The sequence below is a fragment of the Bacillus sp. AM 13(2015) genome (genome assembly GCF_001518755.1).
GTDB lineage: Bacteria > Bacillota > Bacilli > Bacillales > Bacillaceae > Bacillus > Bacillus safensis.
In genome coordinates this window covers 1-55,343 of the sequence record NZ_LKCP01000030.1, presented here as the reverse complement: position 1 = coordinate 55,343, position 55,343 = coordinate 1, and the positions used below count along the sequence as shown (strand labels likewise).

The 55,343-nt window shown below is 41.9% G+C and carries 64 protein-coding genes, 1 tRNA gene, 3 pseudogenes and 2 riboswitches (1 of these 70 running past the window's edge); of the genes and pseudogenes, 57 read left to right on the top strand and 11 right to left on the bottom strand.

All coding sequences use genetic code 11. The features are described 5' to 3' along the window. Positions 1-124, top strand: the 3' end of a protein-coding gene (locus tag AOQ70_RS03680; protein ID WP_059374881.1) for an MBL fold metallo-hydrolase. It extends 515 nt beyond the left edge of the window; only the last 124 of its 639 coding nucleotides appear in the window; its start codon lies beyond the left edge, outside the window; the stop codon is at positions 122-124. A 47-nt stretch (positions 125-171) separates the two neighbouring features. Here AOQ70_RS03680 and AOQ70_RS03675 read toward each other — a convergent pair whose 3' ends face one another. Next, complete coding sequence (locus tag AOQ70_RS03675) at positions 172-414, bottom strand: DUF2626 domain-containing protein (RefSeq protein ID WP_003217440.1); 243 nt, start codon at positions 412-414, stop codon at positions 172-174. A gap of 213 nt (positions 415-627) precedes the next feature. On the opposite strand from AOQ70_RS03675, the gene AOQ70_RS20160 reads away from it, so the two are divergent. Together AOQ70_RS20160 and AOQ70_RS20155 are read left to right on the top strand one after the other, a co-directional pair. Further along, on the top strand, positions 628-798 hold the full coding sequence (locus AOQ70_RS20160) for a glutaredoxin domain-containing protein (RefSeq protein WP_442854373.1): 171 nt from the start codon (positions 628-630) through the stop codon (positions 796-798). An 18-nt stretch (positions 799-816) separates the two neighbouring features. Then, positions 817-1,008 (top strand): annotated as a pseudogene (locus AOQ70_RS20155) (ArsC/Spx/MgsR family protein); the annotation flags it as partial. Between the two features lie 55 nt (positions 1,009-1,063). On the opposite strand, the gene AOQ70_RS03665 reads toward AOQ70_RS20155, so the two are convergent. Next, positions 1,064-1,134: transfer RNA gene (locus tag AOQ70_RS03665), tRNA-Gln, on the bottom strand. Between the two features lie 98 nt (positions 1,135-1,232). Here AOQ70_RS03665 and AOQ70_RS03660 point away from each other — a divergent pair. The 9 genes and pseudogenes from AOQ70_RS03660 (at position 1,233) to AOQ70_RS03620 (ending at position 6,499) form a co-directional block, all read left to right on the top strand. Beyond that, a complete protein-coding gene (locus AOQ70_RS03660; RefSeq protein WP_039179956.1) occupies positions 1,233-2,108 on the top strand; it encodes an STAS domain-containing protein in 876 nt (291 codons plus the stop codon). 177 nt (positions 2,109-2,285) lie between these two features. Beyond that, positions 2,286-3,355 (top strand): annotated as a pseudogene (gene comGA, locus AOQ70_RS03655) (competence type IV pilus ATPase ComGA). Next, entirely contained in the window at positions 3,336-4,376 is a 1,041-nt protein-coding gene (comGB, locus tag AOQ70_RS03650; protein WP_039179950.1) for a competence type IV pilus assembly protein ComGB, read from the top strand. Before comGA ends, comGB begins: the two are co-directional and overlap by 20 nt. Positions 4,377-4,392: 16 nt before the next feature. Further along, positions 4,393-4,686: a competence type IV pilus major pilin ComGC gene (gene comGC / locus AOQ70_RS03645; protein ID WP_024422977.1), complete on the top strand. Its 294-nt coding sequence runs from the start codon at positions 4,393-4,395 to the stop codon at positions 4,684-4,686. Beyond that, entirely contained in the window at positions 4,679-5,125 is a 447-nt protein-coding gene (gene comGD / locus AOQ70_RS03640; protein ID WP_039179947.1) for a competence type IV pilus minor pilin ComGD, read from the top strand. The genes comGC and comGD overlap by 8 nt, the downstream gene beginning before the upstream one ends. Next, on the top strand, positions 5,109-5,426 hold the full coding sequence (gene comGE, locus AOQ70_RS03635; protein WP_039179945.1) for a competence type IV pilus minor pilin ComGE: 318 nt from the start codon (positions 5,109-5,111) through the stop codon (positions 5,424-5,426). The genes comGD and comGE overlap by 17 nt, the downstream gene beginning before the upstream one ends. Beyond that, positions 5,335-5,865, top strand: a complete 531-nt coding sequence (gene comGF / locus AOQ70_RS03630) for a competence type IV pilus minor pilin ComGF (protein WP_257218391.1) — start codon at positions 5,335-5,337, stop codon at positions 5,863-5,865. The genes comGE and comGF overlap by 92 nt, the downstream gene beginning before the upstream one ends. Continuing rightward, on the top strand, positions 5,862-6,245 hold the full coding sequence (locus tag AOQ70_RS03625; protein ID WP_039179939.1) for a competence type IV pilus minor pilin ComGG: 384 nt from the start codon (positions 5,862-5,864) through the stop codon (positions 6,243-6,245). Before comGF ends, AOQ70_RS03625 begins: the two co-directional genes overlap by 4 nt. A 59-nt stretch (positions 6,246-6,304) precedes the next feature. Further along, positions 6,305-6,499: a YqzE family protein gene (locus AOQ70_RS03620; protein ID WP_024718846.1), complete on the top strand. Its 195-nt coding sequence runs from the start codon at positions 6,305-6,307 to the stop codon at positions 6,497-6,499. Positions 6,500-6,532: 33 nt separating this feature from the next. On the opposite strand, the gene AOQ70_RS03615 is transcribed toward AOQ70_RS03620, so the two are convergent. Further along, the gene (locus AOQ70_RS03615) at positions 6,533-6,811 is read right to left on the bottom strand and encodes a DUF3889 domain-containing protein (protein ID WP_231120214.1); all 279 of its coding nucleotides are present in this window, start codon (positions 6,809-6,811) and stop codon (positions 6,533-6,535) included. Between the two features lie 299 nt (positions 6,812-7,110). On the opposite strand from AOQ70_RS03615, the gene tapA reads away from it, so the two are divergent. Genes tapA through tasA form a run of 3 tightly spaced genes read left to right on the top strand, consistent with a single transcriptional unit; the run spans position 7,111 to position 9,120 of the window. Beyond that, positions 7,111-7,638 carry an amyloid fiber anchoring/assembly protein TapA gene (gene tapA, locus AOQ70_RS03610; RefSeq protein WP_059374880.1) on the top strand — a complete coding sequence of 176 codons (528 nt, stop codon included), beginning with the start codon at positions 7,111-7,113 and terminating at the stop codon, positions 7,636-7,638. Positions 7,639-7,689: 51 nt separating this feature from the next. Further along, positions 7,690-8,262, top strand: coding sequence for a signal peptidase I SipW (gene sipW, locus AOQ70_RS03605; RefSeq protein WP_047202287.1), 573 nt, complete (start codon positions 7,690-7,692; stop codon positions 8,260-8,262). 57 nt (positions 8,263-8,319) lie between these two features. After that, on the top strand, positions 8,320-9,120 hold the full coding sequence (tasA, locus tag AOQ70_RS03600; RefSeq protein ID WP_039179929.1) for a biofilm matrix protein TasA: 801 nt from the start codon (positions 8,320-8,322) through the stop codon (positions 9,118-9,120). A 67-nt stretch (positions 9,121-9,187) separates the two neighbouring features. On the opposite strand, the gene sinR is transcribed toward tasA, so the two are convergent. The 4 genes from sinR to AOQ70_RS03585 all read right to left on the bottom strand — a co-directional run bounded on the left by sinR (position 9,188) and on the right by AOQ70_RS03585 (position 12,386). Next, positions 9,188-9,523, bottom strand: a complete 336-nt coding sequence (gene sinR / locus AOQ70_RS03595; RefSeq protein WP_024422969.1) for a transcriptional regulator SinR — start codon at positions 9,521-9,523, stop codon at positions 9,188-9,190. 33 nt (positions 9,524-9,556) lie between these two features. Next, positions 9,557-9,721 carry an anti-repressor SinI family protein gene (locus tag AOQ70_RS19085; RefSeq protein WP_073206269.1) on the bottom strand — a complete coding sequence of 55 codons (165 nt, stop codon included), beginning with the start codon at positions 9,719-9,721 and terminating at the stop codon, positions 9,557-9,559. 182 nt (positions 9,722-9,903) lie between these two features. Further along, positions 9,904-10,701, bottom strand: a complete 798-nt coding sequence (locus AOQ70_RS03590; protein WP_059374879.1) for a YqhG family protein — start codon at positions 10,699-10,701, stop codon at positions 9,904-9,906. A gap of 14 nt (positions 10,702-10,715) precedes the next feature. Continuing rightward, entirely contained in the window at positions 10,716-12,386 is a 1,671-nt protein-coding gene (locus AOQ70_RS03585) for a DEAD/DEAH box helicase (RefSeq protein ID WP_058839090.1), read from the bottom strand. Positions 12,387-12,634: 248 nt separating this feature from the next. Continuing rightward, positions 12,635-12,741: riboswitch (glycine riboswitch) on the top strand. Between the two features lie 3 nt (positions 12,742-12,744). After that, a riboswitch (glycine riboswitch) is annotated at positions 12,745-12,838 on the top strand. Positions 12,839-12,937: 99 nt separating this feature from the next. On the opposite strand from AOQ70_RS03585, the gene gcvT reads away from it, so the two are divergent. The 3 genes from gcvT to gcvPB are packed head-to-tail and all read left to right on the top strand — an operon-like array spanning position 12,938 to position 16,851. Further along, positions 12,938-14,035: a glycine cleavage system aminomethyltransferase GcvT gene (gcvT, locus tag AOQ70_RS03580; protein ID WP_059374878.1), complete on the top strand. Its 1,098-nt coding sequence runs from the start codon at positions 12,938-12,940 to the stop codon at positions 14,033-14,035. A 16-nt stretch (positions 14,036-14,051) separates the two neighbouring features. After that, positions 14,052-15,398: an aminomethyl-transferring glycine dehydrogenase subunit GcvPA gene (gene gcvPA, locus AOQ70_RS03575; RefSeq protein WP_024427996.1), complete on the top strand. Its 1,347-nt coding sequence runs from the start codon at positions 14,052-14,054 to the stop codon at positions 15,396-15,398. After that, positions 15,391-16,851 carry an aminomethyl-transferring glycine dehydrogenase subunit GcvPB gene (gcvPB, locus tag AOQ70_RS03570; protein WP_047202283.1) on the top strand — a complete coding sequence of 487 codons (1,461 nt, stop codon included), beginning with the start codon at positions 15,391-15,393 and terminating at the stop codon, positions 16,849-16,851. Before gcvPA ends, gcvPB begins: the two co-directional genes overlap by 8 nt. 44 nt (positions 16,852-16,895) lie before the next feature. Here the strand turns inward: gcvPB and AOQ70_RS03565 are convergent, their stop codons facing one another. Next, on the bottom strand, positions 16,896-17,276 hold the full coding sequence (locus tag AOQ70_RS03565; RefSeq protein WP_039183198.1) for a rhodanese-like domain-containing protein: 381 nt from the start codon (positions 17,274-17,276) through the stop codon (positions 16,896-16,898). A 219-nt stretch (positions 17,277-17,495) separates the two neighbouring features. Here AOQ70_RS03565 and AOQ70_RS03560 point away from each other — a divergent pair, with 219 nt between their 5' ends. The 3 genes from AOQ70_RS03560 to AOQ70_RS03550 all read left to right on the top strand — a co-directional run bounded on the left by AOQ70_RS03560 (position 17,496) and on the right by AOQ70_RS03550 (position 19,832). Beyond that, positions 17,496-18,332 carry a lipoate--protein ligase family protein gene (locus AOQ70_RS03560; protein WP_039179911.1) on the top strand — a complete coding sequence of 279 codons (837 nt, stop codon included), beginning with the start codon at positions 17,496-17,498 and terminating at the stop codon, positions 18,330-18,332. An 85-nt stretch (positions 18,333-18,417) separates the two neighbouring features. Beyond that, complete coding sequence (mntR, locus tag AOQ70_RS03555; RefSeq protein ID WP_003215946.1) at positions 18,418-18,852, top strand: transcriptional regulator MntR; 435 nt, start codon at positions 18,418-18,420, stop codon at positions 18,850-18,852. Positions 18,853-18,956: 104 nt separating this feature from the next. Further along, complete coding sequence (locus AOQ70_RS03550; protein ID WP_047202281.1) at positions 18,957-19,832, top strand: patatin-like phospholipase family protein; 876 nt, start codon at positions 18,957-18,959, stop codon at positions 19,830-19,832. Here AOQ70_RS03550 and AOQ70_RS03545 read toward each other — a convergent pair. Together AOQ70_RS03545 and AOQ70_RS03540 are read right to left on the bottom strand one after the other, a co-directional pair. Next, a complete protein-coding gene (locus AOQ70_RS03545) occupies positions 19,829-20,224 on the bottom strand; it encodes an SA1362 family protein (protein WP_039179905.1) in 396 nt (131 codons plus the stop codon). The genes AOQ70_RS03550 and AOQ70_RS03545 overlap by 4 nt on opposite strands. Positions 20,225-20,262: 38 nt before the next feature. Further along, positions 20,263-21,219: a DUF1385 domain-containing protein gene (locus AOQ70_RS03540; RefSeq protein ID WP_039179902.1), complete on the bottom strand. Its 957-nt coding sequence runs from the start codon at positions 21,217-21,219 to the stop codon at positions 20,263-20,265. A 223-nt stretch (positions 21,220-21,442) separates the two neighbouring features. Here AOQ70_RS03540 and AOQ70_RS03535 point away from each other — a divergent pair, with 223 nt between their 5' ends. From AOQ70_RS03535 to AOQ70_RS03390, 29 genes are all read left to right on the top strand, one after another. Continuing rightward, positions 21,443-21,970 (top strand): YqhR family membrane protein, encoded by a 528-nt coding sequence (locus AOQ70_RS03535; RefSeq protein WP_059374877.1) that lies wholly within the window; start codon positions 21,443-21,445, stop codon positions 21,968-21,970. Positions 21,971-22,078: 108 nt separating this feature from the next. After that, on the top strand, positions 22,079-22,522 hold the full coding sequence (gene aroQ, locus AOQ70_RS03530) for a type II 3-dehydroquinate dehydratase (RefSeq protein WP_034280247.1): 444 nt from the start codon (positions 22,079-22,081) through the stop codon (positions 22,520-22,522). Beyond that, on the top strand, positions 22,516-23,580 hold the full coding sequence (locus tag AOQ70_RS03525; RefSeq protein ID WP_172881306.1) for a M24 family metallopeptidase: 1,065 nt from the start codon (positions 22,516-22,518) through the stop codon (positions 23,578-23,580). The genes aroQ and AOQ70_RS03525 overlap by 7 nt, the downstream gene beginning before the upstream one ends. Positions 23,581-23,605: 25 nt before the next feature. Beyond that, on the top strand, positions 23,606-24,163 hold the full coding sequence (efp, locus tag AOQ70_RS03520) for an elongation factor P (protein WP_024422954.1): 558 nt from the start codon (positions 23,606-23,608) through the stop codon (positions 24,161-24,163). 169 nt (positions 24,164-24,332) lie between these two features. Next, positions 24,333-24,614: a YqhV family protein gene (locus tag AOQ70_RS03515; RefSeq protein WP_059374876.1), complete on the top strand. Its 282-nt coding sequence runs from the start codon at positions 24,333-24,335 to the stop codon at positions 24,612-24,614. 66 nt (positions 24,615-24,680) lie between these two features. Continuing rightward, positions 24,681-25,604, top strand: coding sequence for a stage III sporulation protein AA (gene spoIIIAA, locus AOQ70_RS03510; RefSeq protein ID WP_059374875.1), 924 nt, complete (start codon positions 24,681-24,683; stop codon positions 25,602-25,604). After that, a complete protein-coding gene (gene spoIIIAB / locus AOQ70_RS03505) occupies positions 25,598-26,113 on the top strand; it encodes a stage III sporulation protein SpoIIIAB (RefSeq protein WP_059374873.1) in 516 nt (171 codons plus the stop codon). Before spoIIIAA ends, spoIIIAB begins: the two co-directional genes overlap by 7 nt. A 19-nt stretch (positions 26,114-26,132) precedes the next feature. Next, the gene (gene spoIIIAC, locus AOQ70_RS03500; RefSeq protein ID WP_003153142.1) at positions 26,133-26,339 is read left to right on the top strand and encodes a stage III sporulation protein AC; all 207 of its coding nucleotides are present in this window, start codon (positions 26,133-26,135) and stop codon (positions 26,337-26,339) included. After that, the gene (gene spoIIIAD, locus AOQ70_RS03495) at positions 26,336-26,749 is read left to right on the top strand and encodes a stage III sporulation protein AD (protein WP_087978339.1); all 414 of its coding nucleotides are present in this window, start codon (positions 26,336-26,338) and stop codon (positions 26,747-26,749) included. The genes spoIIIAC and spoIIIAD overlap by 4 nt, the downstream gene beginning before the upstream one ends. A 19-nt stretch (positions 26,750-26,768) precedes the next feature. Continuing rightward, positions 26,769-27,962, top strand: coding sequence for a stage III sporulation protein AE (gene spoIIIAE, locus AOQ70_RS03490; RefSeq protein ID WP_059374872.1), 1,194 nt, complete (start codon positions 26,769-26,771; stop codon positions 27,960-27,962). Between the two features lie 14 nt (positions 27,963-27,976). Continuing rightward, complete coding sequence (gene spoIIIAF, locus AOQ70_RS03485; RefSeq protein ID WP_041086144.1) at positions 27,977-28,609, top strand: stage III sporulation protein AF; 633 nt, start codon at positions 27,977-27,979, stop codon at positions 28,607-28,609. Then, the gene (gene spoIIIAG, locus AOQ70_RS03480) at positions 28,602-29,273 is read left to right on the top strand and encodes a stage III sporulation protein AG (protein ID WP_039179881.1); all 672 of its coding nucleotides are present in this window, start codon (positions 28,602-28,604) and stop codon (positions 29,271-29,273) included. Before spoIIIAF ends, spoIIIAG begins: the two co-directional genes overlap by 8 nt. Beyond that, complete coding sequence (locus AOQ70_RS03475; RefSeq protein ID WP_024428006.1) at positions 29,273-29,905, top strand: SpoIIIAH-like family protein; 633 nt, start codon at positions 29,273-29,275, stop codon at positions 29,903-29,905. The genes spoIIIAG and AOQ70_RS03475 overlap by 1 nt, the downstream gene beginning before the upstream one ends. A 195-nt stretch (positions 29,906-30,100) precedes the next feature. Then, positions 30,101-30,583 carry an acetyl-CoA carboxylase biotin carboxyl carrier protein gene (gene accB, locus AOQ70_RS03470; protein WP_039179875.1) on the top strand — a complete coding sequence of 161 codons (483 nt, stop codon included), beginning with the start codon at positions 30,101-30,103 and terminating at the stop codon, positions 30,581-30,583. Positions 30,584-30,594: 11 nt separating this feature from the next. Next, positions 30,595-31,944 (top strand): acetyl-CoA carboxylase biotin carboxylase subunit, encoded by a 1,350-nt coding sequence (gene accC / locus AOQ70_RS03465; protein WP_039179872.1) that lies wholly within the window; start codon positions 30,595-30,597, stop codon positions 31,942-31,944. 25 nt (positions 31,945-31,969) lie between these two features. Continuing rightward, complete coding sequence (locus AOQ70_RS03460) at positions 31,970-32,377, top strand: Asp23/Gls24 family envelope stress response protein (RefSeq protein WP_058838028.1); 408 nt, start codon at positions 31,970-31,972, stop codon at positions 32,375-32,377. A 210-nt stretch (positions 32,378-32,587) separates the two neighbouring features. Further along, entirely contained in the window at positions 32,588-32,983 is a 396-nt protein-coding gene (nusB, locus tag AOQ70_RS03455; protein WP_012010530.1) for a transcription antitermination factor NusB, read from the top strand. Positions 32,984-32,994: 11 nt separating this feature from the next. Then, complete coding sequence (folD, locus tag AOQ70_RS03450; protein ID WP_039179869.1) at positions 32,995-33,846, top strand: bifunctional methylenetetrahydrofolate dehydrogenase/methenyltetrahydrofolate cyclohydrolase FolD; 852 nt, start codon at positions 32,995-32,997, stop codon at positions 33,844-33,846. Between the two features lie 69 nt (positions 33,847-33,915). Beyond that, the gene (gene xseA / locus AOQ70_RS03445; RefSeq protein WP_059374870.1) at positions 33,916-35,262 is read left to right on the top strand and encodes an exodeoxyribonuclease VII large subunit; all 1,347 of its coding nucleotides are present in this window, start codon (positions 33,916-33,918) and stop codon (positions 35,260-35,262) included. Beyond that, complete coding sequence (locus AOQ70_RS03440; protein ID WP_003215880.1) at positions 35,259-35,519, top strand: exodeoxyribonuclease VII small subunit; 261 nt, start codon at positions 35,259-35,261, stop codon at positions 35,517-35,519. Before xseA ends, AOQ70_RS03440 begins: the two co-directional genes overlap by 4 nt. Beyond that, positions 35,503-36,399, top strand: coding sequence for a polyprenyl synthetase family protein (locus tag AOQ70_RS03435; protein WP_197412135.1), 897 nt, complete (start codon positions 35,503-35,505; stop codon positions 36,397-36,399). The genes AOQ70_RS03440 and AOQ70_RS03435 overlap by 17 nt, the downstream gene beginning before the upstream one ends. Before the next feature lie 150 nt (positions 36,400-36,549). Beyond that, the gene (gene dxs / locus AOQ70_RS03430) at positions 36,550-38,451 is read left to right on the top strand and encodes a 1-deoxy-D-xylulose-5-phosphate synthase (RefSeq protein WP_059374868.1); all 1,902 of its coding nucleotides are present in this window, start codon (positions 36,550-36,552) and stop codon (positions 38,449-38,451) included. After that, positions 38,448-39,302 carry a TlyA family RNA methyltransferase gene (locus AOQ70_RS03425; protein ID WP_058838031.1) on the top strand — a complete coding sequence of 285 codons (855 nt, stop codon included), beginning with the start codon at positions 38,448-38,450 and terminating at the stop codon, positions 39,300-39,302. Before dxs ends, AOQ70_RS03425 begins: the two co-directional genes overlap by 4 nt. Before the next feature lie 369 nt (positions 39,303-39,671). Beyond that, positions 39,672-40,121 (top strand): transcriptional regulator AhrC/ArgR, encoded by a 450-nt coding sequence (gene ahrC, locus AOQ70_RS03420; protein ID WP_024422938.1) that lies wholly within the window; start codon positions 39,672-39,674, stop codon positions 40,119-40,121. A gap of 33 nt (positions 40,122-40,154) precedes the next feature. Further along, positions 40,155-41,888, top strand: coding sequence for a DNA repair protein RecN (gene recN, locus AOQ70_RS03415; protein ID WP_058838022.1), 1,734 nt, complete (start codon positions 40,155-40,157; stop codon positions 41,886-41,888). Between the two features lie 198 nt (positions 41,889-42,086). Next, positions 42,087-43,364: a SpoIVB peptidase gene (gene spoIVB / locus AOQ70_RS03410; protein WP_039179850.1), complete on the top strand. Its 1,278-nt coding sequence runs from the start codon at positions 42,087-42,089 to the stop codon at positions 43,362-43,364. Between the two features lie 284 nt (positions 43,365-43,648). Continuing rightward, positions 43,649-44,452, top strand: a complete 804-nt coding sequence (gene spo0A / locus AOQ70_RS03405; protein WP_059374866.1) for a sporulation transcription factor Spo0A — start codon at positions 43,649-43,651, stop codon at positions 44,450-44,452. A 457-nt stretch (positions 44,453-44,909) separates the two neighbouring features. Next, positions 44,910-45,695 carry a Rap family tetratricopeptide repeat protein gene (locus AOQ70_RS03395; RefSeq protein ID WP_231730822.1) on the top strand — a complete coding sequence of 262 codons (786 nt, stop codon included), beginning with the start codon at positions 44,910-44,912 and terminating at the stop codon, positions 45,693-45,695. Between the two features lie 541 nt (positions 45,696-46,236). Continuing rightward, entirely contained in the window at positions 46,237-46,974 is a 738-nt protein-coding gene (locus AOQ70_RS03390) for a glycerophosphodiester phosphodiesterase (RefSeq protein ID WP_058838020.1), read from the top strand. A 35-nt stretch (positions 46,975-47,009) separates the two neighbouring features. Here the strand turns inward: AOQ70_RS03390 and AOQ70_RS03385 are convergent, their stop codons facing one another. Beyond that, positions 47,010-47,246 (bottom strand): DUF2627 domain-containing protein, encoded by a 237-nt coding sequence (locus AOQ70_RS03385; RefSeq protein ID WP_039179838.1) that lies wholly within the window; start codon positions 47,244-47,246, stop codon positions 47,010-47,012. A gap of 149 nt (positions 47,247-47,395) precedes the next feature. Here AOQ70_RS03385 and AOQ70_RS03380 point away from each other — a divergent pair, with 149 nt between their 5' ends. The 7 genes and pseudogenes from AOQ70_RS03380 to AOQ70_RS03350 form a co-directional block, all read left to right on the top strand. Next, a complete protein-coding gene (locus AOQ70_RS03380; protein WP_059374864.1) occupies positions 47,396-49,468 on the top strand; it encodes a sigma-54 interaction domain-containing protein in 2,073 nt (690 codons plus the stop codon). A gap of 123 nt (positions 49,469-49,591) precedes the next feature. Further along, entirely contained in the window at positions 49,592-50,485 is an 894-nt protein-coding gene (yqiS, locus tag AOQ70_RS03375) for a phosphate butyryltransferase (RefSeq protein ID WP_059374863.1), read from the top strand. Positions 50,486-50,511: 26 nt separating this feature from the next. Beyond that, entirely contained in the window at positions 50,512-51,606 is a 1,095-nt protein-coding gene (gene bcd / locus AOQ70_RS03370; protein WP_059374862.1) for a branched-chain amino acid dehydrogenase, read from the top strand. Between the two features lie 33 nt (positions 51,607-51,639). Continuing rightward, positions 51,640-52,761, top strand: coding sequence for a butyrate kinase (gene buk / locus AOQ70_RS03365; protein ID WP_039179830.1), 1,122 nt, complete (start codon positions 51,640-51,642; stop codon positions 52,759-52,761). Further along, positions 52,751-54,175: a dihydrolipoyl dehydrogenase gene (gene lpdA / locus AOQ70_RS03360; RefSeq protein ID WP_059374859.1), complete on the top strand. Its 1,425-nt coding sequence runs from the start codon at positions 52,751-52,753 to the stop codon at positions 54,173-54,175. The genes buk and lpdA overlap by 11 nt, the downstream gene beginning before the upstream one ends. A 17-nt stretch (positions 54,176-54,192) precedes the next feature. Further along, positions 54,193-55,185: a thiamine pyrophosphate-dependent dehydrogenase E1 component subunit alpha gene (locus tag AOQ70_RS03355; RefSeq protein ID WP_039179824.1), complete on the top strand. Its 993-nt coding sequence runs from the start codon at positions 54,193-54,195 to the stop codon at positions 55,183-55,185. Between the two features lie 12 nt (positions 55,186-55,197). Beyond that, positions 55,198-55,343 (top strand): annotated as a pseudogene (locus tag AOQ70_RS03350) (alpha-ketoacid dehydrogenase subunit beta); the annotation flags it as partial.

Here is a 55,343-nt window from a genome sequence, read left to right as displayed (position 1 = left end):
ATCAATCCATCATAAATTATTGTCATTGCCAGAATCAACTCTTGTTTTAAGCGGGCATGGCGGGGAAACCACTGTGCTGACAGAGCAGGAGCAAAATCCGTTTATTAATGGTTTTTCTCTTTAATTGCAGGCATGAAAAAAGCATCTCTTTAGAAGAGATGCTTTTTTCAATTAATGTCCGGTACCGGGAACCATGATGAAAATCGAATAATATGTAAATCCGGCAAAGAAAATCGTCAAGTACGCTCCGAAAATGTAAATATACATTCTTTCGGATAAATTCAAGTAGGATAAAAATACAAAAAGAACGGTTTGACCGAAGAACAGCAGCGATGCATCTTTCATATGTCCTAAATAGAACATGACAGCAAAAATACCCGTCCAAAAGCCAAGCACGCGGAACATGCGATTCATTTCTTTCCCTCCCCTTAAAAAACCCCTTTGATTCATATTATAGCTGATCACCACTTGTTATGTAAACATTTACATTTTTGACAACGTGTGAATAATTTATTTTGAATGTAGAAAAAATTTTTTTGAAAAAATGATGAAAATGTGTTTATGCTGAAAAACATGAGGGTACTTACTCCATAAGAGAAAAGGTTAACGACCTAAGGAGGAAGACTAATGAGTGACATTACTTTTTATTCATACCCAAGCTGCACGTCTTGCCGCAAAACAAAACATTGGTTAAAGGCGAATCAAATTGATTTTAAAGAGCGTCACCTTTTCAGAGAAACGCCAACTCTAGATGAATTAAAAAAAGATTCTTTCTTTAACAACAGAAGGAATGGATGAAATTTTAGCCACAAGAAGTCAAGCTTTAAAAGCTTAAATTTAAATATTAATGACTTAAAAGTAAACGAGGTTTTGCAGCTTCTCATTGAAAAACCAAAACTGCTTCGAAGACCAATCATCATTGATGGAAATAAATTAGTAGTTGGTTATAATCCAGGAGAACTCATGAAAATATCAAAAAAGAAAGCGATTCATCAATCAGTTTCCTAATAAAAAACGAAGATCAGCTGAAACATGCTTCAGCCGTCTTCGTTTTTGTGCTGAACTGGGCTAGCTGGGTTCGAACCAACGATCACGGAGTCAAAGTCCATTGCCTTACCACTTGGCTATAGCCCAATATCAAACGTGTAATGATATTGTTCACCATCTACGGTCATTTATACATAAAAATTGTATGTCACGAGTTTTAAGTGCAAAAGGAGCGAAAGAAGTAAATGAAAAATGAAAAATCAAAGCAATTATACGAATTTATCCTAAAAGAAGCCCCTGTCATGACCGAAGAATGGCTAAAGACAAGAACAGAAGAAGGCTCATTATATTCTAAACATGCTTCAGAGGAAACGGAAAAGAAGCTGAAGGAACAGAACACAGCGTTTATTCAAACCATTGCAGCAACACTTGTGACACTGTCAGACAAAGTAGAAAACCATTTGAAAAAGTGGTCTGTTGATATTGCTCGTGATCGAGCAGTGCACGAGGTGCCGTTATATGAGATCATTGGACAATTTAAGATTTTCCGCCACATTTTCTGTTCGAGAATTGAGACATTCACCCAAGAAACAGAGCTTGAAGTGACGCTGCAAGATGTGTGTCAGTGGAATCAGCACTTTCACGCCACATTTGATGATATGATTGAGCGTTTATCAGAAGAGTATGACCGCGTGACACTCAGTCAGCTGAATGCACAAAGAGAGATGATTCAAGAACTGAGTGCCCCTGTTATTCCAGTATCAAAGGAAATCGGGATTTTGCCATTGATCGGAGAAATCGATACGTACCGGGCTAAAATCATTTTGGAATCCGTGCTAGAACAGGCTTCAAGACTGCGCCTAACGCACTTATTTATTGATATATCTGGCGTTCCCGTTGTTGATACGATGGTTGCTTATCAGCTGTTTAAAGTGGTCGATAGTGCGAAGCTATTAGGAATTGAGACGATTATATCAGGCATTCGCCCAGAGATCGCTCAAACTGTAGTGAAACTCGGCATTGATTTCTCAAAAGTAAATACAGAACACAGCCTTGCAAAAGCTTTAGAAAAAAGAGGATTTCGCATTTTTGAAGAGCAGCAGCAAGAAGCCACATCATGACGAAGAAACCTGCACTTGTAAAAGTCAGGTTTTTTTATATGCTCTTTTCTAAAAAATGATGTGATGCATCTTGAGTTGAGGGTTTTCATGCTTTATTAGTCATGAAAATCATAAAATGCTCTTTTGTCATTCAGGTTCCTCCATTCTACAATGTGATCAATGAAAGGAGTGATCCACTTGTATGGGATTGAATATTTAAGGCAAGAGCTGCTAGAAGAAGCATGCCGCATGAGAGCATCTGATGTGCACATTGTCCCAAAAGAAAAGGAAGCGTTGGTATCTTTCCGCGTAGACTCAGATTTAATCCAGCAGCGAACCATTGATAAAAAAACCGGCGAGCGGCTCATTGCTCATTTTAAATTTTTATCTTCTATGGATATCGGGGAAAAAAGGAGACCGCAAAATGGGTCATTAGCTGTGGTGCTAAGAAGCGGCCAGGTGTTTATTCGAATGTCTACCTTACCAACTGTAAATGATGAGAGTTTAGTGATTAGAATATTGCCGCAGGATCATGTTCCGAAAATAAAACACCTGTCACTATTTCCGAAGCTTCAGCCAGGTTATTGTCATTTTTGAAGCATTCGCATGGGCTTATTTTATTTACCGGTCCAACCAATTCGGGGAAAACAACAACCCTCTATTCACTGATCCAGTTTGCAAAAAAGAATTTCAACCGAAATATTATTACGCTTGAAGATCCTGTGGAAACAAGAAATGAAGAAGTGTTACAGGTTCAAGTAAATGAAAAAGCCGGCATCACATATGCCGCAGGATTACGCGCTATTTTAAGACATGATCCAGATATGATTGTGCTAGGAGAAATAAGAGATGCTGAAACGGCCAGAACGGCGATTAGAGCAGCACTGACAGGCCATTTAGTATTGAGTACGCTCCATGCAAAAAATGCAAAAGGAGCCCTTTATCGTATGCTTGAATTTGGTGTCACGATGAATGAACTTGAGCAAACAATGGTTGCGATTGCTGCCCAGCGATTAATCGAGCTCACCTGTCCTTTTTGCGGAGAAACATGTCAGCTTTACTGTAAATTAAATCGACCGATCAGACGAACAAATGTATTTGAACTGCTATTCGGAAAAGAGCTTGGTGAGTGTATCAAGGAGGCTAAAGGAGAATATGCTCACTCGTCATATGAAACACTGCAAAGATTAATTCGTAAAGGAGTGGCACTCGGCTATTTATCAAAAAACACTTACCATCGCTGGGTTTATGAAGAAGCGAGCCTCTAAAGTATGGTCTAAAAAGGACCAAGCTGAATGCCTATCAAAACTGGCTCAATTAATTCAGGCTGGATATACATTGATTGAGGCATTAGTGATGGTGAATATCCAGTTATCAAAACAACAGCGGCAGCAATTAAAACTAGGTATTCAGTGGCTGCACGAAGGCGAGCCTTTTTATGTGGTGCTCGAGCGACTCCATTTTCAGCGGGAAGTCATCGCCATACTATGTTTTTCTGAGAAGCATGGCAGTCTAGCCCGTGCTTTAGAACAAAGCGCCCGTTTTTTAGAGAAAAAAGTCAAGCAGTTAGACACGTTTAAACGCATGTTGCGTTACCCGCTCTTCCTCATCTTCACGGTTTTGGTCGTGCTGATACTCGTTCAGAATATGATCATTCCTCAATTTTCTGTTTTGTACTCATCGATGGATACCCGCATGTCTTGGCTGATTCAAGGAATGTTTGGAATGTTTCAATTCCTTCATGCTTTTCTGCTCATCACCAGTTGTCTGTGTATTTGTCTTACCGGCTATTATGCTTTGTTTTTTAGGAAAAAGTCGACGCTTGAGAAATTGAGGGTGATGAGTAAGCTGCCTTTTTTATATAAAGGGATGCAGCTGATGCATACATACCTTTTTTCTCTTCAGCTAAGCGGACTGCTTCAGGCTGGATTATCGATGTACGAGGGTTTGCAAGCTTTTAAACAGCAAAGCTACTTACCTTTTCTTCAAGAAATAGGTGAACAAATGATGGATGAGTTAAGAAAAGGAGAAAGCATGGCACATCAAGTAAGTGAGAGTCCTTTTTTCGAAAAACATTTTGCAGCCATCATCAAACATGGTGAAGCAAGCGGGATGCTAGCAAGAGAAATGTACACGTACAGCCAATTTCTATTAGAGAATGCAGAGCTGAAAATTGAAAAATGGATGTCTTGGCTGCAGCCGGTGATCTATGGTGTGACGGCACTTCTTATACTCATCGTATATTTATCTATTCTTTTACCAATGTATCAACTAATGGAGCAAGTGTAAGAAGGAGGACAAAGACATGAATGATAAAGGGTTTACCCTGTTAGAAATGTTAATTGTCATGCTCGTGATATCCATTCTTTTACTCATTACCATACCGAATATCACACGTCATCACCAAGCAATTCAAGCAAAGGGCTGTGAAGGGCTCAAATCAATGGTCAGCACACAAGTGATGGCGTATGAATTGGAGCATGATGGGAAGACGCCATCTTTAGCTGAGTTAGAAAAAGAAGGTTATGTTAAAAAGGGATTAACCTGTCCTAATGGAAAAGCGATTGTCATTCAAAACGGCAACGTGAAGCATGAATAAATTACTTTTACATGAGAAGGGTTTTACCCTCATAGAGCAGCTAATGATCTTACTAGTTCTATCGATTCTATTGTCGATCATAGGAATGAAAATCCCAAATTTAATAGTAAGCGCTGAAGCCAAAAGACAAGTAAACCTCATGAAACAAGATCTTCAATTGGCATCATATACTGCATTTATCAAAAAAACACGTGTGCATGTTGAGATCCAACCGCCGCATGTATCTTATCAGGTAATAGATCAAAAGAGTAACGAAGTCATTGCTTCTTATCAGCATAAAAAGGGCAGCATCAAAACTTCTACATTCTCGCAAGGTATCTATTTTAATGAAAATGGACATCCAAGCAGCGGTGGATCTCTCATTGTCGAATTTGACAGTCAAACGTATAAACTCACGATTTATTTAGGAAGCGGGCGAATCCATGTTCAAAAGCAATAGAGGGTTTAGTACGATTGAAACGCTGTTTGCTTGTCATATCTTCCTATTTGCAGCCCTTGTGATTATGCCGGCCTATGAAAAAATCATGCTGGGGAAAAAGGAAGTAAGAGCCAAACTTGAAGCTTACCAAATCTTACATGAACAGATGAATGAAGCATTCATAGAGGGTACAAAATCGTCTGTCAAAAAGAAGCGAGGCGACAACACATATGTATTCAATTGGAGTAAAGAGAAGGGATGTGTATCATACAACTTACAAAAAAAGCAGACCATATGCTTTCACCAGGTTGCGGAACGGTGAACAAGGTTTTACCCTTGTCCAGGCTTTGTGGCAATTGCAGCTATTTTTGTTCCTCTCTTTTGGCTCTGTACTGATCTTTTCAACAGCTGAGAAAGCCCTTCCTTTTGAAGAGATTAACCGATTTTCACAAATGGAGTGGAAACAAACTGTCCTGCAATTAGATGAGGAATTAAGCCGTGCAACGGCAGTTCGATCGGTGCAAGGAGGTAATGCGTTAGAGTATGTATCTGATCAAGGGCGAGTGGTAACGATTGAGCCATATCAAGAGATGCTTCGAAAACGTACGGATCAAGCTGGACATCTTCCTTTATTGCACAAGGTGAAACAATTTCAGGTGAGAACGAGTCAGCATAGAGCCATCCTGAAAGTCACAGATGGATCTGGTAAGGTTCATGAAGCCGTTTTTTTCACATATAAAGGGGTGGTTCCTAAATCGTGAAAAGAGAGGAAGGGTTTATCTATCCGCATGTGCTTGCTGTGATCCTATTTTTTCTCTTGATCCTAGGAGCGATAACGATGGGCTTTCAAAAAGAGCTGAGAAGTGCAGAGCTCACGATTTCTTTTTATAAAAAACAGCATCTTTTTAGGGTGGGTGTGAGTGAAGCTGCCAGCTCAGTAAAACGCATTTGTGAAAAGCAGAAGATCTATATTGATACAGAAGAAGGGCATGTGACACTGAAGCAGATGAAATGCGATCAACAGAAAAAACGTGTCCTCGCTTTGGTGAGGGTGAAAACAAAGGATGGCTTATCCGATGAGCGGGAGCTGATGCTGGATTGGAAGACCGATGAAATCATGAGATGGGCAAACCCTGATTAGCCAGTGTATAAAATCATCCTCTTTCTGGTAACACTTGAAGGAAGAAGAGGTGAATTTGCTTGAAAACAAATGACTATGTAAAATATATGACGCAGGAAATCATTAAATATATGAATACACCACGAGACGAACGGAAGGAACACAAACAAGAAAAAATGGAAACAAAACCGCCGTTTTCACAGCGATTATTTGGGGTTCTGCCGTTTGGCTTCTCCATGATGCTTAAAAAACGTCAGCGACATCGACGAAAGTAAAAAGCCGCCAGCAGGCGGTTTTTTTATGCCATTTTAGTTGTATTCCTCCACAACAATCACTTTATTCACCTTATTTGAGTAAGGATTATAGGAAATGGTGACAAACACCCCAAATTCCTTTGTATGGTCTTTTAACGTAATATGATACTGTTTTACAGATTCCTTATCGCGGTGGCGGTCCCATACTTTTTGTTTAAATAAGACTTGCGTTAGCGGGTATCTTTTTTTGGCTTCTTTGACTGCTCGCGTTTCCCATTGGTCTGCGGCGGCAGTCAAACCTCTCGCATCCACAGGTTTGACGTCTAGCATCATAGGACTCAGCAGTAAACTGAGCATGATTATGATTTTTCCATATTTCACTTAACATCACCTCACCTCTTCATATCCTGACCAAATCCTACATTTTTATGTAAGTTTTAAGAAGTACAAATGTCACACAAAAAAATATTGAATATGGCGAAAGAATGAGAAAATGGAAGAATTTTCTCGCAATGGTTCTTGTTTAAGAACAAAATGAACTAATTTGACGTTTTGGGTTTTATAGGTATTTCCTTATACTGTATATAATCGTTCTTTTTAAAGAACAACCGTTCAAGGAGTTGAAGGGATTAATGAAACAGTCGCTCTTTGTCCTTTTTTGTGCCATTTGTTTGATGTTGACATCTTTCCTCATGACACCCACGAATGCCTCTTTTAACGATGTCGAGCACAAAAATTTTGTAATGAAAACATGTGAAAACTTTGAACAGACAGATCAGCATTGTCAGCCTAAAAAATGGGATCGAAGTCAATTGGAGCTTGTCGATCAAACGATGATCGAAGGAACAGTCTGCGCACCTCAAAGGCTGAGCATGACACTAAAAAATAGTGGACAGCCTATTGCGTACTCTGAATGGAAGTGGGAATTACATAAAGTGGGAAATGGTCAGGAGCCATTACAAGATGGTCATATTCTTGAAAAGGGCTCCATAAAGTCCCTATTGTCGCAAGAAACAGCGACTGTCACGACAGATAAAGCAAAAACAAATGGAATCTATGCATTTAAAATCTTTTATCCTAAAGGATTTGGCGCATCTGATCAGGCGTACTTTTGGTCTAAACAGATGGTGCTCTCAAAGTGTCAAGAAAAGGCGTCCTAAATGGAGCTGTCTTTTAAATCGAGAAATGATAGGCGAAGGGGAGAAGGGATCATGAAAAAATGGATGAAGATGTCTGGAAGTATTCTTTATGTGGTGGTGTTCACGGTGATGATAGCCTCAATTATTGTCGTGTTGTCATCAAGAACAACAGGAGGAGAACCTCAGATTTTCGGTTATCAATTGAAGCAAGTATTATCAGGTTCGATGGAACCAGAATTTTCAGCTGGGTCACTGATTGTTGTAAAGCAGGTCGCCTCACCTGAGACGCTCAAAAAAGGAGATATTATTACGTTCCAAACAAAGCAGGATCAGTCCTTTGTGACCCACCGAATTGTTGGGGTGAAAGGAAAGGATGCAAATAAAGCGTTTGAGACGAAGGGTGACAATAATATGTATCAGGACGGCACGCTGGTAAAAGCGGATCAGGTGACTGCGCAGTATATGGGAGTGAACATTCCTTATGCAGGAAAGCTTCTTTCGTATGCAGGGACATCAGCTGGAACTGCTTTGCTCCTTATTATACCGGGTGTCATGCTGCTTGTTTATTCAACCATTCATTTTGTGGGCGCAGCGAAACACCGTAGACACACGGCTGATGTACATATGTCAGAGGAACAAGCTTAAATCGTTTGTAACCTAATCAGGTTTCAATAAAACAAAATATTAGGGGGTTTATTATTCATGGCAATGAAGAAATCAATTCGTTTAGGTGTATTATCAGGGGCTTTAGGTCTTGCATTAATCGGCGGGGGAACATGGGCGGCGTTTAATGATTTTGAAAAGGCAAATGCGGTCTACTCGACGGGAGAGCTGGATTTATCAGCTAAAGAGAACTCCGGCGCCATCAACCTTTCGAACTTAAAACCTGGTGATCGGATCAAGAAAGAATTTCATTTTGATAATAAGGGATCACTAGCGATAAACCAAGTGCTGATGAGTCTTGATTATAGCCAGTTTACAGATGGATCTTCCGCGAAGAATGGCGGTAAGAATACAGCTGAAGAATTTCTCAGTCAGTTTCAGGTGAGTGTTCTGACGGTTGGAGCCGAAGGTGGAAATGGTTATCCGAAAAACATTATTTTAGACCATGCAAACCTGCTTGACTTGCATCAATTAACGTCAAAACAGGATCAGACCGCATTTGAAAAGCTTCGTCATGCCGTCGATGAGAAGTTTTTACATGAAAGTGGGAAAATTAATGTAGCAACTGTTGATGGAACAGTGGCTCCAGAGTATGACGGCATTCCAAAGAATCCGTTTGATTACGATAAAGTGGAAATGACCATTGAATTTATCAATGACCAGACGAAGGATAAAGCTGGTCACTATATCCAAAATAAATACCAAGGCGATGCGATTCAAATTGATCTTTCCTTCGAAGCGACTCAGTGGAATGGTTTAACGATCAATCCAAAAAAGCATACGGATGAAAAAGGCTACGTGAAAGAAAACGAAAAAGCACACAGCGAAGATAAAAAATAAAGCCAGTCTTTAGGCTGATATCAAGATCTGCATAGCAATTGGAGGAGTATGCGCTAAAACGTGCGCTTTACTCCTCTTCTTGCTTTTTTCTCCAGATTTGATAATCTAAAAATTCACGAAATTGCTTTTTCGAAACCCCTGATGTCATTGCATCTCGAACTAGTTTTTCCCATTCACTATCTAATTGACCATCGTATTCGGTTTCATCTTTTTCGTTTAAAAGTGTATGAACCGAGACGTCCAGAACAGCGGAGACTTTTTCAAGAAATTGAATGGAGGGGTTTGTTTGCAAGTTTCTTTCTATTGAGCTTAAATAAGACTTCGCTACCCCAGCCTTTTCGGCCAGTTCTGATAGTGAGTAGCCTTTTTCATTGCGGTATTGTTTAATACGCTGGCCAATCAATGTCATCACCTTCCTTTCGATATTATAGCACATTCAGAAAGGTTTGATAGAATGACTTCTTACCAGAGGGGGAGACTCAGAGGACTTTTCATTTGATTTGAGGAAATGACGGACTTCTTCAACTGTTAGTCCTGCCTTGCGAGCTTCACGTAATAATTGAACCCATTCACTGTCTAATTTGTTCGTTTTCTTTTCCATACAAATACCCTCCTAAAATACTGAATCATGTATTTCAGGCACTTAACGCATGAAATGGAAAGACATAGGTGGTAAGACCTCATAGTTTGCTTGCGTCATGTTTCCGCCCAATACAAACAGACAAACTTAGCTTTAGACTGATCGAAAATTGTAAGTCACATAAAAGGGGAGGGGACTATGGGTCAACCTCCTCTTTTTTGCTGTAAGTAAAAAAGTCCGCCATTTTCAATCGTAAGACTGATTTTTGGTTCGTATAAAGTTTTGAGTGCTTGCCTTTCTATTTCATATTCTACAGATGTGTCTGAAGTCCCTTCATAAAATTGGTTTAAAAGTTCGGAGTCTTCTTTCCATTTTTGAACGGCTCGCACTGCCCAGTCGTCCGGCTCCTCATGGGCATAACGCTCCATAAGGCTGTAGAGCCGTTTGATTCCGCTTTCTGGCTTAATCATTGTACTCATCGTAAAACAATAATCGGGAATTTGAGACGACAGCTCACGAGCTTCCAGCTTTTCTTGAAATTGTTCAATGACTTCTCCGCGTATAAGATGGAGTCCTAATGATAAAAGCTTATCCTTCTTCCGGTCTGCAAGGTAAGAAATTTTTACATTGAGACCAAGCCATGGCTCAAGTGCGATTTGATTGTTCGTGAGCGGGCTGACTCGTTCATAAAGCCGGATAAAACGGCCCTGTTGTTTGACCGCCTCAAATATTTGAAATAACCGGGGGGAGCCGAAATGGATGAATTCACCACTGACCGTATCACCCGCTTTTTTTTGATCTGTGATGAAAGTCAATTGCCGCGGATCAGGTACACCGCCAGTTTTTTCAAGCCAGTGCCAATAAAAAGGACGGTTCATAATCAATTTATCCATTTCGATTGTCAGCTGTACGGTCATATGTCCTGCACTTTCTTCTAATATGCTGCATTGATTCGCCTTGAAAAAACGGAGAAGAAAGGTGTGAATGTCATGCTGCTCCATTGATCAACTCTCCTTTATGAGCCCTGCTGTCTCTTTTCTAAAAGTGGTGTTTGTGCTTCAGTTAAATAAGAAGCAAATTGGGTTAATTTCTTTTTCATGTCTCCATCAGATTCATGCTGGAAGAGAATTTGATGCAACTCTGTTTCGACTTCTTCAATATCAATTCTCGTTAAAATATCATCTAAATCGCCTATGACGTTTTCGAACAGCTGAATTTTTTCATATAAAAGCTTTAAAATATGCTCTTCAACTGTTCCGTTTGTTGCCATATTGTAAATGTGGACATCTCGTTCTTGGCCAAGGCGGTGGATACGTCCGATTCTCTGTTCTAAACGCATCGGGTTCCACGGGAGGTCGTAGTTAATGATTTGATTACAAAACTGAAGGTTGATCCCTTCGCCGCCAGCTTCTGTAGCAATTAACACTTGCGCCCGTTCTCTAAATAAATCTTTCATCCAATCTTTTTTACCCCGCTTAAAGCCGCCACGAAATGGCACGGAGCTAATGCCATTTTGCTGTAGAAACCATTGTAAATAAATTTGTGTTGCGCGGTATTCGGTGAAAATAATGACTTTTTCATTTAACTGTTGAATGAGTTTGACCACTTCAAGCGCCTTTGAGTTTTGCTCCACTTGATTGATTTTCTCCATGATTTGCGCTATAGCAGAAGAGCCGAGAATATGCTTTTCTTCTTCCTGCATTTTTTTAATCGTCATATAAACTGCCTCACGGCTTGAACAGCATTCTCGTTCCAAGGTCATAATGGAAAACATATGCTTTGTATAAGACGGATTCTCTTTCAGCTTGCAGATTTCATCATACAATGCTTGTTCTGTCGGAGAAAAATCAATGGAAATCGTTTTGACATGTCGTTTTGTCCACTCGATGCCTGTGTCTTGTCTTCGGTTTCGAATCATCACTTTATTGACGAGCTGTTTTAATCGGTCATGGTCTTCAAGCTGCAAGTCCTTTTTGGCAAAGATATCTTTAAATTGATGTTCATTTCCTAGGTGGCCCGGCTTCAGAAGGGAAACGAGATTAAATATTTCTCCGATCCGGTTTTGAATAGGTGTCGCTGTCAGCAGTAGACAGAACTTCTTATTCAGGTTTCTCACAAATTCATAGTTTTTCGTTTTATTGTTTTTCAGTTTGTGTGCTTCATCGATAATGACCATATCGTAGGCAATCGATAAAATCGTGTCTCGATGCGGCTGTCTTTTGGCTGTGTCAATGGAAGAAACGACAACGTCGCACTGCTCCCACACATAGCTCTTTTTTTGTTCAACAGCATCAATATAAAATTTCGTCCGCAGCTCCTGTACCCACTGAGATACAAGGGAGGCGGGGACAAGAATAAGAATTTTTTTGGCAAGTCCACGAATCATGTATTCTTTGATAATGAGTCCTGCTTCTACGGTTTTACCCAGTCCCACTTCATCTGCTAGAATGGCTTTCCCATTCATTTCTTCTACGACTCTTCTGGCTACTTCGAGCTGGTGCTGTAAAGGTGTGAATGCAGGCAGGTGCGCAGGAGCTTGCAGCCCCTCGAATGAATCAATGGCTGTGACTTTTTGAACCTGCGTCGCTAATCGATACATATCCCAGTTTGCCCAGGGGCCGTCTGATGAAAGCCGCTGCTGAAATTCATTTGCCCATTCCTGATCAAAAATCGTTTGAATATTCAATGTGGTCGCCTGCCTTTCTAGTAGGATCTGATAAATTGTTCTGTTTTTAAACGCTTCATTTTTTAAGAGGTCTCTAAAAGACTAGATATATGAATAAAAGCGAACGATATCGAAAGGTTATTTTAAAAATGTTAATGATTTTTCTGTTGCTCTCCATCCATTTCTAATGGTAGGATGTTGATAAGTGATCTAGAAAATAAGTCACCCATTTTGATAGTATGTCCAATAAATGTGAAAAATATGAGCGGATGATGGTATGGGGAGAGACTTGGCGGTTATTTTGCACTGGCAGGCGCCGAAGGAGCAAGCTGAATGATTCAGTGAATCTCTCAGGCAAAAGTACTCTTACCGGACGCAACTCTGGAGAGTGTTTGCTGATCGTTTTAGCAAACCACCAAAGGGGAAAACGCACAATGATGTTGTGCTGTAAACTTTCAGGTGCAAGGACAGAGACTTCTTTTTGATAAAAGGGAGCGCTCTGTCCTTTTTTGCTGTGATTTTTTTCTGAAAATTCAGCTTGCATTTGCACTAAAAAAAGGGGGAAACGATTGATGTTGAAACGAACACCGCTTTTTCATGCGTATGAAACGTTTGGCGCAAAAACCATTGACTTCGGGGGCTGGGAATTACCTGTCCAATTTTCTTCCATTAAAGAAGAACATGAAGCTGTTCGAACAAAAGCAGGGCTTTTTGATGTGTCTCACATGGGTGAGGTGGACGTCAAAGGTCAAGATGCCCTTCCTTTTTTACAAAGGTTATTAACCAATGATGTGTCTAAGCTGACAGACGGTAAGGCACTATATACAGCCATGTGTTATGAAGATGGCGGAACGGTAGATGACCTGCTCGTCTACCAAAAAGAAAAGAACCACTATTTACTTGTCATCAACGCATCAAATATCGATAAAGACGTGGATTGGCTTTTGAAGCACCAAGAGAAGGATGATGTATTGATCAAAAATATATCTGATCAAACCGCCTTGCTAGCGCTTCAAGGACCTCTTGCAGCTGACATCATCAAAGAGGTGGCGGATGAAGAGGTGACATCGCTTAAACCATTTACGTTTTTATCAAAAGCTGAGGTCGCAAATAAAGAAGTGCTCGTTTCCAGAACAGGCTACACAGGGGAAGATGGCTTTGAAATCTACTGCCAGTCAGAAGATGCGGTCCACCTTTGGTCCGCTTTATTAGAAGCGGGGCAGCCAAAAGGATTAATACCGTGCGGACTCGGTGCACGTGATACCTTGAGATTTGAAGCAAGGCTTCCGCTTTATGGCCAGGAGCTGACAAAGGATATTTCGCCATTAGAAGGCGGAATTGGTTTTGCTGTCAAAACGGATAAAGAAGCTGATTTTATCGGAAAAACAGCTCTTAAAAAACAAAAAGAAGAGGGACTGAAGCGAAAGCTTGTCGGCATTGAAATGATTGAAAAAGGGATTCCGCGTACAGATTATCCAGTCTTTTCAGGAGAAAAGCAGGTTGGGTTTGTCACAACGGGCACTCAATCCCCAACATTAAAGAAAAATGTCGGGCTTGCTTTGATCGAAACCTCAGAAGCGGAGCTTGGGGCAGAGGTGGAAGTACAGGTTCGCAAAAAGCGTCTAAAAGCCAAAATCATCACAACACCATTTTATAAAAGAACCAAATAACGAGGGGGAATAGAGGATGAAGCACAGGTATTTGCCGCAAACAGAGCAAGATCAAAAAGAAATGCTGGATGTCATCGGCGTTCAGTCGATTGATGAGCTTTTTTCAGATATCCCAGAGAAGGTGAGATTCAAAGGAGCATACAACATCAAAGAAGCCGCATCTGAAACAGCGCTTGTCAGGGAATTATCCCGGCTAGCTGCAAAGAATAAGGATACAGTTTCCTATGCATCGTTTCTTGGTGCTGGTGTATATGATCATTACCAGCCTGTCATTGTCGATCATGTCATCTCACGCTCTGAATTTTATACAGCGTATACACCTTATCAGCCGGAGATTTCGCAAGGTGAATTGCAAGCGATCTTTGAATTTCAAACAATGATTGCTGAGCTGACTGGTATGGATCTTGCCAACTCCTCGATGTATGATGGCGGGACGGCACTAGCAGAAGCGGCAATGCTTGCTGCGGGACACACAAAGAAGAAAAAAGTGGTGGTTTCTGAAACGGTTCACCCTGAATCAAGAGCAGTGCTGAAAACATACGCCAAAGGACAAAACATAGAAGTTGTTGAAGTGCCTGCGAAAAAAGGGCAGACAGATTTAGCTGCATTGGAAAAGGCCGTCTGCGATGATACAGCAGCAGTTCTCGTGCAATATCCAAACTTTTTTGGTGTCGTCGAGCCGTTAAAAGACATTGAACCCATTGCACATAAAGGAAAAAGCCTGTTCATTGTCTCTAGCAATCCCCTCGCACTCGGGCTATTGACGCCGCCTGGAAAACTTGGGGCAGACATTGTCGTTGGTGATGCGCAGCCGTTCGGTATCCCGGCGGCATTTGGCGGACCTCACTGCGGATATTTTGCTGTGACGAAAAAGTTGATGAGAAAAGTGCCAGGTCGATTAGTCGGGCAGACAGAAGATGAAAATGGTGTTCGTGGATTTGTCCTGACTCTTCAAGCGCGTGAGCAGCACATTCGAAGAGATAAAGCGACGTCAAATATTTGTTCGAACCAAGCATTAAATGCGTTAGCTGCTTCTGTTGCCATGACGGCACTAGGAAAAACAGGCATAAAAGACATCGCCTATCAAAACGTGCAAAAAGCCCATTATGCCAAGACGCAGGCAGAAAAATATGGACTGCAGGCGGATGTAGAAGGGGCTCATTTTAATGAATTTGTGATCAAGTTACAGGAGCCTGTGAAAGAAGCCAATAAACGATTGCTTGAAAAAGGAATCATCGGCGGCTACGACTTAGGGCTAGACTACCCAGAGCTTCAGCAGCACATGCTTGTAGCCGTGACAGAGCTGAGAACAAAAGAAGAAATTGATACGTTTATCAAGGAATTGGGGGATCGCCATGAATAAACAAGATCAGCCGCTTATTTTTGAATTATCTAAAGAAGGAAGAATTGGGTACAGCCTGCCTGATTTAGATGTACCTGAACAGGAGATCCCGTCTTTATTTGATGAGACGTACATCCGTGATGAGGATGCTGAGCTTCCTGAAGTATCTGAGCTTGATATTATGCGTCATTATACAGCATTATCAAGACGCAATCATGGGGTCGATTCTGGATTTTATCCTCTTGGCTCTTGTACGATGAAATATAATCCAAAGATTAATGAAAAGGTTGCACGCCTTGCAGGTTTCTCGCAGGTCCATCCACTACAGGAGGCAGACACTGTACAAGGTGCATTGGAATTACTATACGATCTAGGTGAACATCTTGAAGAAATTACGGGGATGGACGCTGTGACATTACAGCCTGCGGCAGGAGCACATGGCGAGTGGACGGGACTCATGATGATCCGTGCGTACCATGAAGCAAGAGGAGATCATCAGCGTACAAAAGTCATTGTGCCTGATTCTGCTCATGGAACGAACCCGGCATCTGCGACAGTCGCTGGATTTGAAACCATTACTGTCGCATCTGATGAAAACGGGCTTGTTGATTTAGAAGATTTACGCCGCGTTGTTAATGAAGAAACAGCTGCTTTAATGCTTACAAACCCGAATACACTTGGCCTCTTTGAAGAAAATATTTTAGAAATGGCTGAAATCGTTCATGGAGCTGGCGGTAAACTTTATTATGACGGAGCCAACTTGAATGCGGTTTTAAGTAGAGCAAGACCAGGAGATATGGGATTTGATGTTGTCCACTTAAATCTTCATAAAACCTTTACAGGCCCACACGGAGGCGGAGGTCCTGGTTCAGGTCCAGTTGGCGTTAAAAAAGATTTAATTCCGTATTTGCCAAAGCCGGTGCTTGTAAAGAAGGAAGGTCGTTTTTACTTTGAATATGACCGTCCGGAATCAATCGGGCGCGTGAAGCCATTCTATGGCAACTTTGGCATTAACGTCAGAGCCTATGCGTACATCCGCTCTATGGGGCCAGACGGCTTAAAGGCTGTAACCGATAATGCCGTGTTAAATGCGAACTATATGATGCGCCGCTTAAGTGCTCATTATGATTTGCCGTTTGATCGTCACTGTAAGCATGAATTTGTCCTTTCAGGTAAACGTCAGAAAAAATTAGGTGTGCGGACACTGGATATTGCCAAACGATTACTTGATTTCGGCTACCATCCGCCAACGATCTACTTCCCGCTCAATGTAGAGGAATGTATCATGATTGAACCGACCGAAACAGAATCAAAAGAAACGCTTGATGCATTCATCGAAGCAATGATTCAAATTGCGAAAGAAGCAGAAGAGAATCCTGAAGTGGTGCAGGAAGCGCCGCATACAACCGTCGTGAAACGTATGGACGAAACAAAGGCCGCTCGGAATCCCGTTCTCGTTTTTGAAAGAAAATAAAGAAAAAAGACTCAGGGGGAATCATGCTCCCAGAGTCTTTTTTGTTAGTTCTTCGTTTTAATGCGGCCGCCCCATTTTTTAAAGCCGCCTTTTAAATTATAAATCTCACGGCAGCCATTTTTACGTAAAGTTTGGGCTGCTTTTCCACTTCTGAAATTATTTTGACAATAGAGATAAACAGGCTTGTCAGGACGTATTTCATTTTTGCGCTGCTTTAGTTGGGAAAGAGGGATATTTCTTGCCCCTAAAATATGTCCGCCTTCAAACTCATTTGGCTCTCTCACATCAATGAGCTGGGCTTTGCGGTAACCTTTAATAAATTCTGCTTCCGTCAGCGTTTTCATAATGCGCTGCTGATAAATGTAGCTGCCGATGGAATAAAGAACAAAAAGTCCACAAAGTGAGAGGACGATATAGTTGAACATTGACAATACAACTCGACTCCTTCTTGAGCATCAGCACAGTAGCCTGTCTGATGGTACGTTTTAGACAAATACTATTATAGTAAAGCATAAGAAACTTGTCATCATAAATGGTAAGAATTATTTTCAATTCCGTTCCTATTTGATAGACTGATGAAGAGAGAAAACCGGTGGTCACCACCATCATCTAACATTGACTACGTAAAAGAGAAGGGATTTTATATGCAAAAAGAGAAATGGTGTTTCATTGATTCAGGAAACCAAGACCCTGCCTTTAACATGGCAATGGACGAAGCCTTGCTTTATTGGCATAGTGAGAAGCTCATTCCGCCTGTTATCCGCTTTTATGGATGGGATCCGGCGACATTATCTGTTGGGTATTTTCAGAACGTTGAAAAAGAAATCAACCTAGAAGCTGTCAAGCGCTATGGTCTTGGATTTGTCCGCAGACCAACCGGAGGACGAGGAGTACTACATGACCAGGAGCTGACCTACAGCGTGATTGTGTCAGAGGAACATCCAGAAATGCCAGCAACGGTGACAGAGGCGTACCGTGTCATTTCAGAAGGCATTTTAGAAGGCTTTAAAGAGCTGGGACTCGATGCGTATTTTGCCATTCCTCGTACAGATAAAGAAAAGGAAAGCTTAAAGAACCCAAGATCTTCTGTATGCTTTGATGCCCCTTCTTGGTACGAGCTTGTTGTAGAAGGCAGAAAGGTAGCCGGCAGTGCTCAGACGAGACAAAAAGGTGTCATCCTCCAGCATGGATCTATTTTAATTGACCTTGATGAGGATAAATTATTCGATTTGTTCCTTTATCCTAACGACCGGGTAAGAGAGCGGATGCAGCGAAGCTTTAAAAACAAAGCGGTTGCCATCAATGAAATCTCAGACCGAACTTGTACGATAGACGATGCGCGTGTTGCGTTTAAAAGAGGATTTGAAAAAGGATTAAATATTGAGCTTGAACCTTATGAGCTGACAGATGAAGAATTAGCGTTTGTCCATCATCTCGCCAAAACGAAATATGCCTCAGATGATTGGAATTACAAGCGTTAAGACGATGGACACTCCTTGTTTTTTAATGAACGATGGTGTAGAATTGGGTTGATTATTAAGTAAAGGTGCATTATGGAGGGGTTTTATGACTACACCTAGTATGGAAGATTACATTGAACAAATTTATATGCTGATAGAAGAAAAAGGATATGCCAGAGTCTCTGATATTGCAGAAGCACTCGCTGTCCATCCCTCCTCTGTAACAAAAATGGTTCAGAAGCTAGATAAAGATGAATACCTCATTTATGAGAAGTATCGTGGTCTAATTTTAACCCCGAAAGGCAAAAAAATTGGAAAACGTCTCGTATACAGACATGAACTGCTGGAGCAATTTTTAAGAATCATTGGTGTAGATGAAGAGAAAATTTATGATGATGTAGAAGGCATTGAACATCATCTCAGCTGGAATAGCATTGACCGCATCGGCGATCTCGTTCAATTTTTTGAAGAAAACGATGAGCGATCTGTTCAGCTGAAAGCGATTCAAAAGAAAAACGAACAAACAAATCAAGAATCTTAATCAAAAAGGACACCCTTAGCATGGGTGTCCTTTTTGATTAAAGTTCTAATTGAAAGCAAATGCTCCTACACTATTATTAGCGTGAAATCAAAGGGGGCTCCTTGATGAAGATAGATGGTGTGTTCTCAGGTGGAGGCATTAAGGGGGCAGCGCTTGCTGGTGCCTATGAAGCGCTTGAAGCGAGAGGATTTCAATTTGTCCGTCTTGCTGGTACAAGTGCTGGAGCAATCATTGCTTCACTCATCGCAGCAGGTTTTACAAGCCAGGAAATTCGGGAGCTTTTAGATGAAATGGATGAGCATCAATTGCTTGATAGAAGATGTCAATTCATCCCGTTTAAAATGCTTAGGTGGGTATCCATTTACTGGCGTCTTGGTCTTTATAAAGGAGACCGGCTGGAAAAATGGCTGACTGATGTGCTAAAACGAAAAGGGGTCACCGTGTTTGGAGACCTCAAAAAAGATTCGCTGAAAATTGTTGCGTCCGATTTAACGAATGGAAAAATCCTCGTACTGCCAGACGACCTTCCTTCATATGGCCTAAATCCAGAGCGGTTTTCCGTGGCAAGGGCCATTCGAATGAGCTGCAGCCTGCCTTATTTTTTCGAACCTGTCAAACTGAAGTCTTCAAAAGGCATTTGTACCATTGTAGATGGAGGAGTGCTTAGCAATTTTCCAATTTGGCTGTTTGCTGAAGAGAAAAAAAGACCATTCGTCGGTGTCACATTAACGCCAAACGAAAAAGAACGCCCACAACACTCCATCCGCAATGCGTTTGAACTGTTTGGCGCTCTTTTTGAAACGATGCGTGGTGCTCATGACGAAAGACATATCGCCACAAAACACGAACGTCATATTATTTTTATTCCTGTAGAACACGTCATTGCCACTGATTTTCAACTCATGACAGAAAAGAAAAAGGCGCTCGTCGATCTAGGCAGACAGAAGGCCGAGCAATTTTTAAAAAGCTGGACATTTTAAAATAAGGCGCGATTCTTCTTTTTGTTTTTCTTGCCTTCAATCACAGTCAAATGTGTTTGGCTTTTCTTTTTGAGAAGGACGGGCTTAGACTTGTGGTCAGTCGGCACGCTTCGCAAATGAGTGACCCGATTTTTCATCTGGCTTTTCGTTTTTGGTTTAGGCTGCTGGTAGCGACGTTTTGATTGTTTGACTGCTTTGCGATAAAGATTGCCTTCTGTTCCAGTTCTTCGATTCATCAGCCATCTAAATAGGAAAAATAGGGCCGCTCCAATGATCACAACAGACAGCAGCATTGTAAAAAGTCTGCCTGGGTTCGTTGTGAGTAAGTACACAAATCCCAAAACACCTAAAGCGAAAATAATGGTAAAAGCAGGATGTACTCGGCGATTCATAACTGTCCACCTCCGAAGGAATTTACCGGATTTATAAGTTAGATCACTTGATGAGCAGAATCTGACGCTTGTTTTAGAGATGCTTCCTCTAAACGAAGAAGTTCATTAAAACTTGCAATGGCTACCTCGACTTGATCGTCAGAAGGTTCTTTTGTTGTAAGCAATTGCAGCCAAAGGCCAGGATAGCCAAGCACTTTAAGTACAGGCACTTCTCGGAGTTTGTTCGTGAGCTGAAGCACTTCAAATGAAATGCCCAGAACAACCGGAATGAGCGCCAAGCGGTTCAGAACTCTCACCCATAAAGGATCTGTCGGTACGAGTAAATAGACGAACATTCCAACAATGACAGTGAATAAAATAAAGCTGCTGCCGCATCGATAATGCAGACGGGATTGCTTTTGGACATTTTCCACTGTGATGTCAAGGTTCTGTTCATAGCAGTTTATGACTTTATGTTCTGCCCCATGATATTGAAATACTCTTTTAATTAAAGGGGTCATGGAAATAAAGTAAATATAGCCTAATAAAAGGACCAATTTAAAGAATGTTTCCACTGCGATTTGTGCGAAATTCCCTGAAAAGATGGGACGCACAAGCTCTGCTAAAAAGACAGGTACCAGGGTAAAGACAAATTTACTAAAGAGAAGAGAGAGAACTCCGATCACAGCAATGCCGAAAATCATGGATAATTTTGAGCCTTTTTGTTCTTTTTCAAGAGTATGATCTTCAGAAGGATCTAAGTCATATCGCTCACTGGAGAAGTTTAAGTGCTTACTGCCGTTTGCGCTTGCTTCAACAAGTGCAGCAACACCCCTGACAAAGGGGATTTTCTTGAGAAAGGCGGTTCGTTTATTGGAGGTCCGGGGAAGCTTCAAAAACTCAATGGACTGGTCCTTTCGCCGAATCGCTGTCACATAGTTCTTCTTACCTCCGAACATGACACCTTCGACAACTGCCTGCCCTCCATAAGCTGGAGGTTTTGTTTGATTGGACATATTTCATCAACCTGCCTGTTTCCTGTAATTTACATGCATTTCCTTATACCTTTATTGTACAGGATTTGAGGGGAAATCACTAGCGCACAGGTCGATTATCTACTAGAATTCTATCTACCTCTTTTTAGCCAGTATACCCTGTTTTAAAAATTTTACACTCACGCATGGAAATCCTTTTTTTTCATGACATTTTGGACATACTACTTGCTGGAGGTGTTCACAAATGAAACGTGATGAAAAGAAAAACCAAGAAGAAAAAAATCAGTCCGTGCAAACGACATCACTTGTGGCAAGAGCAGCTGCTACAGGCTTTGTAGGCGGTGTTTTTTGGGGCTTTATCGGGTTTCTGACCCATGTGTTCCATTTTTCAGAGGTGAGTCCTAACATGCTGCTTCAGCCATTTGTGCTTGGAGAGTGGAAAAAGGGAGGACTTGGTACTTTTATAAGTATTATGCTGTTAGGAATTTTATCGATTGGAGCCGCCTTTATTTATTATGGGCTTTTAAAAAGGATCAAAGGCTTTTGGATGGGTCTGGTTTATGGCGGGCTTTTATGGCTGCTCGTTTTTTACGTATTTAATCCCATTTTCCCAGATGTAAAGCAAGTACATGACTTGCAGCAAAGCACCATTGTAACGACATTTTGCCTATATATTTTATATGGCATGTTTGTCGGGTACAGCATTTCGTTTGAATATAATGAATTGACGAGTCAAAAGCTTGCGAGGGCACTCGGGAAAAAGACAGAATAAAGTGTAAATCACCTATTCATATGATAAAATATTTTTGGAAACGAAAGGTTTCTAAGGAAAAAGAAACAGATCTCAATATAGATTGAATTAGGGTGAAGGAGTGGTCATATGCCTCATTTTCTTGTACTGAATGGACCCAATTTAAATAGGCTTGGCAAAAGAGAGCCTGCTGTTTATGGAAGTAAGACGCTGACAGATTTAGAGACAGATTTGTTCCAGTTTGCAGAACGAGCAAACATTCAATTAACGTTCTTTCAATCGAATCACGAAGGGGATTTGATTGATGCGCTCCACGAAGCAGAAGATCAGTACGATGGAGTCGTGTTTAACCCGGGTGCATTTACCCACTACAGCTATGCGCTGAGAGATGCCATTGCAAGTATTTCTTTATCTGTCATTGAAGTACATATCTCAAATGTTCATAAGAGAGAGGAATTCCGCCATCATTCTGTACTTGCTCCAGTATGCCAAGGGCAAATCGTTGGTCTTGGCTTAGAAGGGTATAAATTGGCGATTCGTTATTTAGTCAGTGAAGGGGGAGCAGTATCATGAAACTTGAAAAACTAAGAACACTTTTAAGTGAATTAGAGATCGATGGCCTTGTCATTACGAGCAGCTTTAATTTACAGTACATGACCAGCTTTACCGGATCTGCCGGCCTTGCAGTTGTTTCAAAGGATCGGGCAGCTTTTATCACGGACTTCCGCTATACAGAGCAAGCGAAGGACCAAGTCAAAGGTTATGACATCATTGAACACAAAGGAAACATTGTGGAAACGGCTGCCCAAACGGCGAAGGAATTTGGAGTAAAACGCCTTGGGTTTGAACAAAACCATATGACATTTGCCACATATCAGCAGTACGCAGCCAAAGCAGGTGATATAGAGCTTGTTCCAGTCTCTGAATCAGTTGAAAAGTTGCGCTTGATTAAGTCTAGTGAAGAGATTAAGATATTAGAGGAAGCTGCGAAGATTGCAGATCACGCCTTTGATCATATTCTCACTTACATCAAGCCGGGCCTGACGGAAATTGCTGTCATGAACGAGCTTGAATTTTTCATGAGAAAAGAAGGTGCCGAAGGATCTTCATTCGATATGATTGTTGCCTCTGGTGTTCGTTCAAGCCTGCCGCACGGAAGAGCGAGTGAAAAGGTAATTGAATCTGGTGATTTAGTGACACTCGATTTCGGTGCTTACTATAAAGGCTATTGTTCTGATATGACAAGAACGATTGCTGTCGGAACACCAAGCGACAAGCTAAAGGAAATTTATCATATCGTATTAGAAGCAGAAAACGCTGGTGTGGATAGAATCAAGCCAGGCTTAACAGGAAAAGAAGCTGATCGCATCACACGAGACATCATTGAAAAGTACGGCTATGGTCAATACTTCGGGCATTCAACCGGGCACGGCCTAGGTATGGAAGTACATGAAGCGCCAGGCCTTTCCTCACGATCAGAGGTCGTTTTAGAAGAGGGAATGGTCGTCACAGTTGAGCCGGGGATTTACTTGCCAGATGTCGGCGGCGTGAGAATTGAGGATGATATTGTCCTGACAGCTGACGGCAATAAACGATTGACCCACTCACCGAAAGAACTTATCATATTATGATGGTGAAATGTAGGAGGATGACAAAATGATTTCAGTAAACGATTTTCGTACTGGCCTGACAATTGAAGTGGACGGCGGTATTTGGCGAGTAGTGGATTTCCAGCACGTAAAACCAGGGAAAGGCGCAGCGTTTGTTCGTTCGAAACTGCGTAACCTGCGTACTGGTGCCATTCAAGAAAAAACATTCCGCGCAGGCGAAAAAGTAGCGAAAGCTCAAATCGAAACAAAAACAATGCAATACTTGTATGCTAATGGCGATCAGCATGTCTTCATGGATACAAGTTCTTATGAGCAGCTTGAACTAAGTGAAGCACAAATTAAAGATGAGCTGAAATATTTGCTTGAAAATATGTCTGTTCAAATCGTGATGTACGGTGCTGAAACACTTGGAGTAGAACTTCCAAACACAGTAGAACTAGAAGTAGTAGAAACAGAGCCTGGTATTAAAGGTGACACAACATCAGGCGGTTCAAAACCGGCAAAAACTGAAACTGGTTTAATCGTCAACGTTCCTTTCTTTGTGAACCAAGGAGATAAACTAGTGATTAATACATCAGACGGCTCATACGTTTCAAGAGCGTAATGAACGAAAAAAGGCTGTAAACCTCGTGTTTACAGCCTTTTTTTATTGAAAAATGACTCCTCAAGACTGGCCTTCTCTCAATTCTCTCATTCATCTCTCTTCCTTCCTGAAAAACAAGACTACTTCCAGCTGGTCAAGCATATAGTGTAAAAAAAGCTGGAGGTTCTATATGAAACAATTGCTCCCAGGCATACACCCGTCGGTCGCTGCAATGGCAGGCATGAGGTTCTTATCCGCCGCCATTGAACTGACGGCAGCCATCCTCATTTTAATCACAAATGATGTACGGAAAGCAGTGGTCATCAATAGTATATTGGCGATCATCGGACCGCTCATTTTTATTATCACGATGACGATTGGAATCTATCAAATTGCAGGGCAGTTATCCTATGCAAAGCTCGTGTTCATTTTCATTGGTGTCGTGTTTATTCTTGTTGGGATCTATAAGTGAAACGGCTTGGCATAATTAACGGCTCACATCATACATTTTAGAGAAGAAAAAAAGGAGGGGAATTCGTTGCGGAGTTTGTTGGATATTCTCCCGCACTCGATTGGACAAGAACTCAGACTGCTGAAAGAGGCAGAATGGGCGCAAATAGAAGAAATCCGCATTCGCACGGATCGTCCTATTGAACTGATGCAAGGAGGAAAACCACGTTTCCTTTCTTATCACACCACCTGGGAAGATGCGTCTCAGCTATTAGGCAGGCTGAGCAATTACAGCATGTACACACTTGAGGAAGAGCTAAAACAGGGCTATATCACCATATCTGGCGGACACCGGGTAGGACTTGCAGGAAAGGTGATCGTTGAAAACGGATTTGTCAAAGGGCTAAGAGATATCTCTTCATTTAATATCCGCATTTCGAAAGAAAAAATCGGGATTGCGCTTCCCTTTCTTCCTTATTTATATAAAGAGCATTGGCACAATACACTGATCATCGGTCCCCCGCAAACGGGGAAAACCACATTGCTCCGGGATATAGCACGTCTTGCTAGTACAGGCACAAAGACAATTCCTCCTAGAAAAACAGGCATTATTGATGAGCGTTCTGAAATTGCCGGTTGTATCAGAGGGGTGCCGCAGCACCATTTTGGCCACCGGATTGATGTCCTCGATGCGTGTCCAAAGGCTGAAGGGTTGATGATGATGATTCGGTCTATGAGCCCAGAGGTCATGATTGTCGATGAAATCGGAAAAAGTGAGGATGTCGAGGCACTTTTAGAAGCGATTCATGCTGGAGTCAACATCATCGTCTCAGCTCATGGCTATTCACTTGAAGATGTTTATAAACGTCCTTCATTTAAGCCGTTATGGGAGCTTCGTGTGTTTGAACGATATGTTGAATTAAATCGAAACAATGGACCAGGTACGATCGGGCGGATTTACGGCGGGGACGGCCAAGAGATGAAATGGAGGCGGGGAGTGGACGTATGTTAAAGCTCATTGGCGCTATTTTCATTGTCGCGGCCACGACTTGGGGAGGATTCGAGTTTGCCAAACGATACAGCGACAGACCTAAACAAATTCGGCAGCTGCGCTTTGCTCTCCAGTCTCTTGAAGCTGAAATTATGTATGGCCAAACCCCTTTAGCGCGGGCTGCAGAGCAAATTGCAGCGCAGGTAGGTCCTCCAGTGAATCAGCTGTTTGAACAATTTGCAGAAAAGCTGAAAGTGGGGACTTTTTCTGCACGTCATGCATGGAACGAAAGTCTTGAAGATGTTTGGAAAAAGACTGTATTGAAAAAAGGCGAATATGAGGCGCTGAAGCACTTTGGGGAAACTCTTGGCCAGCATGATGTCACTTCTCAGCAAAAGTACATCAAGCTTGCTTTAGGCCATTTGGAATCAGAGGAGAAAGAAGCAGAAATCGCCCAAGAGAAAAATGAAAAAATGGTCAGAAGCCTTGGATTTTTAAGCGGATTGTTACTGATTCTTTTATTGATGTGAGAGGAAGGGAGTCGAGAGCATGGGCGTTGATGTAAACGTCATTTTTCAAATTGCCGGAGTAGGCATCGTCGTGGCCTTTCTCCATACGATTTTAGACCAAATGGGGAAGAAAGAGTACGCTCAGTGGGTGACGCTGCTTGGGTTTATCTACATCTTGTTTATGGTGGCAACCATTGTAGATGATTTGTTTAAAAAGATTAAAGCCGTATTTCTATTTCAAGGATAGGGGAGGGCTTACAAATCGAAATCATACAAATTGTTGGACTTGGTTTAATCGCTACTTTTTTAGCATTAATCGTCAAAGAACAAAAGCCAACCTTCGCCTTTATGCTTGTCGTTTTTACTGGATGTGTGATTTTCCTTTATTTAATTGATCAAATCTATGCCATTATCTCAATGATTGAAAAAATTGCAGCAAGTGCTGGCGTCAATATGAAGTATGTTGAAACCATATTGAAGATCATCGGCATTGCCTATATTGCAGAATTTGGCGCTCAGCTGACAAAAGATGCTGGACAGGGCGCCATTGCATCAAAAATAGAGCTAGGCGGTAAGATTCTCATCTTGGTTATGGCAGTCCCGATTTTAACAGTCATCATTGAGACGATCTTAGGGATGATCCCGTCCATGACGTAAATGAAAAGAGGTGACGACAATGAAACGGGTGACCGCTGTAATGGGATTAATGCTTTTCTTTTGGCTGTTTGCTCCGCATGCAGGTGCAGAAGAAAAAGAACCTTTATCTAATGAACAGCCAGCAGCAGAGGAAGTGGCGAATGGACAGGCTGATGCACTTGAGCTTCATTCCATCAGTGACTTTTGGGAAACCATTTTGGACGAGTATGGCGGCTTTTTGCCAGAAAGCCAAAAGGGCACAGTGAAGGAAATGATTGACGGCGATAAAGAGCTGTCTCCCGAAACATGGCTGAAAGCCTTTGTACATTATCTATTTCACGAGGTCATTGCAAACGGAAAGCTCCTAGGTACTCTCATTTTACTCACCATCTTTTGTTCGCTTTTGCAGCTTTTGCAAAATGCCTTTGAACAAAGCACTGTCAGCAAAGTCGCATATGCTCTTGTTTATATGGTGCTGATTATTATTGCACTCAACAGCTTTCATGTGGCGATTTCCTATGCCACAGAAGCTATTCAAACGATGACCAGTTTTATTCTTGCTCTTATTCCTCTTTTACTAGCGCTTATTGCTTCATCAGGCGGGCTTGTCTCAGCCGGATTCTTTCATCCTGTTATTTTATTTTTAATGAACACTAGCGGTGTTTTCATTCAATATGTCGTTCTTCCGCTCATCTTTTTATCAGCGATATTGAGCATTGTCAGTACGCTGACCGAACAATACAAGGTCACCCAGCTTGCGCAGCTGTTAAGAAATGTGGCAATTGGCGGGCTTGCCGTTTTTTTGACCGTTTTTCTCGGCGTCATTTCCGTTCAGGGTGCATCTGCGGCGGTTACTGATGGAATCGCTCTTCGTACAGCCAAATTCATTACCGGTAACTTCATCCCTGTTCTAGGCAGAATGTTTACAGATGCGACGGATACCGTGATCAGCGCCTCTGTTTTACTTAAAAATACAGTTGGACTAGTTGGGGTCGCCATTTTGATTTCAATTGCCGCCTTCCCGGCGATTAAAGTACTTTCGTTAGCCCTTATATATAAGCTTGCTGCCGCGATCCTTCAGCCGTTAGGGGGCGGACCCATCATCAGCTGTCTTGATGTCATTTCAAAAAGTGTGCTGTATATATTTGCCGCACTTGCAGTTGTGTCGCTCATGTTCTTTTTAAGCATTACCGTCATCATCACTGCGGGTAACCTGACCATGATGATGAAGTAAGGAGGGGACACCTTTTGAGCTTTCTCACGGAATGGATCACAAGTATTATTCTCTTTATCTTATTTGCGATTGTCATTGATCTTCTGCTTCCCAATTCGAGCATGCAAAAGTATGCAAAAATGGTCGTCAGTCTACTGCTCATCGTCGTAATGCTCAATCCGATTTTTGCTTTATTTCGAGCAGATCCTGACCAAATTTTTTCAGAATTGATGAAAGGGAAGGAAGAAGCGCAGTCAGAAGAAATAAAAAATCAGATGAATTTAGAAAAAAAAGAAATACAAGCCTCTCAGCGTGCATATATTTTAAAGCAAATGGCTGTCCAACTAGAAAAAAGCGCAAAGGAGCCACTGGAGAAGGAGAGCTATGAAATGAAACACGTAGAAGTGCTGGCTGATGAGGAGCATCTGGATCAGAATATGGAGGCGGATCAATTTCGCATCAAAGCAGTTCTTTCCCCGCTCACAGGTGATGCTGTAGAAACGGTGGCAAAGGTGGACATTGATCTCTCCAGGCAAAAGGAGGAAAGCGCTGAATCTTCTAGCAAAGAGATCACGAGGGTAAAAGAGACGCTGGCTGATGTTTGGAATACGAGTCCTGAGCACATCGCGCTGAACATTGAGGGAGGTGACGCAGCAGATCATGAATAACAAGGACTGGAAACAAAAGCTGAAATCATTCTTCCAGCCGCCTGAAAAAGGTGAAGGGAAACCCAAATTAACGAAGCACCATTACTTGCTGCTTGTATTCATTATCGGCGTATCTTTCATGTTAGTCAGTCAGATCTTGTCACCGCCATCAAGCAAACAACAAGCTGCGGTTCCTGCTGCTAAAAAAACATCCTCAGAAGAGCAGGAAGTATTCAAACCGGCATCCTCAGGTAAACCAAAGAATTCAATTGAGGACGTGGAGCAAGAATACGAAAACCAGCTGAAAGAAATTTTAGAGACCATCATCGGCGTTGAGGATGTATCCATCGTGGTCAATGTAGATGCAACGTCTTTAAAAGTGTTTGAAAAAAACAAATCCAATAAAAGTACAACGACCGAGGAAACAGATAAAGAAGGCGGCGTACGAAGTGTCACCGATCAAACAAAAGAAGAAGAAGTCGTCATCATCAAAAATGGCAATGAAGAAACACCAGTCGTTGTGCAAACGAAAAAACCAGAAATTCGAGGTGTCCTCGTTGTTGCTCAAGGAGTAGACAACGTTCAAATAAAGAAAACCATCATTGAAGCGGTTACACGAGTGCTTGATGTACCGAGCCATAGAGTGGCTGTTGCCCCTAAAAAAATCAAGGAGGATTCGGAATGATGTTAAAAAAACAAACGGTTTGGCTATTAACGATGCTAAGTTTAGTTGTCGTATTAAGTGTGTACTATATCATGTCTCCACAGGGTGAAAATGCAGTGACAGTAGAAGATACGAAATCTAAAGGGACTGAAGAGAAAAAGGTTGAAACAGAAAAAGGAACGGACAAAGGAATGGAAAAAGGCGCTGATAAGAAATCCACTGACAAAGAAACAAACGGCAAACAAGAGGATATCGAAACAAGCGGTGAAGAAGGAAAGGCTGTGTCAGAGCAAACAGACGATGAGCTTTTTACAACATACAGACTAGAGCTGGAAGATAAACGAAGCAAGCAGCGCGAAGAATACAACGAAATCGTCTCCAGTGACGATGCAACAGCGCAAGAAAAAAGTGAAGCATACGATCAAATGACAGCGCTTAGTGAAGCAGAAGGAACTGAGCGTCAGCTCGAGACCTTGATCAAAACAAAAGGCTATAAAGATGCGCTCGTAAGTGCTGAAGGAGATAAAGTGAGCATCACGGTTCGTTCTGATAAAAAATCAAAGTCTCAAGCGGCCGATATTATTGATATGGTAACAAAAGAAATGAGAGGTCTTGATAACGTAGCTGTCACTTTTGAGCCCACTAATCAATAAAAAATGAACTGGCGCCCTTTGCTGAAAAGGGCGTTTTTTGATGCGGCTTGACGCCCCTTCCAAGGTGCTTTCGCGAGACGCTTCGCCACAATAGTAGTTGAATTCATTGAAATCCTCCTGTAAGATGTGTATAGTACGTACTTTTAGTACTAGCCTATAATTAAAAGATAAATCCATACATAGGGGTGCAAATCCATGTTAAAAATTGAAGAAATTCATGAACTGATTAAATTAATTGACGACTCTACAATCGACGAATTTACGTACGAAAACGAAGGTGCGAAAATCAAACTGAAGAAAAATAAAGAAGTCGTTCAGCAAGTTGCGGCACAAGCACCAGTGGCTCCTGTCCAAGCAGCTCCAGCTCAACAAGCTCCTACAGCACAAGCTCCAGCTCAGACTGAAGCCCCTGCACAAGAGGCAACTGCGTCTGAAAATCTGCATAAAATCACATCCCCAATGGTTGGCACATTTTATGCTTCCTCTTCACCAGAAGCAGATCCATACGTGACAACAGGTTCTAAGGTGAAGGAAAATTCAGTTGTATGTATCGTTGAAGCGATGAAACTGTTTAATGAAATCGAAGCAGAAGTAAAAGGTGAAATCGTCGAAGTATTAGCTGAAAACGGTCAGCTTGTAGAATTCGGACAACCCCTCTTTCTAGTGAAAGCAGAGTAAGGAGTACGATCATGATTAAAAAGCTATTAATTGCAAACAGAGGAGAAATCGCAGTTAGAATTATCCGCGCTTGTAAAGAGCTTGGAATTGAAACTGTTGCGGTATTTTCTGAAGCGGATCGCGATGCGCTGCATGTACAAATGGCTGATGAAGCATATTGCATCGGACCAACTGCTTCTAAAGATAGTTATTTAAATGTCACGAATATCGTCAGCGTAGCAAAATTAACAGGAACAGATGCCATCCATCCAGGATACGGCTTTTTAGCAGAAAATGCAGACTTTGCAGAGCTTTGCGAGGAATGTAATGTAATCTTTGTTGGACCAACCGCGTCAGCGATTTCCAAAATGGGAACAAAAGATGTCGCGCGAGAAACAATGAAGAGTGCAGGCGTCCCGATCGTTCCTGGTTCTCAAGGAATTGTAAAAGATCTTGATGATGCTGTTTCAACAGCAGCTAGTATTGGGTATCCTGTCATTATTAAAGCAACTGCAGGCGGAGGCGGTAAAGGAATCCGTGTGGCTCGTACAGAAGAAGAGCTTATTAACGGAGTCACCATCACGCAGCAGGAAGCGGCGCAAAACTTTGGGAACCCTGGTGTCTATTTAGAAAAGTTCATTGAAGACTTTAGACATGTGGAAATCCAAGTGCTTGCAGATCAGCATGGCAATACGATTCATTTAGGAGAGCGTGACTGCTCGATCCAAAGAAGAATGCAAAAGCTTCTTGAAGAAACGCCATCACCAGCACTGAATGCAGACATCCGTGAGCAAATGGGTGAAGCAGCCGTAAAAGCAGCAGAAGCTGTTGAATATACAGGTGCTGGAACAGTTGAATTCATTTATGATTATAATGAAGAGAAGTTCTACTTCATGGAAATGAATACTCGTATTCAAGTAGAGCATCCTGTGACAGAAATGGTCACAGGTGTAGACTTGATCAAAGAACAGATCAAGGTTGCATCAGGTGAGAAGCTTTCTCTTACACAAGAGGATGTCGTATATGAAGGCTGGGCGATCGAATGCCGTATCAATGCAGAGAACCCAGAGAAAAACTTCATGCCTTCAGCTGGTGAAATTAAAATGTATCTTCCGCCAGGCGGTTTAGGAGTACGTGTTGATTCTGCCGCTTATCCGGGCTATGTGATTCCGCCATATTATGACAGCATGATTGCAAAAGTGATCACATATGGTAAGACGAGAGAAGAAGCGATTGCGAAAATGAAACGTGCGCTTCAAGAATTCGTCATTGAAGGAGTCTACACAACGATTCCATTCCACCTTAGATTGCTCGAGCATGAAACATTTGTGAGTGGTAATTTTAATACGAAGTTTTTAGAAACATACCAAATCATGAAATAATCACAGCTTTCGGAGGTGAATGATCGTGTCAGAAAACAATTTGCTTGAAATGAACCTTGATGAAGATCAATTGGGAAAAGTGCAAATTGCACCAGAAGTGATTGAAGTCATTGCTGGGATCGCCGCTTCAGAAGTCGAAGGCATTGCCGAAATGCGCGGCAATTTCGCTGCTGATGTAGCAGAACGCTTTGGTAAGAAAAATCACCGTAAAGGTGTAAAAGTAGATGTCTCTGATGAAGGCATCACAATCGATGTGTATTGTGTGGTTGAATTTGGCCTATCCATTCCAAAGGTATCCACTGCTGTACAAGAAAATATCCGTCAAACCCTTTTAAACATGACTGCCTTAACGATTAATGAAATTAACATTCATGTCGTTGGCATTCAATTTGATACAAAAGCACCTGATGCTGAAGTAGATCAAGAAATGTAAAGAAGGGTTCAAGTGAAACCAAGGAGGCATTGCCTCTTTGGTTTTTTAAAGCCCATTTTTGGGTGATTTCCGAATATTGATAACGTCACGTGTTGATTGATTCGTTTTTCGTCACAGCTCGCATGGATCTTGGTGCGACCACGGTCAAAATATGTTATGATCTCTGTATGGCTTAACGACAAGCGGATAAAGTGGTTAAAGGAGTAAATAATGAAAAGAAGAACTGCAAGAGAAAAGGCGTTACAAACATTATTTCAAATTGATGTGAGCAATATTGATCCGAAAGAGGCCATTACACATGCGCTGGATGAACAAGAATCAGATCCTTTTTTCGAGGAACTGGTTTTCGGTGTGCTTGAACAAAAGGACAAGCTTGATGACATGATCTCACAGCATCTAGTGAATTGGAAACTCGATCGTATTGCAAACGTAGACAGAGCCATTTTAAGGCTGTCTGTGTACGAGATGGTGTATCAAGAAGACATCCCAGTTAGTGTCTCAATGAATGAAGCGATTGAACTTGCCAAATTATTCGGCGATGATAAAGCACCGAAATTTGTAAATGGTGTACTTTCGAACATTAAAAACGACCTAAAGCAGCAATAGGAGGATTCGACATGACAGCAACAATCATCGATGGGAAAGAAACAGCAAAAGAAAAGCGTGAACAATTAGCAAAAGAAGTAGAAGAGCTAAAACAAAAAGGAGTCACACCTGGTCTTGCCGTTATTCTAATCGGTGATGATCCGGCTTCACTTTCTTACGTACGCGGGAAGAAAAAAGCAGCAGAAGCAATGGGCATGCATTTCCAGCTTGATCATTTAGATGCTTCTTTAACAGAAGAAGAATTGCTTCAGCTGATTGATCAGTACAATGCGAACGATCAATTCCACGGGATTCTTGTTCAACTTCCACTGCCTAAACACATTTCTGAAAAAGCCGTTATTGAACGTATTTCACCTGAGAAAGATGTAGATGGTTTCCATCCATTAAATATCGGGAAAATGCTGCTTGGGGAAGATACATTCCTTCCTTGTACACCAGCAGGTATTGTTGAATTATTGAACAAAACGGGTGTCGATCTTTCTGGAAAAGAAGTGGTTGTTGTGGGGCGCAGCAATATTGTCGGCAAACCAGTTGGACAATTGCTGTTAAATGAAAACGCAACGGTTACTTACTGCCATTCAAGAACGGCAAATATTTCAGAACACACGTTAAAAGCGGACATTTTAGTTGTTGCCGTCGGTCGAGCAAACTTTATTAAAGCTGACCAAATCAAAGAAGGCGCAATTGTCATCGATGTAGGAGTCAATCGTTTGGATACTGGGAAGCTTGTTGGGGATGTTGATTTTGAAGGAGCAAAAGAAAAAGCTTCTTACATCACACCAGTCCCTGGCGGAGTCGGTCCAATGACGATTACGATGCTTGCACACAATACGGTTAAATCAGCAAAACGTACATTAGCATAAGCTTATCCATTCATCCACCTGCATGATGCCGGTGGATGAATGTGCGTTTTTGAAGAGGAGGAATACGTCATGAGTGAAAAAGCCTTTGTGACGGTCACAGCCCTTACAAAATACATAAAAAGAAAATTTGATGTTGATCCGCATTTAGAAGATATTTGGATCAAAGGTGAGTTATCCAATGTGAAGATTCATTCAAGAGGTCATGTGTACTTCACCTTAAAAGACGAAAACGCACGCATGCAAGCTGTCATGTTCCAGCGTTCCGCAGCAAAGCTGCCTTTTTCACCAAAAAGCGGAATGAAAGTGTTTGTACGCGGCGGGATTCAAGTATATGAACCAAGCGGCAACTATCAATTATATGCAAAAGAAATGCAGCCTGATGGTGTTGGTGCTCTTCATCTCGCTTATGAAGAGCTGAAGAAAAAGCTGGCAAGTGAAGGCTTATTTGATGCGCGCTATAAAAAACCAATTCCTGAATATCCAGAGGTTGTTGGTGTCATTACATCCCCAACAGGAGCGGCTGTCCGGGATGTCATTACAACGATTAACCGGCGCTATCAGCAGGCGAAAATCATTGTGCTTCCGGCGCTTGTCCAAGGTGAAAATGCCACTCGTTCAATCGTAGAGAGGATCAAGGAAGCAAATGAAAAACAGCTCTGTGATGTCTTGATTGTCGGAAGAGGAGGCGGTTCGATCGAAGAACTTTGGGCCTTTAATGAAGAAGCTGTCGCAAGAGCAATCTTCGCATCAGACATTCCAATCATTTCTGCAGTAGGGCACGAAACGGACTTTACAATCAGTGATTTTACTGCAGACATGAGAGCACCCACACCAACAGGAGCAGCCGAGCTCGCTGTTCCAAGCACAGCCGATTTAATAGAACGAATCAAATCCATCGACATTCGGCTGACAAGGGCCGTGAAGAATCGAACATCACAAGCGAAAGACCGTCTTGTGGCGCTGCAATCCTCTTATGCTTTCCGTTTTCCAAAACGATTGCAGGAGCAAAAAGAGCAGCAATTCGATTTGGTCTTTGACCGTTTTCAAAAACAGCTGACGAGACAAATTGAACAAAAACGCAGTCAACTAGACCGCCAGACATACAGGTTGAAGCCGCTTCATCCAAAAGAGCAGCTGCTTCAAGCGAAAAAACGCTATGCCAATGAAACAGAACAGCTCATCCGAAGCATGAATGTGCAAATGAAAACAATTCATTCGCAGTTCCAATCTGTTCTTGGTAAACTAAATGCATTAAATCCACTTCAAGTGATGGAAAGAGGCTACAGTTTAGCCTATAAAGACGATGAACTGATTAAAAGTGTGAACCAAGTCGATACGAAGGATCAGCTGGCTATCACCATGAAGGATGGACGTCTGATTTGTGAGGTTATTGAGAAGGAGGGGCAATCATCATGACAGAATCAAATAAACAAAAAGAAGAACAAATGACATTTGAAGAAGCGATGAAAGGTCTTGAGGAGATCGTTGGGAAGCTCGAAGAAGGAGATGTACCACTTGAGCAAGCCATTCATTATTTCCAAGAAGGCATGACACTTTCAAAGCTTTGTCATGAAAAATTACAGCACGTTGAAAAGCAGATGGATTTCATTTTAAAAGAGGACGGTGAGCTGGCTCCTTTCTCAGTGAAGGAGGCAGATGCTGGTGACAAGTAATTTGCAGGATTTTTTAACAACACGAAAACAGGCCATTGAAGATTATTTATTTACATATGTTCAGGAATTGAAGATTCCAGAAGACCTCAAATCTTCGATGCTTTACTCTCTTAAAGCTGGAGGGAAAAGACTTCGTCCTGTTCTCGTTCTTGCTTTATTACATGCCTACGGCAAAAAAGAAGAAGATGGCATACCGGTTGGCTGTGCTGTAGAGATGATTCATACGTATTCATTGATACACGACGACCTTCCTTGCATGGACGATGATGACCTTCGCAGAGGAAAGCCGACCAACCATAAAGTATACGGGGAAGCAACAGCGGTTCTCGCTGGCGATGCTCTTTTAACAGAAAGCTTCCGTCTGATTACATCTCAGCTATCTAGCAGCGTCTCTCCTGACCAAAAACTCAAAATCGTAGATGAACTTGTGAAGTCAGCAGGTGCGCTAGGCATGGTTGGCGGGCAATTTGATGACATGGAAGCAGAGCAAAAACAAGTCCCGCTTGCAGAACTAGAATCCATTCACGCCCGGAAAACAGGAAAGCTTCTCACATTCAGCGTCACAGCAGGTGCCATGCTGGCAGGTGCATCAGATGACGAAATCGAAAAACTAAGAGAATTCAGCTATCATATCGGTATTGCTTTTCAAATCCGTGATGACATTTTAGATCTCGAAGGAAGCGAAGAAAAAATAGGAAAACGGGTCGGCTCTGATACAGCGAATGAAAAGTCGACATATCCTTCTTTATTAACGCTTTCAGGAGCAAAAGAAAAACTGCACGAGCACATCACACGTGCAAAAGAAATTGTCTCAAATCTTGAAATAGAGCAGCAATTGCTGCATGAGTTATGTGATCTGATCGCCTCAAGAGATCATTAAAAACAGCCTAGATTTGAGGGTCTTCGAGCAATTGTGGTAAACTGTAAACAGTTTATCATGATGAGACAACTCTTATTCCCGCTTGGTTTTCATAGGAATAAGGCATTATATATGTAGATAGAAATTTTGTTGAAAGCGAGTTGATCCTGATTGGATCTTTTATCAATAAAAAATCCAACGTTTCTAAAAGGAATGTCAATAGCAGAATTAGAGGAGCTTAGTGCTGACATTCGCATGTTTTTAATTGAGTCCTTGGCTAACTCTGGAGGGCATATCGGTCCGAACCTGGGTGTCGTTGAACTTACGGTTGCCCTTCATAAAGTATTTGACAGCCCGAAAGACAAATTCCTTTGGGATGTTGGACATCAGTCTTATGTTCACAAGCTGTTAACTGGGAGAGGGGCGGAGTTTGATACGCTTCGTCAATATAAAGGACTTTGCGGATTTCCTAAACGAAACGAAAGCGAGCATGATGTATGGGAAACAGGTCACAGCTCAACGTCATTATCTGGCGCGATGGGTATGGCGGCGGCGCGTGATATTAAAGGAACAGATGAATATATCCTGCCGATTATCGGAGATGGTGCATTAACCGGAGGTATGGCGCTGGAAGCTCTGAATCATATCGGTGATGAAAAGAAAGATATGATCGTCATCTTAAACGATAATGAAATGAGTATTGCACCAAACGTCGGCGCGATTCACACAATGCTTGGCAGACTGCGCACAGCAGGCAAATACCAATGGGTAAAGGACGAGCTCGAATATTTATTCAAGCGGATCCCAGCTGTAGGCGGAAAGCTTGCTGCCACAGCAGAGCGTATTAAAGACAGCCTCAAGTATTTACTTGTGTCTGGCATGTTCTTTGAGGAAATGGGATTCACTTACTTAGGTCCTGTCGATGGACATTCTTATGAAGATCTTTTTGAAAACCTTGAATATGCAAAGAAAACAAAAGGTCCTGTCTTGCTACATGTCATCACGAAAAAAGGAAAAGGCTATCAGCCGGCAGAATCCGATAAAATTGGGACTTGGCATGGTACAGGTCCATACAAAATTGATACAGGTGACTTTGTAAAACCAGCAGCAGCTGCCCCGTCATGGAGTGGTCTTGTCAGTGAAACAGTCAGAAAGCTTGCGCGTAAAGATGAGCGAATTGTGGCCATCACGCCTGCGATGCCTGTTGGCTCAAAACTTGAAGGCTTTGCAAAGGAATTTCCAGAGCGAATGTTTGATGTAGGAATTGCTGAGCAGCATGCAGCCACAATGGCAGCTGGGCTTGCGACGCAGGATATGAAGCCATTTTTAGCGATTTATTCTACGTTCCTGCAAAGAGCCTATGATCAAGTGCTGCATGATATTTGCCGCCAGAACCTCAATGTATTTATCGGGATTGACCGTGCGGGTCTTGTTGGTGCAGATGGAGAAACGCATCAAGGTGTGTTTGATATTGCCTTCATGCGTCATATGCCGAATATGGTGCTCATGATGCCGAAGGATGAAAATGAAGGTCAGCACATGGTCAATACAGCCATTCAGTATGATGACGGTCCTATTGCCATGCGTTTCCCGCGTGGAAATGGGTTGGGCGTGAAAATGGATGAACAGCTGAAAACCATTCCGATTGGGTCTTGGGAGGTTCTTCGTCCAGGGAAGGATGCCGTCATCTTAACATTCGGAACGACGATTAAAATGGCACTGCAAGCAGCTGAGGAACTTCAAAAAGAAGGAAAATCAATTCGTGTCGTCAACGCTCGGTTTATTAAGCCGCTTGATGAAGCGATGCTAAATGACATTCTTTCTGAAGGGATTCCGATTTTAACGATTGAAGAAGCTGTGCTCCAAGGCGGGTTTGGCAGCAGTGTATTAGAATATGTACACGACAAGAAAGCATCACATATCAAAGTAGAACGGATGGGTATCCCAGATCAATTTATTGAGCATGGAAGTGTTGATGCCCTGCTTGAAGAAATTGGTCTGACGAAAGCACAGGTTGCTGAGACTTTACGTGGCCTGCTTCCCGCAGCACCAAGAAAAGGAATTGGATCATGACATCAAAGAAAGAACGACTTGACGTTTTATTAGTCGAACAAGGACTAATGGAAACAAGAGAGAAAGCAAAGCGTGCCATCATGGCAGGAATCGTTTACTCAAATGAAAACCGTTTGGATAAACCAGGAGAGAAAATTGCTCGTGATACTCCGCTCACAGTGAAGGGGAATCCTCTCAAATACGTAAGCCGAGGCGGGTTAAAGCTCGAAAAAGCGCTCAAAGAATTTGACCTGACAGTTGAAGGGAAATTGCTGATTGATATTGGCTCATCTACAGGCGGATTTACGGATTGTGCTCTTCAAAATGGAGCGGTCAAATCATATGCTGTAGATGTTGGCTACAATCAGCTTGCGTGGAAATTAAGGCAGGATGACAGGGTGATCGTCATGGAGCGCACCAATTTCCGCCATTCCGTCCCAGCTGATTTTACTGAAGGATTGCCAGAAGTGGCTTCAATTGATGTATCTTTTATTTCACTTAAACTCATTCTGCCAGCTTTAAAGCATATTCTTGTTCCGGGTGGTGACTGTATTGCACTCGTCAAGCCTCAATTTGAAGCGGGCAGAGAGCTTGTTGGGAAAAAAGGCATCGTGCGCGAGCCGTCTGTCCACCTCGGTGTACTAGAAGAAATGAATCAATTTGCTGCTAAAGAAGGCTATGATGTAAACGATGTTTCATTTTCGCCTATCACTGGTGGAGACGGAAATATTGAATTTCTGCTTCATTTAGTGCTTCATCCTGATCAAGAGGAGAATACGGCGCTTCCGGTTTCAGAACTTGAGAAGGTCGTGAAGGAAGCCCATTCTGTATTGAAAGAAAAGAAAAGCAGCCCTGAGCCGGCTGACACATGAGATGATTGATACAAAAGGAATAATAGCTCGCTATTATTCCTTTTCAGATTGTTGACAAAGGGTTAAAATGATCTTTATTTTAGCCCTTTGTCTTCTTTTCAGCGTGATAGAAAACCTTTGAAGTCTAGGAAGTTCGAGCACTGGAGCGGAGCGAATTTGACATTCGTGAGCACCAGCGCGCAGGACTGACACCGAATGCGAGGGTTTGTCTACACGCTGAAAGGAATAATAACTCGCTATTATTCCTTTTTACATGGTCAAAAGACGAGAATCGGCTGGATCTCACGTAATGCTTGTTTTTTGAAGTGTGCATCATATAACATAGAACGTAAAGACAAACTGAGAATAAAACGCCTAGGGGGGTCAAATATGAATAAAGGTCAAAGGCATATTAAAATTAGAGAAATCATTGCAAGCCAAGAGATCGAAACACAAGATGAATTGGTCGATATTTTGAAAGCCGATGGATATAATATCACACAAGCGACCGTTTCTAGAGATATTAAAGAATTACATTTAGTGAAAGTTCCGACGAATAATGGAACATATAAATACAGTCTTCCTGCGGATCAGCGGTTTAACCCGCTGTCAAAGCTGAAACGATCCCTAATGGATGCATTTATTAAAATGGATGCTGCCAGTCATTTAATTGTTCTGAAAACAATGCCGGGTAATGCTCAGGCGATCGGTGCTTTAATGGATAATTTAGATTGGGAAGAAATTATGGGAACGATTTGCGGAGATGATACCATTTTAATCATTTGCCGCACTCCAGATGATACAGAGACAGTTTCGAGCAAAATTTTAGAGCTTCTATAAAGAATCAGGTTTACTAAAAGAGGTGTCAAATGAGTGTTAGCAGAACTAACCATTAAAAACTTTGCAATCATTGAAGAGTTAACGGTTTCATTTGAAAAAGGACTCACGGTCCTAACAGGGGAAACAGGTGCCGGAAAATCCATCATGATTGATGCTGTCTCACTTCTCGTGGGAGGAAGAGGATCCTCTGAATTTGTCCGCTACGGTGAAAAAAAAGCAGAGCTGGAAGGGCTTTTTCTTGTACCAGCCGATCATCCTGTATTTGCTCTATGCGAAGAGCAAGGAATTGACGCATCAGATGAAATGATGATCCTCCGCCGTGATATTAACAACAGCGGGAAAAGCATTTGCCGGATTAATGGAAAGCTTGTCACCATCTCACTTTTACGTGAAGTAGGACGGCTTTTGCTTGATATACATGGTCAGCACGATAACCAGCTGCTTATGGAAGATGAAAATCATCTGCATTTGCTCGATCAATTTGGAGCAGAAGAAATTGCACCAGCTCTCTTGCAGTATCAAGAAGCATATGATCAATATATGAAGACGGCTCAAAAGCTCAGGCAGCTGTCCGAGAATGAGCAGGAAATGGTGCACCGCTTAGATTTACTGCAATTTCAGCTAGAGGAGATTGAGGCAGCGCAGTTAGAGCCGGGAGAAGATGAGCGGCTTCAGGAAGAGCGTCATCAAATCAGCAACTACGAGAAAATCTATTCCTCACTCCAAAACGCGTATAACGCTTTGCGTAATGAGCAAGGAGGACTAGATTGGGTTGGCATGTCCTCAAGCGAGCTTGAGCAAGTGTCTGAGATCAATGATGATTTGAAAAAGCTATCTGAACAAGTATCGAATTCCTACTACTTATTAGAGGATTCAACTTTCCAAATGCGAAGCATGCTGGATCAATTAGAATTTGATCCGGCTCGTCTTGATTTTATTGAATCCAGGCTGAATGAAATGAAGCAGTTAAAACGAAAATACGGCTCAACCGTTGAGGAAATTTTGGAGTATGCAGCGAAGATTGAAGAAGAAATAGATCAAATTCAAAATCGAGACAGCCATCTGCAGACGCTCAAGAATAAACTGGATGCGATGAGCCGTGATGCCCTGCTGGAAGCACTTAACGTTTCGGAGCTGCGTAAAAAATGGGCCAAAAAGCTAGCGAAGCAAATCCAAACGGAGCTCAAGGATTTGTATATGGAGAAGTCTTCATTTGACACAGCTTTTTCTATTCGATACGCGCCTTTTGGAAGCACCGATTGTCCGCTATTAGACGGAAAACCTGTCCAGCTCGGGAAAAATGGAATCGACCAAGCACAATTTGTCATTTCTACAAATACAGGCGAACCGATGAAATCTTTATCGAAAGTAGCCTCAGGTGGAGAAATTTCACGTGTCATGCTCGCTGTGAAGAGTATTTTCTCAGCCAAACAAGACGTCACATCCATTATCTTCGATGAAGTTGATACAGGCGTCAGCGGCAGAGTCGCACAAGCCATTGCTGAAAAAATTTACAAAGTAGCATCTGGATCACAAGTGCTCTGCATTACACATCTGCCTCAAGTAGCCGCAATGGCTGACACACATCTCTTCATTTCGAAACGCTCAAAAGCGGGCAGAACACTGACGAGTGTCAAACCATTAAGTCATGAAGAAAAAGTGAGTGAAATTGGCCGGATGATTGCCGGTGTGGAAGTCACAGAGCTGACAAAACAGCACGCAAAAGAACTATTGCACCAAGCAAATGATGTCAAAACAACAGGGTAGCTGAATCATCAGCTGCCTTTTTTATGTTGTGTAAAAGACGGCGTATATACCCATAAAATCGTCTTTTTCTTTTATCAATTTATCCAATCATTTTCTAAAGCTGCCGGTTATAAATCCTCTCGAAGAAGGCAAAAGTAAAGATGTAGCCAAAACATGAGTGTTCTGGTGTGGGTAAGGAGCGAGGAGAGTGAAAAATGAATGCCCGAAAAGATGAGAAAAGCCATTGGTGTGATTCTCCTTGTTTCTTTAATAAGTACAGGGTTTATGAGCATAGTGAAGGAATACATCAGCATTCCAACAAATGTTGCTGTATTTGAAAAACAGAAGCACTCAATTGACACATCGATTGAAGCGTCAGCCAATGCTTCTTCGCCAGCCTTTAGCCTTTCAGAGAAAGAGAATCAGCTGGATATTACAGGACAAAAGGCGGGAAAAGCCGAAATTGTTTATGATTTTAAAGGATTTCCTATTAAGAAAACAAAAGTTGATGTTCTCCCTGAATTAAAAGTCGTTCCTGGAGGACAATCCATTGGCGTCAAGCTCCACTCTGTAGGAGTTCTCGTTGTAGGTTTTCATCAAATCACAACAGCAGACGGCAAAAAATCACCAGGTGAAGCCGCAGGCATTCAATCAGGGGATATGATCATTGAAATCAATGGTCAAAAAATGGAGAAAATGAATGACCTCACCCCATTTATTCAGAAAGCAGGGAAAACGGGTGAAACCCTTCGTTTGCTCATAAAGAGAGATCATAAAACCTTTCAAACAACATTAACACCCGCAAAAGATGCAAGTGAAGGCATCTATCGAATTGGTCTTTACATTCGTGATTCTGCAGCAGGAATCGGCACGATGACCTTTTTTGAACCTTCATCTAAAAAATATGGTGCCCTTGGGCATGTGATTTCTGACATGGATACAAAAAAACCAATTGTTGTCGACAATGGTGAAATTGTCAGATCAACAGTGACATCGATTGAAAAAGGTACAGGAGGCAATCCTGGAGAAAAATTGGCGAGATTTTCTTCCGAAAGAAAAACAATAGGAGATATCTCCCGCAACAGCCCTTTTGGTATCTTTGGTACGTTAACCGAAAAGCTTGAAAATCATGTAGCAGATAAACCACTTCCAGTCGCTTTATCAAATGAAGTAAAAGAAGGCCCAGCAGAAATTTTAACCGTTGTGGATCATGATAAAGTGGAGAAGTTTGATATTAAAATCGTCAGCACAACACCGCAGAAATTCCCAGCAACTAAAGGAATGGTATTGAAGGTAACAGATGAGCGGCTCTTAAGCAAAACGGGCGGAATCGTCCAAGGAATGAGCGGAAGCCCCATCATCCAAAATGGCAAAGTCATTGGAGCTGTCACACACGTATTCGTCAATGATCCGACTAGCGGGTACGGCGTACACATTGAATGGATGCTGTCAGAAGCAGGAATCGACCTTTATCAAAAAAACAAAAAAGCAAGCTGATCTTAAACTGCCGCGAATCTTCCGGCAGTTTTTTTCTACCCTTTCTTTCTCTTCCATCATGTTATAAAATAAGGAAAAAGAGATTTTTCGACAAAATGGAAAAAAGCTTGCTGTCAAATTGCAATAATCGTCGATTCGTTAAGAAAAACGTAGAAAAAGCTAGATAATGCTCTATTATTCGGAAAATTAAAGTTTTTTAAAGGTGATAGCATGGTTTTGTCGAATTGAACACTCAGAAGAGAAATGCAAAAGACTAAAGGAATCGACATTGGGGAGGAAAGAACGTGGAGAAAATTAAAGTGTGTGTAGCTGATGACAATCGAGAGCTTGTTGGCCTTTTGACAGAGTACATTGAGGGACAGGAAGATATGGAAGTACTTGGCGTGGCGTATAATGGTCAGGAATGCCTGACATTATTTAAAGATAAAGAGCCCGACGTTCTCCTCTTAGATATTATTATGCCTCATTTAGACGGTCTTGCTGTACTAGAACGCCTCCGTGAAAACGATGAAATGACAAAACAGCCAAGTGTGATTATGCTAACAGCCTTTGGACAAGAAGATGTCACGAAAAAAGCAGTTGATTTGGGCGCATCTTATTTCATTTTAAAGCCATTTGATATGGAAAACCTAGTAGGTCATATTCGTCAAGTCAGTGGAAACGGCACACAAGTTACCCATCGCTCTTCATCAATCCAAAACAGTGTTCTTCGCAACAAACCTGAACCGAAACGTAAAAACTTAGATGCGAGCATTACGACCATTATTCATGAGATTGGCGTGCCCGCTCATATTAAAGGGTATTTATACTTAAGAGAAGCGATTTCTATGGTGTACAATGACATTGAGCTTCTCGGAAGCATTACTAAAGTGTTGTACCCAGACATTGCAAAGAAATTTAACACGACCGCCAGCAGGGTGGAACGGGCGATTCGTCATGCCATTGAAGTCGCTTGGAGCAGAGGGAACATTGATTCCATTTCCTCACTCTTTGGTTATACTGTCAGCATGTCAAAAGCGAAACCAACCAATTCAGAATTTATTGCCATGGTAGCTGATCGTTTGCGATTAGAGCATAGAGCTAGCTAGTTTATTTTTCATGAAAAAACGTTTCTTCATTGAGACGTTTTTTTATTTTGAAACATGTTGTCAAAATTTGGTTAGGTTGATAAAATCATCTTAATGTTTAAATTGGACAAACGGGTTGCTTTATTTTCAGAATAAAATGAAAAATAAAGCATGAAAAAAATAAAAAAAGACATAAAATAATGGTAATCAGCTGCTCCAATCGATCATGAAGTCTTCAAAATAGAAGAAGAAAACGCTCATTCGTAAGAAAAAGGATGAGAGGAAAAGGTCTTATGGAAATGGTAATTAAAGCAAACGAGATCGAAAGTTCTATTTCTATTGACCTGATTGATTGGCGTTTTAAAGTCACTGGCTTCTTAGAGATTGTGCCATTTGAACTGAATATTCCCATTGTCGAATTTAATAATTTTCACATTCTTTTACTATGCTATAATAATGAAAAGAAGAGGGTGAGGTTATGGGAAAGCTGAAAATCCACTCTGCTGAGGTAGCGAACGAAATTAGCAAGTGGACGAGGGTCATTTCTCAGAATGACTTAGAAAAATCTGCTGTCTATAAAGAGAAAATTCAGAATTTGCTAAAAAATACAGATGAAGACCGTGAAGTTCTCCTTTATTATCAGCTTGTTGACGGCAGACATGAAATGTTACTTGGAAATATTGAAAAAGCCAATCAAATTATGAAAAGTGTCGGAACGCTTGATGAGAAGGCAGATGACATTATTAATTTTTATTTTTACTTTTACAAAGGCCAATATGCTGCATATGTGAAAAAGTATGATGAAGCCATTAGTTTTTACAAAATTGCAGAACAGCGGCTAAAACGTGTGAATGAAGACCTTGAAGTAGGAACTTTTCACCATAAGGTTGCTTCAATTTATTACGAACTGAAACAAAACTTCATATCCATTAATCATATTAAAAAAGCCATCGATACATTTAAAGCGCATGAAGAGTATACAGCGCAGGCAATTGACAGCTTGATTTTACATGCAAGTAATTGTATTGATTTGTTCCAATTCGATGAAGCAGAGGAGAAGTATCAAGAAGCACTTGAGAAAAGTAAGCGCATTAACAATGAAGTGCTGATTGGGAAATGCTATCACAATTTAGCTGTTCTTTATTATGCAAAGCATGATTATGAAAAAAGCGCACATTATGCAAAAAAAGGAATGGGCATTCAAATTCACCGTGACAATAGTCATTATTACATCCAATCTTTATATGTTCTGGCAAACGCTTAGTGCATCTAGGAGATCAAGAGGCGAGGGAATATATTAAAGAGGGTATTCTGTATAGCTGTGATATCCAAAATAATGAATATATAGTAAAATTTGAAATTTTGGATTTGATGTGCGAGAATAGTGGGGCAGCAGACGTATTCTCTGAAAAATTAGACTACATAGAAAAAAATAGATTATATGTGGAGCTTGAGGATTTGTCTGAACAAATATCGAAATACTTCAAGGAACGAAATGATTATCAAAATGCCATTCGTTTTCTTGAAAAGAAATTCGATGCACAAATACTTCAAAAGAAAGTGGAGGTTATCTTATGAAAAAGTTGTTGTTAGGTGTAACCGTTGTTACAGCAGTCGCAGTTGTTTCTTCCCTTTTTGCTCTTGACGCAGAGACGACAGAGCAAGCCATCAGAGCGATTACGTGATCGAATTTATCTGTCAACCTCTTCATGCGAATCAGAAGAGGTTTTTTTATGTGCTCAAAACTGGAAAAACGAAAAAAGACACGTCATAATGAAAGGAAGCATCATATTTAGAGGTGACCTATGACGAAAATTTTTGCACACAGAGGCTTTAAAGGCATTTATCCTGAAAACACCATGATAGCCTTCGAGCATGCACTCCATTCGGGAGCTGACGGAATTGAGCTGGATGTTCAGCTGACGAAAGACGGCAGACTTGCTGTTATTCACGATGAGAAACTGAACAGGACAACGAATATGAAAGGTTTAGTGAAAGACCATACATATGAAGAATTAAAAGCGGGAGATGCGAGTCATTCTTTTTATGAAGAAACCGGTGCTGTATCCATTCCTCTTTTAGAGGAAGTATTAGAGCTAGTGACGCAGCAATCATCATTGATCATTAATATTGAACTGAAAAACTCCATTTATCGATATCCAGGTATCGAGGAGAAAGTAAAAAAGCAAATCGAGCATTTTCAAATAGAAGACCGTGTACTTGTTTCATCGTTTCATCACGGCAGTTTAGCTCTTTTTCACAAACTGATGCCGCATGTTGAACTTGCTGTACTCACAATGGATGTGATTCATCAGCCGGAGATGTATATAAAAACAGTACCAGCAAGAGGCTATCATCCAAATATTAAGGGTGCAGGCGTGACCAAAGAGGTTGTGTCAACTCTCCATGCATCTCAGCAAGTAATCAGGCCGTTTACAGTAAACAGTGAAAAGCAAATGAAAAACATGTTTTCCTTAGGTGTTGATGGCATTTTCACTGATTTTCCTGACCGAGCCGTGAAAATAAGAGAAGAAATGAAATAAAGACCTGCTATCATCAGCGGGTCTTTTTTCACGTTTTATCTCTGCTTAAAGCGAGCAGTCACTTTATTTCGTTTACGGTCTCTATATAAAATAAAGCCAGCCACTACATAAAGACCTCCCCCTAAAAATAACAACCCTGCAATTCCTTGCAGCCATAAAAATGGAAATGGTGCAATGATGATGCCGAAAACAGTGTCACGCAGCAGCTTAATCCCAAGTGCAGCAAGCGCGCCAGGTATTAAAATAATCACTAGTGCAAGTATTCTCCCCATCAAATGTCCCCTTAAACGTCATTTACTTCCATTGTCTAATTCAAAAAATATTTTGTCAAGAAAGGAAAACGTGGTAATATAAGAGTTGTGCAATTTTTTGCAACGGAAAAATATGGTGTGCAAATTTTTTCATATAAAGGGGTAACGGGATGCAGAGAGTCTTGATTGTCGGTGCGGGACAGGGTGGATCAGCATTGCTAGAAACATTGCTGAAAACAAATATGATTCAAATCATTGCGATCGCCGACCTTGATCTTGAGGCACCGGGGATGGCAGAAGCGAAAAAGAATGGAATTGATACGACAACGGATTGGAAAGAATACATAAAAGATGACATTGATATCATCATTGAAACAACGGGCAGTTCAGCAGTGCTGAAAGAGCTGATGGAAGAAAAGCCGGAGCATGCTGTCATTGTTCCAAGTTCAATGGCTTACGTCATATCAGAATTAATGTCAGAAAAACAACAGCTAATTCAAATATTAAAAGAACAAACCTATAAGCATGACCGCATTTTTAATGCAACGAACGATGGGATGATTTTTATAAACATGGACGAAGAAGTCGTCCTGTTTAATCGATCAGCGGCCAAAATGGTTGGATGTTCGCAAAAAGATGCGATTGGCCGCGACATACGAGAAGTGATCCCAAACACAAAACTTCCCGACATTTTAAGATCGAGAGAGCCAGAATTTAATCAAAAACAATTTCTGAACCAGCAAATACAAATTGTCACAACGCGTTTGCCAATTATTGATGACGCGGGGAGAATGCTAGGTGCTTTATCGATCTTTAAAGATATTACAGATGCCGTTGAGCTTGCGGAGGAAGTAACGAACCTTAAAGAAGTGCGAACCATGCTGGAGGCGATCATTCAATCGTCAGATGAAGCCATATCGGTTGTTGATGAGCAGGGAAAAGGGATTTTGATCAACCGAGCTTATACGAAAATGACTGGATTAACAGATAAAGAAGTTGTGGGGAAACCTGCAGGTGCAGATATTTCTGAAGGAGAAAGCATGCATTTGAAGGTACTTGAAACAAGAAGACCGGTTCGAGGCGTCAGAATGAAAGTCGGGCCGAATAAAAAAGATGTGATCGTCAACGTAGCGCCGGTTATCGTTGATGGCATCTTAAAAGGCAGTGTCGGCGTCATTCATGACGTATCAGAAATTCAATCACTCACGAATGAACTAAATAAAGCAAGGCAGCTTATCCGGACACTTGAAGCAAAGTACACATTTGAAGACATCATTGGAGAAAGTGAGCAAATGCTTGTGGCACTTGAGCAGGCAAAGCTAGGCGCAAAAACGCCAGCCACCATTTTACTCCGGGGAGAATCAGGTACTGGAAAAGAGCTGTTTGCGCACGCCATTCACAATGAAAGTGACCGGAAATATAATCGCTTTGTACGGGTCAACTGTGCAGCCTTATCTGAGACTCTTTTAGAGTCAGAGCTTTTTGGCTATGAAGAAGGAGCGTTCTCTGGTGCAAGGCGCGGCGGGAAAAAAGGACTGTTTGAAGAGGCGAATCAAGGCAGCATTTTCTTAGATGAAATTGGTGAAATGACGCCAAGTACACAGGCGAAGCTGCTGCGCGTCATGCAGGAGAAAGAAATTGTAAGAGTAGGCGGAACAAAGGCCATACCAGTTGATGTTCGTGTGATCACGGCGACAAATGTCAATATTGAAAAAGCGATGGCGGAAGGAAAGTTCAGAGAGGACTTATATTATCGCATGAACAGATACCCGATCTCTATTCCGCCGCTAAGGCAGCGCCTTGAGGATATTGACTCGTTAAGCAAACGTCTCATCCAAAAGATCAATTTAGACTATGGACGGAACGTGCGCGGGTTAACAGAACAGGCGCTTCATAGACTGCGATCATATAAGTGGCCTGGAAACGTAAGAGAGCTTGAAAATGTACTTGGACGAGCCATGATCTTTTTAAACCCGCAAGAAGAATGGATTGATGAGGGGCATATTTCATTCATGGAGTCTGAAGAACAGGAAGAAAAAGAGCAGCAGGAACTGGCTGTCAGTCAATTTGAGGGAGAGACGCTTTCGGATGCTGTTGAGGCATTTGAAGCGCAGCTGATTAAACAAACCCTTGAAAAGCATCAATTCAATCGCACGAAAACAGCGAAAACGTTAGGGATCAGCATACGGAACCTTTACTATAAAATGGATAAATATCAACTTGCAAAAGATAGCATGCAATAAAATGCATGTAAACTGCAAAAGATTGCACGAATGGCATGCGAACTGCCTCATTTTACTGTATTTCAAACTGGCACGGAACTTGCATATAAAACATGAACCGAGCACAAGGAAAGGTGGGCATATATGAAGCTTGACGATCTGATTATGAAAGCCGCCCAGCTGCAGAATAAAACGGCGGCTGTGGCTCATGCAGAAGACGAAGAAGTGCTTCATGCCATCAAGATGGCAATTAAGCGAAAGGTCGCTCGCTTTCTCCTGGTTGGGAACAAACGCAACCTGAAGGAGCTAGTGAAACAGCATGAAATCGATGAGGACTGGATAGATATTATTCATTCAGATTCTCCCGAAGAATCTGCCAAAATAGCCGTGCAGGCAGTGAGCGAGAAGCATGCAGATATTTTGATGAAGGGGCATGTCCCGACAGCCGTTCTTTTAAAAGCAGTACTGAATAAAGAATATGGGCTCAGGACAGCAAGGGTCCTATCACATGTCGCAGCATTCGAAGTACCGGGCTTTGACCGCTTTATTTATGTCACGGATTCTGCGATGAACATCGAGCCCGATTTAAATATGCTGAAAGAGATTACGATCAATTCTGTTCAAGTAGCACAAGCTGTAGGAAACGACATGCCAAAGGTTGCAGTGCTCTCTGCGGTCGAGGTCGTGAATCCGGCAATGGATTCAACTTTAACTGCGGCAAGTCTTGCGCAAATGAATCGGCGGGGGCAAATTTCTGGATGCCTAATTGATGGGCCTCTTGCTTTAGATAATGCCATCTCTCAAACGGCAGCTTCTCATAAAAATATTACGAGTGATGTAGCCGGCCATGCAGATATTTTGCTTGTGCCAACAATTGAGGCAGGAAACATTCTTTATAAATCTCTCATCTACTTTGCACATGCGAAGGTGGGAGCTGTGGTGGCAGGAGCGAAGGCACCGATTGCTTTAACAAGCCGGTCTGATTCAGCTGAAAGTAAGCTTTATTCAATTGCGCTTGCCATCTGTACATCAAATTAAGCGGAAGTAATAGGAGGAATAACACAATGGAACTTTTTAAATATATGGAACGATACGATTATGAACAGCTTGTATTTTGTCAGGATGAGCAGTCTGGCTTAAAAGCGATTATTGCGATTCATGATACAACACTTGGACCTGCACTAGGCGGAACGAGAATGTGGACGTATGAAAACGAAGAAGCAGCTATTGAGGATGCACTGCGTCTAGCAAGAGGAATGACTTATAAAAACGCGGCAGCAGGACTTAATCTTGGCGGCGGAAAAACAGTGATCATCGGTGACCCGAGAAAAGACAAAAACGAAGAAATGTTCCGTGCCTTTGGACGTTACATTCAAGGGCTGAATGGCCGCTATATTACAGCGGAAGATGTCGGTACAACGGTAGAAGATATGGATCTCATTCATGAAGAAACCGATTTTGTCACAGGGATCTCTCCTGCATTTGGTTCATCCGGAAATCCGTCTCCAGTCACAGCTTACGGTGTATATAAAGGGATGAAAGCCGCTGCCAAAGCTGCTTTCCGTACAGATTCATTAGAAGGAAAAACAATTGCTGTCCAAGGTGTTGGAAATGTGGCCTACAATCTGTGTAAACATCTGCACGAAGAAGGCGCACAACTTATTGTCACAGATATCAACAAAGACTCTGTCAAGCGAGCTGTTGAAGACTTCGGCGCAAAAGCAGTCGATCCTGACGATATTTATGATCAAGCATGTGATATTTATGCACCGTGCGCACTTGGTGCAACCATTAACGATGTAACCATTCCTAAGTTAAAAGCAAAAGTGATTGCAGGTGCTGCAAATAACCAGCTAAGAGAAACGCATCACGGAGACCTTATCCATGAAATGGGGATTGTATATGCTCCTGACTATGTGATCAATGCAGGCGGTGTGATTAACGTGGCTGATGAGCTTTATGGCTATAATGCAGATCGTGCGATGAAAAAAGTCGAAGGCATTTATCAAAATATTGAACGTGTGATTGAAATTTCAAACCGTGATGCCATTCCAACTTATAAAGCGGCAGACCGATTGGCTGAAGAGCGAATTGAAAGAATGCGCAAATCAAGAAGTCAATTCTTGCAAAATGGTCAACATATTTTAAGTCGTCGCTAATTGGAAGAATGAGTTGAAACGGAGGTTTTGTTTTTGCTGACAAAAGAATGGCGTATTCTCACGATTAATCCTGGCTCTACTTCAACAAAAATCGGTGTGTTTCATAATGAACGTTCTATTTTTGAAACGACACTTAGACATACAGATGAGGAATTAAAGTCGTTTCCTCATATCATTGATCAATTTTCTTTCCGAAAAGAAACCATTTTGAAAACACTGCATGAACAGGGGATGAATATCTCAAAGTTTGATGCAGTGTGCGCGCGCGGCGGTCTTCTTCGTCCGATTGAAGGAGGCACATATGAAGTCAATGAGCAAATGGTGAAAGACTTAAAAGAAGGATATGCCGGCCAGCATGCATCTAATCTCGGCGGAATCATCGCGAGAGAAATCGCACTTGGCCTGAATATCCCAGCTTTTATTGTCGATCCAGTTGTGGTGGATGAACTAAAGCCAATTGCTCGTATTTCAGGGCTGCCAACGATCGAAAGAAAAAGCATCTTTCATGCATTAAATCAAAAAGCGGTCGCAAGAAAAACAGCGGCTTCTTTTGGAAAAAGTTACGAAGATTTAAACATGATTATTACTCATATGGGCGGCGGTATCACCATTGGTGTTCATGAAAAAGGGAAAGTCATCGATGTCAATAACGGTCTGCATGGCGAAGGTCCTTTCAGTCCTGAGCGTGCGGGTACCTTGCCGACAGGTGATCTTGTAAATCTTTGTTTTTCGGGTGAGTATACCCAAGAGGAAATGCTCAAACGCATTATTGGTGAAGGCGGGCTAGCGGGCTATCTTGGCACGACAGACGCTGTAAAAGTGGAACGCATGATTGAAGCAGGTGATGAGCGTGCGGCGCTCATTTATGAAGCAATGTGCTATCAGATTGCCAAGGAAATTGGTGCGGCTAGCGCTGTTTTAAAAGGAGCAGTTGACGTCATTGTATTAACAGGCGGACTTGCGTACAGCAAACAAATTACATCAAGTATTCGCGGCTATATTGACTGGATTTCAGATGTTGTCGTGTATCCAGGTGAAAATGAGCTGCAATCGTTAGCGGAAGGTGCGCTTCGTATTTTAAAAGAAGAAGAATCACCGAAAGAATACCCAAATGATCAACAGGAAAAGAAAGGAGTGACAAGTCATGGCAACTGAATATGACCTCGTCATTCTTGGTGGAGGCACAGGCGGCTATGTAGCAGCCATCCGTGCCTCACAGCTTGGATTGAAAACAGCAGTTGTAGAAAAAGAAAAGCTCGGCGGAACATGTCTTCATAAAGGCTGCATTCCATCTAAAGCGCTGCTCAGAAGTGCAGAAGTATATCAAACCGTCAAACGCGCAGCTGATTTTGGTGTTGAGGCAGGCGGCATTGCCTTGCAATTTGCGAGTGTGCAGAAAAGAAAAACAGAGATTGTCGAAAAACTAGCAGGCGGCGTCAAACACTTAATGAAACAAGGGAAAATTGATGTATATGAAGGAATTGGCCGTATTCTTGGCCCATCTATCTTTTCGCCAATGCCAGGAACGATCTCCGTAGAAATGGCAAATGGAGAGGAAAATGAAATGCTTATTCCAAAGCAGGTCATCATCGCAACAGGCTCAAGACCGCGGGTGCTGCCAGGGCTTGAAGCAGATGGAACACACATCCTCACATCAGATGATGCACTTGAACTGCCAGAGCTTCCGCAGTCGATGCTCATTGTCGGAGGCGGAGTGATCGGAATCGAGTGGGCGTCTATGCTCAATGATTTTGGTGTGAACGTCACTGTGATTGAGTTTGCAGACCGTATTTTACCAACAGAAGATCATGACATTTCTAAAGAAATGGAAAAACTATTATCTAAAAAAGGCATCACCTTTGTGACAAATGCGAAGGTACTGCCAGATAGCGTAGAAAAGCAGGAAAATCTCGTGACAATTCAAGCGGAAAAGGATGGAGACATTCAGACGTTCGAAGCGGAAAAACTCCTTCTTTCAGTCGGCAGAGTACCTAATATCGAAGGCATAGGTCTTGAAAACACGGACATCCAAACCGAAAAACAAGGCATTGTCGTGAATGAACATTATCAAACGAAAGAATCGCATATTTACGCAATAGGAGATGTCATCGGCGGGCTTCAGCTCGCACATGTGGCTTCTCACGAAGGTATGATTGCTGTTGAACATATGGCTGGGAAAGATCCAAAGCCGCTCGATGAAACGCTCGTATCTAAATGTGTTTACTCTCACCCAGAAACCGCTAGTGTTGGACTCACTGAACAGGCGGCAAAAGAGCAGGGCTTTGAAGTCAAAATAGGGAAATTCCCATTTATGGCGATTGGAAAAGCGCTTGTGTACGGGGAGTCTGATGGATTCGTCAAAATCATTGCCGATCAAAAGACAGATGATATTTTAGGAATTCATATGATTGGTCCTCATGTAACAGATATGATATCTGAAGCTGGATTAGCCAAAGTACTTAATGCAACCCCGTGGGAAGTGGGGCAGACGATACACCCGCATCCGACCTTATCAGAGGCGATTGGCGAGGCAGCCCTTGCTGTTGACGGGAAGGCGATCCATTTTTAATCAAGGAGGGAAACATGATGAGTAACATGCGTCATCAGGAATTAGGATTATCAGATGAACAAGCAATTGATATATATAGAACAATGCTTCTAGCGAGAAAAATCGATGAACGGATGTGGCTATTAAACCGTTCAGGTAAAATTCCATTCGTCATTTCTTGTCAAGGGCAGGAAGCGCAGCAAGTCGGTGCTGCATTTGCCCTTAATAGAGAAGAAGATTACGTCTTACCTTACTACCGTGATATGGGGGTTGTCCTTGCTTTTGGGATGACAGCAAAAGATTTAATGATGTCTGGTTTCGCAAAACAAGACGATCCAAACTCAGGCGGAAGACAAATGCCGGGGCATTTTGGACAAAAAGCAAATCGAATTGTGACCGGATCTTCACCTGTAACAACGCAGGTTCCTCACGCGGTGGGAATTGCCCTTGCTGGACGATTAGAGCAGAAAAACTTTGTCAGCTTTGTCACGTTCGGTGAAGGCTCATCAAACCAAGGAGATTTTCACGAAGGCGCTAACTTCGCTGCTGTGCATAAACTGCCTGTTATTTTCATGTGTGAAAACAATAAGTACGCGATTTCCGTACCATATGACAAACAAGTGGCCTGTGAACGCATTTCAGATCGTGCGATTGGATATGGGATGCCTGGCGTAACTGTAGATGGAAATGATCCGCTTGAAGTATATGCCGCTGTCAAAGAAGCGAGAGACCGTGCGGCAAGAGGCGAAGGCCCGACATTGATTGAAACAATCTCTTACCGTTTAACTGCGCATTCAAGTGATGACGATGACTCAAGCTATCGAGAAAAAGAAGAAGTGCTCGAAGCAAGAAAGAAAGATCCGCTCATCCAATATGAAACGTATTTAATCGAAGGAAACGTCATGACTTCTGAAATGAAAGAAGAGATGACAAAAGAAATCATGCAAATCGTAAACGAAGCCACTGATGAAGCGGAAAACGCAGCTTATGCTGAAGCAGAAAGCGCACTTCGTTACGTGTATGCGGAGTAAGGGGGAAGAAAAATGCCTGTTATGTCATATATAGACGCCATTACACTGGCGATGAAAGAAGAAATGGAACGAGATCCGAAAGTGTTTGTGCTCGGAGAGGATGTCGGGAAAAAAGGCGGCGTATTTAAAGCGACAGCGGGTCTTTACGAGCAATTTGG

What these genes read in the sequence shown, in the direction of transcription:
- AOQ70_RS03675 (WP_003217440.1), bottom strand. Translation starts at nt 414, where the DNA reads ATGAATCGCATGTTCCGCGTGCTTGGCTTTTGGACGGGTATTTTTGCT.
- AOQ70_RS20160 (WP_442854373.1), top strand. Translation starts at nt 628, where the DNA reads ATGAGTGACATTACTTTTTATTCATACCCAAGCTGCACGTCTTGCCGC.
- AOQ70_RS03660 (WP_039179956.1), top strand. Translation starts at nt 1,233, where the DNA reads ATGAAAAATGAAAAATCAAAGCAATTATACGAATTTATCCTAAAAGAA.
- comGB (WP_039179950.1), top strand. Translation starts at nt 3,336, where the DNA reads ATGAAGAAGCGAGCCTCTAAAGTATGGTCTAAAAAGGACCAAGCTGAA.
- comGC (WP_024422977.1), top strand. Translation starts at nt 4,393, where the DNA reads ATGAATGATAAAGGGTTTACCCTGTTAGAAATGTTAATTGTCATGCTC.
- comGD (WP_039179947.1), top strand. Translation starts at nt 4,679, where the DNA reads ATGAATAAATTACTTTTACATGAGAAGGGTTTTACCCTCATAGAGCAG.
- comGE (WP_039179945.1), top strand. Translation starts at nt 5,109, where the DNA reads ATGTTCAAAAGCAATAGAGGGTTTAGTACGATTGAAACGCTGTTTGCT.
- comGF (WP_257218391.1), top strand. Translation starts at nt 5,335, where the DNA reads ATGTATTCAATTGGAGTAAAGAGAAGGGATGTGTATCATACAACTTAC.
- AOQ70_RS03615 (WP_231120214.1), bottom strand. Translation starts at nt 6,811, where the DNA reads ATGATGCTAGACGTCAAACCTGTGGATGCGAGAGGTTTGACTGCCGCC.
- tapA (WP_059374880.1), top strand. Translation starts at nt 7,111, where the DNA reads ATGAAACAGTCGCTCTTTGTCCTTTTTTGTGCCATTTGTTTGATGTTG.
- sipW (WP_047202287.1), top strand. Translation starts at nt 7,690, where the DNA reads ATGAAAAAATGGATGAAGATGTCTGGAAGTATTCTTTATGTGGTGGTG.
- tasA (WP_039179929.1), top strand. Translation starts at nt 8,320, where the DNA reads ATGGCAATGAAGAAATCAATTCGTTTAGGTGTATTATCAGGGGCTTTA.
- AOQ70_RS19085 (WP_073206269.1), bottom strand. Translation starts at nt 9,721, where the DNA reads ATGGAAAAGAAAACGAACAAATTAGACAGTGAATGGGTTCAATTATTA.
- AOQ70_RS03590 (WP_059374879.1), bottom strand. Translation starts at nt 10,701, where the DNA reads ATGGAGCAGCATGACATTCACACCTTTCTTCTCCGTTTTTTCAAGGCG.
- gcvT (WP_059374878.1), top strand. Translation starts at nt 12,938, where the DNA reads ATGTTGAAACGAACACCGCTTTTTCATGCGTATGAAACGTTTGGCGCA.
- gcvPA (WP_024427996.1), top strand. Translation starts at nt 14,052, where the DNA reads ATGAAGCACAGGTATTTGCCGCAAACAGAGCAAGATCAAAAAGAAATG.
- gcvPB (WP_047202283.1), top strand. Translation starts at nt 15,391, where the DNA reads ATGAATAAACAAGATCAGCCGCTTATTTTTGAATTATCTAAAGAAGGA.
- AOQ70_RS03565 (WP_039183198.1), bottom strand. Translation starts at nt 17,276, where the DNA reads ATGTTCAACTATATCGTCCTCTCACTTTGTGGACTTTTTGTTCTTTAT.
- AOQ70_RS03560 (WP_039179911.1), top strand. Translation starts at nt 17,496, where the DNA reads ATGCAAAAAGAGAAATGGTGTTTCATTGATTCAGGAAACCAAGACCCT.
- mntR (WP_003215946.1), top strand. Translation starts at nt 18,418, where the DNA reads ATGACTACACCTAGTATGGAAGATTACATTGAACAAATTTATATGCTG.
- AOQ70_RS03550 (WP_047202281.1), top strand. Translation starts at nt 18,957, where the DNA reads ATGAAGATAGATGGTGTGTTCTCAGGTGGAGGCATTAAGGGGGCAGCG.
- AOQ70_RS03545 (WP_039179905.1), bottom strand. Translation starts at nt 20,224, where the DNA reads ATGAATCGCCGAGTACATCCTGCTTTTACCATTATTTTCGCTTTAGGT.
- AOQ70_RS03540 (WP_039179902.1), bottom strand. Translation starts at nt 21,219, where the DNA reads ATGTCCAATCAAACAAAACCTCCAGCTTATGGAGGGCAGGCAGTTGTC.
- AOQ70_RS03535 (WP_059374877.1), top strand. Translation starts at nt 21,443, where the DNA reads ATGAAACGTGATGAAAAGAAAAACCAAGAAGAAAAAAATCAGTCCGTG.
- aroQ (WP_034280247.1), top strand. Translation starts at nt 22,079, where the DNA reads ATGCCTCATTTTCTTGTACTGAATGGACCCAATTTAAATAGGCTTGGC.
- efp (WP_024422954.1), top strand. Translation starts at nt 23,606, where the DNA reads ATGATTTCAGTAAACGATTTTCGTACTGGCCTGACAATTGAAGTGGAC.
- AOQ70_RS03515 (WP_059374876.1), top strand. Translation starts at nt 24,333, where the DNA reads ATGAAACAATTGCTCCCAGGCATACACCCGTCGGTCGCTGCAATGGCA.
- spoIIIAB (WP_059374873.1), top strand. Translation starts at nt 25,598, where the DNA reads ATGTTAAAGCTCATTGGCGCTATTTTCATTGTCGCGGCCACGACTTGG.
- spoIIIAC (WP_003153142.1), top strand. Translation starts at nt 26,133, where the DNA reads ATGGGCGTTGATGTAAACGTCATTTTTCAAATTGCCGGAGTAGGCATC.
- spoIIIAE (WP_059374872.1), top strand. Translation starts at nt 26,769, where the DNA reads ATGAAACGGGTGACCGCTGTAATGGGATTAATGCTTTTCTTTTGGCTG.
- spoIIIAG (WP_039179881.1), top strand. Translation starts at nt 28,602, where the DNA reads ATGAATAACAAGGACTGGAAACAAAAGCTGAAATCATTCTTCCAGCCG.
- AOQ70_RS03475 (WP_024428006.1), top strand. Translation starts at nt 29,273, where the DNA reads ATGTTAAAAAAACAAACGGTTTGGCTATTAACGATGCTAAGTTTAGTT.
- accB (WP_039179875.1), top strand. Translation starts at nt 30,101, where the DNA reads ATGTTAAAAATTGAAGAAATTCATGAACTGATTAAATTAATTGACGAC.
- accC (WP_039179872.1), top strand. Translation starts at nt 30,595, where the DNA reads ATGATTAAAAAGCTATTAATTGCAAACAGAGGAGAAATCGCAGTTAGA.
- nusB (WP_012010530.1), top strand. Translation starts at nt 32,588, where the DNA reads ATGAAAAGAAGAACTGCAAGAGAAAAGGCGTTACAAACATTATTTCAA.
- folD (WP_039179869.1), top strand. Translation starts at nt 32,995, where the DNA reads ATGACAGCAACAATCATCGATGGGAAAGAAACAGCAAAAGAAAAGCGT.
- xseA (WP_059374870.1), top strand. Translation starts at nt 33,916, where the DNA reads ATGAGTGAAAAAGCCTTTGTGACGGTCACAGCCCTTACAAAATACATA.
- AOQ70_RS03440 (WP_003215880.1), top strand. Translation starts at nt 35,259, where the DNA reads ATGACAGAATCAAATAAACAAAAAGAAGAACAAATGACATTTGAAGAA.
- AOQ70_RS03435 (WP_197412135.1), top strand. Translation starts at nt 35,503, where the DNA reads ATGCTGGTGACAAGTAATTTGCAGGATTTTTTAACAACACGAAAACAG.
- AOQ70_RS03425 (WP_058838031.1), top strand. Translation starts at nt 38,448, where the DNA reads ATGACATCAAAGAAAGAACGACTTGACGTTTTATTAGTCGAACAAGGA.
- ahrC (WP_024422938.1), top strand. Translation starts at nt 39,672, where the DNA reads ATGAATAAAGGTCAAAGGCATATTAAAATTAGAGAAATCATTGCAAGC.
- spoIVB (WP_039179850.1), top strand. Translation starts at nt 42,087, where the DNA reads ATGCCCGAAAAGATGAGAAAAGCCATTGGTGTGATTCTCCTTGTTTCT.
- AOQ70_RS03395 (WP_231730822.1), top strand. Translation starts at nt 44,910, where the DNA reads ATGGGAAAGCTGAAAATCCACTCTGCTGAGGTAGCGAACGAAATTAGC.
- AOQ70_RS03390 (WP_058838020.1), top strand. Translation starts at nt 46,237, where the DNA reads ATGACGAAAATTTTTGCACACAGAGGCTTTAAAGGCATTTATCCTGAA.
- AOQ70_RS03385 (WP_039179838.1), bottom strand. Translation starts at nt 47,246, where the DNA reads ATGGGGAGAATACTTGCACTAGTGATTATTTTAATACCTGGCGCGCTT.
- AOQ70_RS03380 (WP_059374864.1), top strand. Translation starts at nt 47,396, where the DNA reads ATGCAGAGAGTCTTGATTGTCGGTGCGGGACAGGGTGGATCAGCATTG.
- yqiS (WP_059374863.1), top strand. Translation starts at nt 49,592, where the DNA reads ATGAAGCTTGACGATCTGATTATGAAAGCCGCCCAGCTGCAGAATAAA.
- bcd (WP_059374862.1), top strand. Translation starts at nt 50,512, where the DNA reads ATGGAACTTTTTAAATATATGGAACGATACGATTATGAACAGCTTGTA.
- lpdA (WP_059374859.1), top strand. Translation starts at nt 52,751, where the DNA reads ATGGCAACTGAATATGACCTCGTCATTCTTGGTGGAGGCACAGGCGGC.
- AOQ70_RS03355 (WP_039179824.1), top strand. Translation starts at nt 54,193, where the DNA reads ATGAGTAACATGCGTCATCAGGAATTAGGATTATCAGATGAACAAGCA.